Origin of the sequence: Aestuariibaculum sp. YM273 (assembly GCF_030908365.1) — a bacterium.
GTDB lineage: Bacteria > Bacteroidota > Bacteroidia > Flavobacteriales > Flavobacteriaceae > Aestuariibaculum > Aestuariibaculum marinum.
Genome location: NZ_CP133090.1, coordinates 1,685,343 through 1,735,000, shown reverse-complemented (window position 1 = coordinate 1,735,000; position 49,658 = coordinate 1,685,343). Strand labels below are relative to the sequence as shown.

General features: G+C 36.1%; 39 protein-coding genes and 1 rRNA gene (2 of these 40 cut by a window edge). 4 read left to right on the top strand and 36 right to left on the bottom strand.

The genetic code is table 11. The features are described 5' to 3' along the window. Nucleotides 1–1,040: ribosomal RNA gene (locus tag RBH94_RS07425) — 16S ribosomal RNA — on the bottom strand; it reaches 478 nt to the left of the window's first position. Between the two features lie 972 nt (nt 1,041–2,012). On the opposite strand from RBH94_RS07425, the gene RBH94_RS07420 reads away from it, so the two are divergent. Then, entirely contained in the window at nt 2,013–2,843 is an 831-nt protein-coding gene (locus tag RBH94_RS07420) for a mechanosensitive ion channel family protein (RefSeq protein ID WP_307883039.1), read from the top strand. On the opposite strand, the gene tsaB is transcribed toward RBH94_RS07420, so the two are convergent. The 14 genes from tsaB to cyoE all read right to left on the bottom strand — a co-directional run bounded on the left by tsaB (nt 2,840) and on the right by cyoE (nt 14,554). Then, entirely contained in the window at nt 2,840–3,517 is a 678-nt protein-coding gene (gene tsaB, locus RBH94_RS07415; protein ID WP_307883038.1) for a tRNA (adenosine(37)-N6)-threonylcarbamoyltransferase complex dimerization subunit type 1 TsaB, read from the bottom strand. The two genes, RBH94_RS07420 and tsaB, sit on opposite strands and share 4 nt — an antisense overlap. A gap of 2 nt (nt 3,518–3,519) precedes the next feature. Continuing rightward, entirely contained in the window at nt 3,520–4,848 is a 1,329-nt protein-coding gene (locus tag RBH94_RS07410) for a TolC family protein (protein WP_307883037.1), read from the bottom strand. Between the two features lie 14 nt (nt 4,849–4,862). Next, entirely contained in the window at nt 4,863–5,990 is a 1,128-nt protein-coding gene (locus RBH94_RS07405) for an efflux RND transporter periplasmic adaptor subunit (RefSeq protein ID WP_307883036.1), read from the bottom strand. Between the two features lie 16 nt (nt 5,991–6,006). After that, the gene (locus RBH94_RS07400) at nt 6,007–7,251 is read right to left on the bottom strand and encodes an ABC transporter permease (RefSeq protein WP_307883035.1); all 1,245 of its coding nucleotides are present in this window, start codon (nt 7,249–7,251) and stop codon (nt 6,007–6,009) included. 1 nt (nt 7,252) lies between these two features. Beyond that, on the bottom strand, nt 7,253–8,482 hold the full coding sequence (locus RBH94_RS07395; RefSeq protein ID WP_307883034.1) for an ABC transporter permease: 1,230 nt from the start codon (nt 8,480–8,482) through the stop codon (nt 7,253–7,255). Next, nucleotides 8,475–9,176, bottom strand: a complete 702-nt coding sequence (locus RBH94_RS07390) for an ABC transporter ATP-binding protein (RefSeq protein ID WP_307883033.1) — start codon at nt 9,174–9,176, stop codon at nt 8,475–8,477. Before RBH94_RS07390 ends, RBH94_RS07395 begins: the two co-directional genes overlap by 8 nt. A 90-nt stretch (nt 9,177–9,266) precedes the next feature. Next, nucleotides 9,267–9,497, bottom strand: a complete 231-nt coding sequence (locus RBH94_RS07385; protein WP_307883032.1) for a hypothetical protein — start codon at nt 9,495–9,497, stop codon at nt 9,267–9,269. After that, nucleotides 9,490–10,023 carry a DUF420 domain-containing protein gene (locus RBH94_RS07380; protein WP_307883031.1) on the bottom strand — a complete coding sequence of 178 codons (534 nt, stop codon included), beginning with the start codon at nt 10,021–10,023 and terminating at the stop codon, nt 9,490–9,492. Before RBH94_RS07380 ends, RBH94_RS07385 begins: the two co-directional genes overlap by 8 nt. Next, nucleotides 10,016–10,759, bottom strand: coding sequence for an SCO family protein (locus tag RBH94_RS07375; RefSeq protein WP_307883030.1), 744 nt, complete (start codon nt 10,757–10,759; stop codon nt 10,016–10,018). The genes RBH94_RS07380 and RBH94_RS07375 overlap by 8 nt, the downstream gene beginning before the upstream one ends. Then, nucleotides 10,746–11,468: a hypothetical protein gene (locus tag RBH94_RS07370; RefSeq protein ID WP_307883029.1), complete on the bottom strand. Its 723-nt coding sequence runs from the start codon at nt 11,466–11,468 to the stop codon at nt 10,746–10,748. Before RBH94_RS07370 ends, RBH94_RS07375 begins: the two co-directional genes overlap by 14 nt. A gap of 88 nt (nt 11,469–11,556) precedes the next feature. Next, nucleotides 11,557–11,937, bottom strand: coding sequence for a cytochrome C oxidase subunit IV family protein (locus RBH94_RS07365; RefSeq protein ID WP_188224136.1), 381 nt, complete (start codon nt 11,935–11,937; stop codon nt 11,557–11,559). 19 nt (nt 11,938–11,956) lie between these two features. Continuing rightward, entirely contained in the window at nt 11,957–12,937 is a 981-nt protein-coding gene (locus tag RBH94_RS07360; protein ID WP_307883028.1) for a cytochrome c oxidase subunit 3, read from the bottom strand. A 138-nt stretch (nt 12,938–13,075) separates the two neighbouring features. Further along, nucleotides 13,076–13,657, bottom strand: a complete 582-nt coding sequence (locus tag RBH94_RS07355; protein ID WP_307883027.1) for a cytochrome c oxidase subunit 3 — start codon at nt 13,655–13,657, stop codon at nt 13,076–13,078. A 3-nt stretch (nt 13,658–13,660) separates the two neighbouring features. Next, nucleotides 13,661–14,554, bottom strand: a complete 894-nt coding sequence (cyoE, locus tag RBH94_RS07350; protein WP_307883026.1) for a heme o synthase — start codon at nt 14,552–14,554, stop codon at nt 13,661–13,663. A gap of 284 nt (nt 14,555–14,838) precedes the next feature. On the opposite strand from cyoE, the gene RBH94_RS07345 reads away from it, so the two are divergent. Further along, complete coding sequence (locus tag RBH94_RS07345; protein ID WP_307883025.1) at nt 14,839–15,345, top strand: hypothetical protein; 507 nt, start codon at nt 14,839–14,841, stop codon at nt 15,343–15,345. Nucleotides 15,346–15,380: 35 nt separating this feature from the next. Here RBH94_RS07345 and RBH94_RS07340 read toward each other — a convergent pair whose 3' ends face one another. From RBH94_RS07340 to RBH94_RS07255, 18 genes are all read right to left on the bottom strand, one after another. After that, nucleotides 15,381–17,480, bottom strand: a complete 2,100-nt coding sequence (locus RBH94_RS07340; protein WP_307883024.1) for a gliding motility protein RemB — start codon at nt 17,478–17,480, stop codon at nt 15,381–15,383. A gap of 118 nt (nt 17,481–17,598) precedes the next feature. Further along, nucleotides 17,599–18,399, bottom strand: coding sequence for an energy transducer TonB (locus tag RBH94_RS07335; RefSeq protein WP_307883023.1), 801 nt, complete (start codon nt 18,397–18,399; stop codon nt 17,599–17,601). Nucleotides 18,400–18,523: 124 nt separating this feature from the next. After that, the gene (locus tag RBH94_RS07330) at nt 18,524–19,249 is read right to left on the bottom strand and encodes an energy transducer TonB (protein ID WP_188224129.1); all 726 of its coding nucleotides are present in this window, start codon (nt 19,247–19,249) and stop codon (nt 18,524–18,526) included. 62 nt (nt 19,250–19,311) lie between these two features. Further along, nucleotides 19,312–19,710: a VanZ family protein gene (locus RBH94_RS07325; protein WP_307883022.1), complete on the bottom strand. Its 399-nt coding sequence runs from the start codon at nt 19,708–19,710 to the stop codon at nt 19,312–19,314. Further along, nucleotides 19,682–20,062, bottom strand: a complete 381-nt coding sequence (gcvH, locus tag RBH94_RS07320) for a glycine cleavage system protein GcvH (RefSeq protein WP_188224127.1) — start codon at nt 20,060–20,062, stop codon at nt 19,682–19,684. Before gcvH ends, RBH94_RS07325 begins: the two co-directional genes overlap by 29 nt. A 69-nt stretch (nt 20,063–20,131) precedes the next feature. Continuing rightward, on the bottom strand, nt 20,132–27,397 hold the full coding sequence (sprA, locus tag RBH94_RS07315; protein WP_374047729.1) for a cell surface protein SprA: 7,266 nt from the start codon (nt 27,395–27,397) through the stop codon (nt 20,132–20,134). 7 nt (nt 27,398–27,404) lie between these two features. Further along, the gene (gene ruvA, locus RBH94_RS07310; RefSeq protein ID WP_307883021.1) at nt 27,405–27,986 is read right to left on the bottom strand and encodes a Holliday junction branch migration protein RuvA; all 582 of its coding nucleotides are present in this window, start codon (nt 27,984–27,986) and stop codon (nt 27,405–27,407) included. A 53-nt stretch (nt 27,987–28,039) separates the two neighbouring features. Continuing rightward, nucleotides 28,040–30,337: an NADP-dependent malic enzyme gene (locus tag RBH94_RS07305; RefSeq protein ID WP_307883020.1), complete on the bottom strand. Its 2,298-nt coding sequence runs from the start codon at nt 30,335–30,337 to the stop codon at nt 28,040–28,042. A 120-nt stretch (nt 30,338–30,457) separates the two neighbouring features. Next, on the bottom strand, nt 30,458–31,381 hold the full coding sequence (queG, locus tag RBH94_RS07300) for a tRNA epoxyqueuosine(34) reductase QueG (RefSeq protein ID WP_307883019.1): 924 nt from the start codon (nt 31,379–31,381) through the stop codon (nt 30,458–30,460). Between the two features lie 38 nt (nt 31,382–31,419). Further along, nucleotides 31,420–32,445: a Holliday junction branch migration DNA helicase RuvB gene (gene ruvB / locus RBH94_RS07295; protein WP_307883018.1), complete on the bottom strand. Its 1,026-nt coding sequence runs from the start codon at nt 32,443–32,445 to the stop codon at nt 31,420–31,422. A 111-nt stretch (nt 32,446–32,556) separates the two neighbouring features. Further along, nucleotides 32,557–34,347, bottom strand: a complete 1,791-nt coding sequence (locus RBH94_RS07290; RefSeq protein WP_188224122.1) for a cbb3-type cytochrome c oxidase subunit I — start codon at nt 34,345–34,347, stop codon at nt 32,557–32,559. A gap of 34 nt (nt 34,348–34,381) precedes the next feature. Next, nucleotides 34,382–35,446: a cytochrome c oxidase subunit II gene (locus tag RBH94_RS07285; RefSeq protein ID WP_307883017.1), complete on the bottom strand. Its 1,065-nt coding sequence runs from the start codon at nt 35,444–35,446 to the stop codon at nt 34,382–34,384. Between the two features lie 30 nt (nt 35,447–35,476). Further along, nucleotides 35,477–36,838 (bottom strand): quinol:cytochrome C oxidoreductase, encoded by a 1,362-nt coding sequence (locus RBH94_RS07280; RefSeq protein ID WP_307883016.1) that lies wholly within the window; start codon nt 36,836–36,838, stop codon nt 35,477–35,479. Nucleotides 36,839–36,858: 20 nt separating this feature from the next. Then, entirely contained in the window at nt 36,859–37,407 is a 549-nt protein-coding gene (locus RBH94_RS07275) for a cytochrome c (RefSeq protein WP_188224119.1), read from the bottom strand. 7 nt (nt 37,408–37,414) lie between these two features. Further along, nucleotides 37,415–37,945, bottom strand: coding sequence for a DUF3341 domain-containing protein (locus RBH94_RS07270; RefSeq protein WP_188224118.1), 531 nt, complete (start codon nt 37,943–37,945; stop codon nt 37,415–37,417). A gap of 9 nt (nt 37,946–37,954) precedes the next feature. Then, a complete protein-coding gene (gene nrfD, locus RBH94_RS07265; protein WP_188224117.1) occupies nt 37,955–39,403 on the bottom strand; it encodes an NrfD/PsrC family molybdoenzyme membrane anchor subunit in 1,449 nt (482 codons plus the stop codon). Between the two features lie 28 nt (nt 39,404–39,431). Continuing rightward, a complete protein-coding gene (locus RBH94_RS07260; protein ID WP_307883015.1) occupies nt 39,432–42,539 on the bottom strand; it encodes a TAT-variant-translocated molybdopterin oxidoreductase in 3,108 nt (1,035 codons plus the stop codon). 34 nt (nt 42,540–42,573) lie between these two features. Further along, entirely contained in the window at nt 42,574–43,869 is a 1,296-nt protein-coding gene (locus RBH94_RS07255; RefSeq protein ID WP_307883148.1) for a c-type cytochrome, read from the bottom strand. 215 nt (nt 43,870–44,084) lie between these two features. Between RBH94_RS07255 and RBH94_RS07250 the strand changes: the two genes are divergently transcribed. Further along, the gene (locus RBH94_RS07250; protein WP_307883014.1) at nt 44,085–44,480 is read left to right on the top strand and encodes an SPOR domain-containing protein; all 396 of its coding nucleotides are present in this window, start codon (nt 44,085–44,087) and stop codon (nt 44,478–44,480) included. 132 nt (nt 44,481–44,612) lie between these two features. Here the strand turns inward: RBH94_RS07250 and infB are convergent, their stop codons facing one another. The 3 genes from infB to rimP are packed head-to-tail and all read right to left on the bottom strand — an operon-like array spanning nt 44,613 to nt 49,177. Next, nucleotides 44,613–47,438 (bottom strand): translation initiation factor IF-2, encoded by a 2,826-nt coding sequence (gene infB / locus RBH94_RS07245; RefSeq protein WP_307883013.1) that lies wholly within the window; start codon nt 47,436–47,438, stop codon nt 44,613–44,615. Between the two features lie 31 nt (nt 47,439–47,469). Then, nucleotides 47,470–48,702: a transcription termination factor NusA gene (gene nusA / locus RBH94_RS07240; RefSeq protein ID WP_188224113.1), complete on the bottom strand. Its 1,233-nt coding sequence runs from the start codon at nt 48,700–48,702 to the stop codon at nt 47,470–47,472. Between the two features lie 13 nt (nt 48,703–48,715). Next, a complete protein-coding gene (gene rimP, locus RBH94_RS07235; protein WP_188224112.1) occupies nt 48,716–49,177 on the bottom strand; it encodes a ribosome assembly cofactor RimP in 462 nt (153 codons plus the stop codon). A gap of 219 nt (nt 49,178–49,396) precedes the next feature. Here rimP and RBH94_RS07230 point away from each other — a divergent pair, with 219 nt between their 5' ends. Next, on the top strand, nt 49,397–49,658 hold the 5' portion of the coding sequence (locus RBH94_RS07230) for a universal stress protein (RefSeq protein WP_307883012.1). 569 nt of this gene lie beyond the right edge of the window; the window shows 262 of its 831 coding nt (coding positions 1–262); the start codon lies at nt 49,397–49,399; the stop codon falls past the right edge of the window.

The following is a 49,658-nucleotide window of genomic DNA, read 5'->3' as shown; positions in this document are numbered from 1 at the left end:
ATGCAGCACCTTGTAAGTAGTCCGAAGAAAGATCTATCTCTAAATCATGCAACTTACATTTAAGCCCTGGTAAGGTTCCTCGCGTATCATCGAATTAAACCACATGCTCCACCGCTTGTGCGGGCCCCCGTCAATTCCTTTGAGTTTCATTCTTGCGAACGTACTCCCCAGGTGGGATACTTATCACTTTCGCTTAGCCACTCAGCCCGAAAGCCGAACAGCTAGTATCCATCGTTTACGGCGTGGACTACCAGGGTATCTAATCCTGTTCGCTCCCCACGCTTTCGTCCATCAGTGTCAATACATTATTAGTGATCTGCCTTCGCAATTGGTATTCTATGTAATATCTATGCATTTCACCGCTACACTACATATTCTAACCACTTCATAATGATTCAAGAAAACCAGTATCAAAGGCAATTCTACAGTTGAGCTGCAGGATTTCACCTCTGACTTAATCTTCCACCTACGGACCCTTTAAACCCAATGATTCCGGATAACGCTTGGATCCTCCGTATTACCGCGGCTGCTGGCACGGAGTTAGCCGATCCTTATTCTTACGGTACCGTCAAGACTCTACACGTAGAGTGGTTTCTTCCCGTATAAAAGCAGTTTACAACCCATAGGGCAGTCTTCCTGCACGCGGCATGGCTGGATCAGGCTTGCGCCCATTGTCCAATATTCCTCACTGCTGCCTCCCGTAGGAGTCTGGTCCGTGTCTCAGTACCAGTGTGGGGGATAACCCTCTCAGGCCCCCTACCTATCGTCGCCATGGGGTGCCGTTACCACTCCATCTAGCTAATAGGACGCATACTCATCTTGTACCGTAACCTTTAATGTTTAAGTCATGCAACTAGAACATACTATGAGGTATTAATCCAAATTTCTCTGGGCTATCCCTCAGTACAAGGCAGATTGTATACGCGTTACGCACCCGTGCGCCGGTCGTCAGCGGTGCAAGCACCCTGTTACCCCTCGACTTGCATGTGTTAGGCCTGCCGCTAGCGTTCATCCTGAGCCAGGATCAAACTCTTCATCGTTAAATTTTAAATATTTTAACAACTAATTAGAATCTCTAGTACTCAAAATGGTTTATTCTCTTAGTCAATAATAACCGTTTCCAATTATTATTTTACGCTGTCAATTCAATATGTTTATGAACTTATTTCTCTTTGTTCCTTAACTCGTTTCCTCGTTAAGCGGGTGCAAATATAAAACCCTTTTTTTAACCTCACAATAGTTTTGATACTTTTTTTGAGAAAAATTTTAAAGCTCTTAAACTCCGCTTTTCTCAACCATACCAACACATCTTATAAGAACTTCGCTACTCATAACGCTCGCTATTTTTGCGGCTGCAAACATACAACCTTTTTTAATTCTACAAACTGTATTTTGATATTTTTTTGAAGTTTTTTTATTTGGTTTGAAAACCAACTATTTAAACCTCGTATCACCACCTTTTTTATGAACTTACCCTAGCAGCTTCGCCGCTAACGGGCTGCAAATATACCACCCTTTTTCTCTACCAAACAAACTTTTTTAAACCTTTTTTTGAATCTTTTTTACCCCAAGCTTATTCTCAATGAGTTAACACTGATTTAAATTACAATCAAGCTTAAACATTCTTTATAGTATATAAATAAATAGATATAATAATGTCTCTACTATACACTATATAAAGTTGATTTCTGCGTTAGGGATAGGAATGACATCCTTTTTATGCTTGCATCCTACTTCTTTATCATATATATGTATAATAAATACCACTTATTACTCTATTACATATAGTAGCATAAAAAGATATAATGGATAGCCCGACCCGAAGTATTGCGAAGGAGAACGCCCAAAACATTCTATATAGATGTGACCCGAACATAATTTAAAGGTCTTATGCAGCGTAAACACACTTAACTAATTATGACTTTTGTAGGATTTAACTATTTTTTTACCGGTTTTTCGGGGTAAAGTCTAGATTAGTTAATATTTTTGAATGAAATTTAAACAAACACATTATGAATTTAGCAGAAATTGATTTTGAAAGTTTTGACTCATCGAAGTTAATGGACTTTATTACAGAATACGGGCTGAAAGTGATCGGAGCGATTCTAATCTGGATTATTGGATCGTGGATTATTAAAAACATCTTGAAGGCATCTCGAAAAATTATGTCGAAAAGTAATTATGAGGAAAGTCTGCAAAGATTTTTATTAAACCTTTTTAGCTGGGGCTTAAAAATCCTTTTAATTATTACCCTTTTAGGAACCCTTGGTGTTCCAACCACTTCTTTTGCTGCCATTATTGCCGCCGCTGGTTTAGCTGTGGGTATGGCTTTACAAGGATCGTTAGGTAATTTTGCCGGAGGGGTTTTAATTATGATTTTTAAACCTTTTAAAATTGGTGATTTAATTGAGGCTCAAGGTGAGATAGGTGTTGTAAAACACATCGAAATTTTCACTACAAAATTAACAGGACTTTCAAACAAAGAAATTATTATTCCGAATGGTGCCTTATCAAACGGAAACATTATTAATTACACTACTGAAGGCACACGTCGTGTTGACTTAGTTATTGGTGTCAGTTATGACTCAGACATTAAACAAACCAAAGAGGTTTTAATGAATGTGTTAACATCACACCCAAAAGTAATTGATACTCCTGCTCCAACTGTTAATGTTTTAGAATTGGCTGATAGCTCTGTAAACTTTGCTGTAAGGCCATGGTGTAACTCTGAAGATTACTGGACCGTTTACTTTGAATGTATGGAAAACATTAAATTAGCTCTTGATGCTGCTGGTATTGAAATTCCTTACCCACATCAAGTAGAAATACACAAAAATGCTTAAGACTTCGGTTTTGGTTTTGTAACCACAAAGTCTTTTAAATAATAAGGCTCAAAATAAGCGACATCTTCGGTGTCGCTTTTTTTGTACTTAGCATCACTTATTGCTCCCATTTCATTTGCCGACGGTAACTTTTCATCAATAAAAACAGCATTAGGATGCTGAATTAAGGTCTTGGTCTTTTCCACACCGTTACCTATAAAGTATACTTTACCCTGATTTAAATATTCCGCGAACGCGTTTTCATCTAAAATTTGGGCTTCAGTTGCTCTTACCTCAGCATAATTAAAATCATAAATTGCCGAATACACTTCCATACGTCTGGCGTCTAGCATCGACACAATAACGCCATCGGTAATTTTTACCTGGCGAGCCAAAGCCTGTAATGTTGGCACAGAGACTAAAGGTTTATCTAAAGCAAAACATAAGCCTTTTGCTGCCGACACCCCAATACGTAAACCAGTATAAGACCCCGGACCTTTACTTATAGCAATAGCATCTAAATCTTTAGCATCAACATTAGCTTCCTTTAAAACTGAATCGATAAATACATGTAAACTTTCGGCATGTGAATAGTTTTTGCTGTTATCTTCTTTTAAAAAGATTGTCTCTCCATCTCTCGATAAAGCTACAGAACAGTTTGTTGTAGCCGTTTCTATGTTAAGTATTAATGCCAATTTTAATTTGTTATTGTTTTTCCCATGTAAAAGTCTAAAACTTTTGTCTTAAAAACAAAATCATACTTCGCATTTATTAATAAATTCTGTGCATTTAAGTATCTTATTCTGGTTTGCTCTAAATCGAAAGCCGTCATATTCCCAAATTTGTAACGTTCTTCGGCATTTTCGAAGGCCAGTTTTTGAGATTCGATAGATTTTTTTGCCGATTCGTAAGCTTTCAATGCTGCTTGAGCATCGGTAAATGCTCTTTGAATATTACCTTCTAAATCTAATTTAGCCTGCTGTAAATCTAATTTAGAGTTTAATTCCTGAATTTGTGATTTAGCTACTGCCGTTTTATTTTGAAACTGTGAAAAAATAGGAATACTTACTCCTAATCTAAACGAATGTGATTTTTGATTATTAAGCTGATTAAAAAATGAGTCTTCATTTTCGGTTAAATTGGAATAAAAAACATTAGACCCAAAACCATAACCAAAACTTACACTTGGCCAATACCCTGCTTTATTAATTTCGGTACCCAGCTCGGCTACTTCTATATTTTTTTCTGCCAGTTTAATTTCATTTCTATTACCATAAGCATATTCTAAAATAGAATCGACATCGTTGTAAAACAAAGCTAAATAAGATGAATCAATATTTATTATTTCAACTTGAAATCCTTTATATGGAATTTGAAGCAATTGCGACAATGTTAGCAAGGACAAATTATAATTGTTTTCGGCAGTTGTTAAACTCTGCTCATCTGAAGCCAAAGTAGCTTCGGCATCAAAAATATTGGCTCTGGGCTGAACACCCGCATCTACAAAACTTTTAACCTGCTCTAATTGGCTTTTAGAAAATTCAATTTGCGTCTTTGCAATCTCTAAATTTTCCTTATTAAATAACACATTTAAATAAGCATTAGCTACATTTAGCGAAATATCATCTTTTAATTGCTGCAATTGCAATTCACTCGCCTCTTGCGACAGTAACGACTGTTTATAAATATTTGTATTGCGAAAACCGTTAAATATATTTTGCGAAACCTGTATTCCAACATTAGTTTGGTGAGATGTACGATTAACAAACTGCCCTTGAAATAATTCTTGATTACCAAAACCCATAGACTGGCTAGTACTTGCTCCTAAAGAAGGTAACAAATTACCTTTTGCAGCTATTACATTTTGTTCGCTTGTTAAAATAGAATTATTAGACTTTTGTACACTAATATTATTCTCTAAAGCATAATCTATACACTCCTGTAAGCTCCATGTTTTTTGTTGCGCAAAAGCAGACGCCACTCCAAAAAGCAGTGTTAAAATTATATAGTTCTTTAATTTAAACATAATCAATTTATCTTTTAGTGTCTAGGACCTCTGCCTTCTTCCTTTTCATCTTCCGAAGCCTTGTTCCAGACTTTAACTTTATCTCCTTCTTTTAAACCTTCTGTAATTTCAACATTAATACCATCTGAAATTCCTAACTCCACATCTACGTTTTTGTATTTACCTTCTTCTTCTAATATTTCAACAAAAGGTTTTTCGGTTATTCGGTTATACTGAAGTAATGCTTCTCGGATTGCAAATACACTATCTTTACTTTCAATGTCTATTTCTGCATTGGCACTATATCCGGCTCTTACATTTATACCTTCATCGATTGTTACGTTAGCTTTAATGGTAAATTGAACAGCACCATTCTCTTCAATCCCTTTAGGTGCTATGAAAATTAATGTTGCAGGAAAATCCTTATCTTTTATAGCTCCTAACACTACCTTTATTTCCTTACCTTCTGAAATTTTACCAACTTCAGCCTCATCAACCTTACCTTCAAATATCATTTGGCTCATGTCGGCAACTGTTGCAATGGTTGTTCCATCATTGAAGTTATTACTTTCAATCACCTGATCTCCTTCACGCACCGGAATCTCTAAAATAGTCCCTGATATTTGCGCAATAATATTGGTATTGGCCGATGCTCCTCCCGAAATAGACCCTCTTTTTATTATTTGATAATTATTTTGTGCCTGTCGTAACGTTTCCTTTGCCTGATTAAACGACAACTCACTATTTTCAAAATCCTGCTGAGCAATCACACCTTTTTCAAAAAGCGATTTATTTCTGTTATATAAGGTTTCTGCATTGTTAAAAGCCAATTGTGCTGTTTTTATCTGACTGTTGGCACTTACCAAACTTTGCTCGTTAGGTACTACCCGAATTTTAGCGATTAAATCTCCTTTTTCTACCTTATCACCTTCCTCCACCAGAATTTCATCGATAATTCCTGAAATTTGTGGCTTCAATTCAATTTCTTCTTCCGGATTTAATTTTCCTGTGGCCACGGCCTGCGTATTAATAGATGTGTAAAAAGGTTCCTCTACCTTAAAATCTTCAATAGCTTTGGAGTTGGCATCTTTAAAATATTTTAAAACCACCAATAGTAAAATTAAACCAACAATTCCAATTATAATTTTTACTGTTTTACTCATGTTCTTTTTTTGATTGTTACTCTTCTCTTAATGCTTCTATGGGTTTTATACTGGTAGCTTTAAAGGCAGGAATAAGCCCTATTAAAGTTCCCAGAATAACTAATATGACTAATGCTATAAACACAACAGCGATAGATACAGAGGCATTTACCAATGCTGCATCCTCTCCTTGTCCGAACAAATGGTCTAATAAAATTAAAATCCATCCTCCGGAAATAATTCCTAAAATTCCTGCGATTAAGGTTATAAAAACTGCTTCAACAACAATTTGCCTCTTAATTTCAAAAGGTGTCGCCCCCAAAGCTCTTCTAACCCCAATCTCTTTGGTACGCTCTCTAACGGTAATTAATAAAATATTTCCGATAGCGAAAACTCCCGCGATAAGTGTTGCTATACCAACAAACCATGTTAAAAATTGCATTCCGGTTAAAAACCCGGTAAACTTGGCAAATTCTTTACCTAGATTAAAACTTCCGAAAGCTCGATTATCATCGGGGTGAATGCTATTTAAATTTTTCAGTAAGAGTTTTGTATCAAGCTCTATTTGCTTGATATTGAATCCTGACTTACCAGTAATCATTAACCAGCCAATGCGGTCGCCTTGATTGTATATTTGTTGATAGGTAGTAAAAGGAATATGCATATCCTGAGTAGGACCCATTCTAATATCTCCAACATCGAAAACACCAATAACTTTAAAATTGATACCGTTCAATTCAACATATTCACCTATAGCATTTTCATCCTTTTCAAAAAGTTGTTTATAAACATCATCTGAAATTGCTACTACTTTTTTATTATCCTTAATATCATTTTCGTTAATAAAACGCCCATTAAGCAAATCTTTCTTTTGAAGCTTATCTAATAACGGATAATCACCCGCCATACTAAAACTACCTGTTTGAAAATTTCGAGTTGCCGATACCTGTTGTTGATTACGAGGCAAAACAAATTCAATACCATCTATGTTCTCCTCTATTTTTTTTGCGTCAGTTAAAGACAATTGCACACTCTTACCTTCTTGAAACCCCTTAAATGGTTTACTTGTTTTTTGTCCCCAGATAAAAACACTATTAGTTGCAAAATCCCCAAATAATCGATTAAAAGAATTTTCCAAACCTCTAGCCGAGCCTAACAAGCCAATAAGTAACAATATACCCCACCAAACACCAACCATAGTCAATACAGAGCGAAGTTTATTTTTATTTAAACTATCTAAAACTTCTTGCCAAGTATCTCTGTCGAATAAAAATCTAAACATATTAATCGTTTCTTAAAGCTACAATTGGTTTTATTTGAGATGCTTTTTTTGCTGGGACATACCCAGCAATACCACCGGCAATAATTAAGGTAATTGTTGCACCAAACACTAAGCTATTGCTAACACCTGGATCTTTTATAAAGTAAGCCTCTAAACTAGGGCCTGCCAATTCTAATACACCAATACCTACCAATAATCCTACATAGCCAGCAATAGCGGTAATTAAAATAGATTCTATTAAAATTATAGAAACTATAGATCGAGGTGAAGCACCTAATGCTTTACGAATTCCAATTTCCTTAGTACGTTCCTTAACTATAAAAATCATAATATTACTAATCCCCACTACACCTGCGACCAATGTACCAAAACCAATAACCAAAATAATTACCGTTAAACTAAAGGTCATCATATCTACTCTTTTAGAGCTTTCGGCAAGATTAAAAATTCGGATGGCTCGTTGATCTGAAGTAGCTACTGAAAACCGCTTTTTTAATTCCCGTGTTAAATCGTTTCCGAAAGCCAAGGCCTGGTCATAATTTAATTCGGGATTATAAGACAAATTTATCTGGTCGATATAGTCATTATTACCATAGACTTGTTGTGCTGTAGAAATAGGCATATAAATTAATCGCTCTTCATTATCTCCTCCATCATCGGTAAAAACCCCCACCACTTTATAAGGAATACCACTTAAATTAATGTATTTTCCCATAGCCGTGGTTTTAGAAAACAAATCTTCTTCAACCAAACGACCTATTATTACCACTTTTGTAAGATTGTTTAAATCGTTTTGATTAATATATCTTCCTTCTCTAATTTTAGTTTTTTCCAAAAACTGATGGTCTGGGTGAACAGCCCTAACACTATAACTATTTTTCTCACTTCTATAGGATGCATTTACATTTCGATATATACGACCAGTAATGAATTCAACTTTTTCACCAAATTCGTCCTTAATAAAATCGAAATCTTCGTTTTTGAATTGAATTTTTCTTCCAGCTTGAAGTCCCTTATTTGCCTGAGTTGTCGTACCTGAATTGATAAAAATTACATTTGTAGCATCATCACCAAAAGCTTCTTTAAATGTGTTTTTTAAACCATTGGCAATACCAAAAAGAATGGCAAATAGTAAAATAGCAAATGCGACAGTAAACCCAGAAAGTAGACTTCGGGTTCTGTTTTTATTTATACTTTGAAATATTTCTCTCCAAAGATCTAAATCAAACATACTGCTCGGCTCTTACTTGATCGACTTTAGTATCTTCCATAATGACGCCATCTCTTAAACGAATAATACGCTTACACATATTGGCGATATCTTCTTCATGGGTTACCATTAAAATAGTTTTTCCTTCATCATTTAACTGCTGAATGAATGCCATAATTTCGTGAGATGTTTTGGTATCGAGCGCTCCCGTTGGCTCATCGGCCAGTAATAATTTAGGATTTGCAGCTAATGCACGGGCAATCGCCACACGTTGTTTTTGCCCTCCGGAAAGTTCCTTGGGTAAATGATGAGACCATTCGGCTAATCCAACCTTTCCCAAATGAAACAAGGCCAGCTCTAAACGTTCCTTTCTTTTCATCCCTTGGTAGTATAGAGGTAGTGCTACATTTTCAAGGGCCGTTTTATAATTAATGAGATTGAAGGATTGAAAAATGAAGCCTAGAAATTTATTTCGGTAAACAGCTGCCTTCTTTTCGGTAAGATCTTTAATGGTTAAACCATCCAGAATATAATCACCAGAATCTGCTTCATCAAGCATTCCAATAATATTTAACAAGGTAGACTTACCTGAACCTGAAGACCCCATTATAGCCACCATTTCGCCTTCTTCAACCGATAAATCGATACCTTTTAATACGTGTAAACTGGAGTCACCTATAGGATAGGATTTGTGCAATTCATGAATTTGTAACATATACTAAGAAAGTTTGATTACTTAGGGTCGTTTGGAAGTTAGACTCACTAAGCAAGAATATGTTACAAAATAGTTTAAAAAATTTAGACTTTATTTTTTTGAGGTGTTAAATTTCTTATAAATAAGATAGCCGATACCTCCCACTAATATGTAAGGCAGGGCCATTAAATATACAATCCCATCATTTATTCCCTGCGCCGCAGATTGCCCTTCTTCACTTTCTAAAACGGCACGACACATAGCACACTGCGCATTGGTTTCTAAAAAAGAAACTAATGTAAAAACACTGAATATAATTTTATATTTTACTGAATTATGCATAATATGGAGAAATCATAATGTAAACTACAACACCGGTAATAGCTACGTACAACCATAAAGGAAATGTAATTTTTGCTATTTTCTTATGCTTTTCAATATTATTGGTAATCCCTCGTACGTAAGTAATAAGCACAAACGGTATTACTATAATGGACATTAAAATATGCGTTATTAAAACAAAATAATACATATACTTTAATACGCCTTCTCCTCCAAATTTGGTAGAATCGCTCGTCATATGATAAGCCACATACATCACTAAGAATAGTAAGGATAAAATAATAGCAAACTTCATTAGTTGTTCATGCAATTTAATTTTTCCATTTTGCACTGCTATAAAAGCTAATACCAAAACCAAGGCCGTAATCGCATTAATCGTTGCATAAATTGGAGGTAAAAATACGGGAAGCGTAGCATCGATTTTAACACCAAATAAAACAGCAACCACTACCGGGATAACCACCGATAAAACAACAATTAACTTATTATACTTTTTATCGTCTATAATTTGTTCTGAATTATTCATCAAGTAATTTTTTAATATCTTCTTTTAATGCCGTGATTTCCTGAGGTGCCCCATCTTCATCTAATTGCTCTTCTTCTGAAGCTATTCCTCTGTAATATATAATTGGATTTCCGTAATCGTCTTTTCTAGATCTTATAAATCCGTTTTTATCAATTAATGCAAAGTTACCAGAATGTTCGAAACCACCAGCTGCATTTTCATCTTCGGCTGAATATAAATTAAACCCTTCATTAGACAATTTATAAATCGCATCGCGATCACCAGTCATTAAATGCCAGTGAGGGTTTGTAACACCATACTGAGTTGCATACTCCTTTAACACTTCTACCGTATCATAAGCAGGGTTTATAGTGAATGATGCTACTCCAAAGTTTTCAAAATCTTTAAATGTATTTTGAATTTGAACCAGATTTTTACTCATTCTTGGACAAATGGTTGGACACGTTGTAAAAAAGAATTCTACCACGTACACCTTACCTACGTAATCTTCATTGGTTACAGTTTTTCCATTTTGGTCGGTAAATGAAAATACCGGTACTTTTTTAGGCACACCATCAACTTCAATAAAAGCTAAATCGGATGTATGGTCTCTATTTTCATTTGCAAAATCGCTTCTACTTTCATCACGAACCACGTCGTTATTTTGAATGCGATCTATAATCTTTGGTATAAATAAAATACCAAACAACAGAATGATAAATCCAATACCTATGTATGAATAATTATTCTTCTTCATAACTGTTTTTTAAATCGTTCTCTCTTCGGCTTGACGAATCGAATTCGCCTTTACGCTTCTGTCTGTACTCGGTAAACAAGATACGCAAATCGTCGCTCATCTTATTTTTAATTTCAGCAACTTCAATCGTGTTGTATGCATACAAACCATAAACCGGATTATTCTTTTCTTTCTCACGGTCTTCTCTATCGTCGAATCGCCCTCGTTGGTATAAGTCTTTATCGATGATAAAAATTTTATTGGTTTCTAATCTCGCCCCTAAAGCTTCTTCACTTTTTAAACTTGCATACACTTTTTCAATTTGTTCAGGTGTACCATAAACAAAATGCCAGAATTTTAAGTCTTCATAAGTAAAGACTTCTTCCTTTAATTTTTCAACAGATTGTTCTGTTCCGTTAGGTACAACCAACACAATTTGAAACTTTTTAAAGCCTTTAAATTTATCGTAAACCAACTCCTTTAAATTTGAAGCTTCAACCGCATTATCCATTGGATTGATTCCTAAAAACCCTAAAACTGTAATGTGGTCTTTTAAAAGAATATCGCCATCTTCTTCGGATGTAAATCCATCGATATCTATTACCGATGTATTCACAATATCCAGCGGCGTGTAGTTATGTGTTGCCGGATATAAAAACAATAGAAAGGTTACAGGCAGAAAGAATAAAACTGCTAAAACGACGTATCTACTTATTTTCTTGTAATTCATTAAATACCTGTTGTGTATTGCGGTGCAAAAATAAAAAAAGGCGGTTTAATAACCGCCTTTATATTTCTATTTAACTAAATTATAATAGTTAAAAATCTGATTTTATATATCCTTTATCGTAAACGTTAAATACATATCCACCTTCTTGTAATAAGATGAAGGTTAAATAAAGAATTAAGAAAATGGTTGTCCAAACAACAGCGCGTCTTAATCCTTTGGTTTCATCACGCATGTGCATGAAGTCCCATGTAATATAATATGCTTTTACGATGGTTAAAATGATGAATATCCAGTTAAGTAATTTCATACCTAACACCTTTGCCATTAAAGCTTCTGGCTTGTAAATACCTAAAATAACTTCAATTGCAGTAACAATAGATAAGAAAATTAAAACACCCCAAATTTTTTGAGTATTGGATTTAAACTTTACTAATCCTCTAAATATTTCTAATTTATGATCTTGTGCCATTTTAATGCTATTTTTAATATTAAACTAGGTAGAAGAATGTAAATACAAATACCCAAACTAAATCGACAAAGTGCCAATATAATCCAACTTTCTCAACCATCTCGTAACTCTTACGTTTTTCGTAAGTCCCCAAAACAACATTAAAGAAAATAATGATGTTAAGAACAACTCCAGAGAACACGTGGAATCCGTGGAAACCGGTTATAAAGAAGAAGAAATCTGCGAACAATGGCGAACCGTATTCATTGTGCTGTAAGTTAGCACCTTCTACCACTAATTTTCCGTTAGTTTTTAATTGGTTTAAAGACTCAGCTCTTGATAAAACCGTTTTCTGACCATCTTCAGTTAGTTCCTGAGTTCTAATTAAAAGGTTATCGTTAGCCTCGAAGCTGTGAATAACGTCTTCTACAGTATAGCTTGGTAAACTACCTTCACCTACGAACCATAATCCGTTTTTACGTTCTTGCTGAACACGATCGTGCTCACCTGCAACTACAAAATCTTTTAATGCCACACGGTGACCTTCAGCATCTACAAATTGTAAAATGTTACCACCTTTAGTTTCTACTGCTCCAAAATCTCCTTTAATGAATGTCGCCCACTCCCATGCTTGAGAACCTACGAAGATTAAACCACCTATAATGGTTAAGAACATATATAAAGTAACTTTCGCTTTATTTAAGTGATGTCCTGCATCTACAGCTAAAACCATAGTTACAGACGACATGATAAGCACAAAAGTCATAAATGCCACATAAATCATTGGCAACTCTTGCCCGTGTAAAAACGGCACGTGAGTAAATACTTCGTCGGCTATTGGCCACGCATCAATAAATTTAAATCTTGAAAACCCATAGGCCGCTAAAAAACCTGAAAATGTTAAGGCATCAGAAACGATGAAAAACCACATCATCATCTTACCGTAACTTGCCTTAAGTGGCTCATTACCACCACCCCAAGTTTTACCTTCTGTCTCAGTAGTTACAACTGTAGTACTCATATATGTTGGTTATTATTTTAAAATTTGGACAAAAATAAGTATTTTATTCATGTAATAAAACATCAAACTTAATTTTTAAGTGCTTAAATGCCGATGTTTACCGATGTTTACAACGATTTTATAAAAAAGTGAATTATTTTATCTTACGAAATATAAAAAGAGAAATAGATATACCCACAGTATATCAACAAAATGCCAAAATGTTGCAGCAAGCTCAAAGCCAAGCATATTGCTAGATGAATACTTCTGTTTAAAATGATTATAAATTACCACCAATAAACAAATTAACCCAGCCACAACGTGCAATATGTGCATTACCGCAATAACATAAACGTAAGACATGGTTACATTACTGGTTGGCCCTGTAAAGTTATACCCTAATTCTATGATTTGCTGAAAACCTGCAAACTGGTTGTAAATAAAAACCACACCTAACACTAACGTTACCACTAACCAAAGCATGGTACCAGTCCTGTTATCCTTTTTTAAAGCTTGCTTTGCCAAAAAGAAAGAAACACTACTGGCAACAATTACAACGGTACTTATTATAAAAGCATTTGGTAATTGAAAGTCTTTTAACCAATCTGGTCGTGAACTACTCACAATAAAAGCACTCGTCCAGCCTGCAAACGACATCACTAAGGAAATGATACCAAACCACAGCATCATTTTTTTAGCTCTTCCTGTTTTTTCTTCTCTTGTACCCTGTGTTAAATCCATGGTCTATCTAATAAATTTATCAATTACGTATACAATTTGTATTAGCGATATATACGATACGCTAACCAGCATCAATTGTCTGGCTGCCTTTTCAGTCATTATTTTGAATAATCGGAAGGCATAATACAACATCCATACCCCTAATAAGAATACAATTACAGCCGATACAATACTCAACTCTAATTTTCCGGTAAAACCAAATACTGGAATAATAGACACTAAAATAGTCCAGATGGTATACATTATAATTTGTACCGCAGTACCTTTATCCTGCTTTCCTGTTGGTAGCATAAAAAAGCCTCCTTTTTTATAATCCTCATATAAAAACCAGCCTATGGCCCAAAAATGCGGGAATTGCCAGAAAAACTGAAGCGCAAATAAGGTTCCCGGTTCAATACCAAAATCGTCTGTCGCTGCCACCCATCCTAACATAAATGGAATCGCCCCTGGAATCGCTCCAACAAATACTGCTAATGGGGTTTTAGTTTTTAACGGTGTATATACACAAGTGTATAGAAAAATAGATATCGCCCCAAACATGGCTGTTTGCTTGTTTATAGCATACAGAATAATGATACCTAATAACGTAAATACACAGGCAATAATAAATGCAGTTGTTACAGACATACGCCCTGAAGGAATCGGTCTGTTTTTGGTTCGATTCATTAAAGCATCTAAATCTTTCTCTATAATCTGATTAAAGGCATTCGATGCTCCCACCATAAAATACCCACCTAAAGCCAGTAGGATAAGTGTTTTATAATTTACCGTATCAACCCCTAATAAATACCCGGCAAGTGATGAAAACACCACGCTTAATGCTAAGCGCATTTTCGTGATTTCTTTAAAATCTGAAATAACCGAAGGGGCTGTTAATGAAGTTTTTGAGTTACTCAATGTTCTTTTTACTCGATAATCGAGATTTTAATACTCCGAAGTTTAGCTCGAAATTAAACCATTCTCTCTTAAGCTTTATAAGCACTCTTTTATGAGTTTCACTTACACGCTTTTCTTTTGCGAGTGCAAAGATACTTTTTAATACCAATTTGACCAATGCTTTTTACAGGTATTTAAAAAAGTTGGTTGAGCATGAATAAGTTGAAGCAAAATCACATCGAATTAAATTGTACGTAATTTAACGCAACCTTCTATCAAACTTTGCATCTATAAAATAAAACCTTATGAAAAAATATATTTATTTACTCTTCATACTTACAAATTGTTTTCTTTCTTGTAATAATGATGACGATGAAAATGATTGTCATCCTGAAACAATTCTTTCTAATTGGAATACTCAAAAAGAAATAATAATTGAGTTTGACACTGAATTTAACAGAAACAACTACAGTATAGTTGATGGAAATAAATTATTATTTGAATATAATCATATCGGAGCCCAATGTGACCATATAATTGACGATGAGTGGCAAGAGAAATTAGTTTTTCAAATTGAAAATACCAGTGAGGCTTTTGAATATACAGATAATGATCTTCTTTTAACAAACTGTTATTATCAACAGCTCGGAGCATGGGTTAATCATAATCAATATCAAGTAAAAAACGGAACAATTAAAGGTGAAAAACTATCGGAAACTGAATGGAAAATAATTGTAAATATTGAAACCACACCTTTATTTGAAAACGAACAGTCAAAAGAAATTCAATTTACTCAAATATTCATCCAATAAAACCACTTAAACCTTTATAGTCAAAAGGTTAAATTTTAAAAATCGAAATACCAATTGAATAAATCAGTTCGAATACCAAAGTTAATCCAAACGGTATTCGATTTAAACGTTGATGCTGTTTCCGCTTCCGGGTTAAAATCTCTGAAAGTTACATCTGCAAAAATTTTCAAGTTCGATGCCGGATTAATTAAATAGCCTGCCTGAAGGTTTCCGTTAAACACTTTGGTTTTATTTCCTTGCCCCACTTCAACACCCTTATCAAAAGGCCTGTCATCATAATCACGGTACACATCACCTCCATAACTGTAATTATCGGTTCCATCGTTAAAATCTAAACCGCGTGTACCTAAAATCAACTTTGCATTTGCAAACCATCGATTATAATGATAACGACCAATTAAAATAAACTCACTAAAATTAGCACCCCACAGATGCGCCATAGATTGATTATTATGCCCATAGTTGGTAGCGATTGTATTGTGCGAATATGTATACGGACGAATACGATTGTATTCTGCTTGAAGCATTAAGTTTTCAACTTTAAAGGCATTGAAATATTTTATTCCTAATTGATAACCATATTTATTTGTCCAACTTCTTTCACCAGCTTTTACATCACTAAGTTTAAATTCATCTAACACAAACTGACTATAAACGTTAATATTATCGTTCACTTTATATTTTCCAGAGGCGCCCAAAATAGCATTTCCAGCGTCTTGCCCAGTTTCAAACTCTATAGCTCTGTAAAAAATAATGGGGTTTAAATAATTAATATCAAACCCACGACTATTAGCATCGGTCCACATTACCGATTCGAAGAACCCTAAATTTAATCGTTTTGATACATTCCAGCTTAGATAATGATTAGCCATATACTTTGTTAAAAAAGCACCATCTTCAGTCACTTCAGGGCGCACATCGCGTAACCACATCCAGGTATTCGTGTACTTTATTTTCCAGAATTGGGTGTTTAATTTTAAAAATGGGTGCGGACTTGCCACATCGCTCAATAGTAAAGAGCGATATCCGTCACCAATAAAATTCTTACCATGCCCAAACTGAATATTTAAGAAATCGACCGGGGCATAAGACAAGTAAGCTTCGGCTACCGGATAATCATACGAATCTGTTTTAAAACGTTTCGCAATACCCCGTCCAGGAATAATGGCCGGATCTGGTCCAAAAGCTTTTAAACTCTCAGCATACTGGTTAAAGTACTGTGCAAATCGCCCTTGACTTTCATAAACGGTTGTAAAAAAGTTAAACTTCTTACCTAAACCACCTTGTACGCGTAACCCTCGGGTATTATTATAGGTTGAACTAAAATCGGCATCCGTATCTTTACCGACTTCTAAATCTAAAATCGGATCGATAGTAAACCAATAATCTTTTCCTTGTAACTGCACCAAATGTTCGTTCCATAATTTTCTACCAAACCAGGTTTCTCTATTCTGCTGAAGTTTTTTTGTTTCTGCTTTAAAATCGTAATACTTGGCTACATCTTTATACACAAAAGGTTTAGATGCAGTATGACTATTCGTTCCAACTACATTAATCTGTCTATCGAATTTCGCATAATCGGCATGTGTAAACGGAATATTTAACTGACTGGAATAGGCCTTATTTTCAAACGCAACCAAATTCGCATTAACACTATCAAACTCCGTCTTAGCTTGTTCCTCTAAGTTTATAATTTTGTTTGTTTTAGCTCTCTGACTTTGAAGTTCGGCCTGATCAATTAAAGGAATCTTCACCTTTATTGAATATTGTTTAAACGTTTTTCTGCCATTATAAGTTGCAGGTAGTACTTTCGGAAATTGAGAAAACACACGTTTGGTTTCCGTTTTTAGCTCCTCGTACATCGCATCTACATAAATAACCTTAAAAGCGCCAAGGGTATCCACTTCAAATAACACCACTATATCTCCTTTATATTCATCATCTGTAACTTTTTGAGGCACCCGAAAGGTGTTATAAATATGATTATAAACATTAGCATCAAAACATTTTTGCAATTCACTAACCGCAACAGAATCACAACTTGAAAACACGGGCGGTTTTTCGTAATACAATTCATTTTGGGCATACACACTATATTGAAGACATACAAAAAGTAGGATAATGAATTGCTTCATGAAAACCAATTTAAAGTTGAATTTGGCAGAAAGATACTATATTTTTAACAATGCATTCACTAAAAAAAGCCGATATCATTGGAAGATACCGGCTTTTATTTTTTCTAACTAAATAAACTTAATCCTGAACTTGAAAAACGATAGGCAAATTATAAATGACATTTACACTCTTGTCACGTTGCTTACCAGGTTCCATTTGCGGAATAAACTCTATAACACGTTCCGCTTCTTTTTCTAGTTCCGGGTGGGGTGCTCGTATTTGTAAATCATTTAATTGACCTGTTCTATCAATAGTAAATCTGGTAAAAATAACCTGCCGACCAGATAATCCTAAATCGCCACCCAAGCCTGTATTAAACTTTTTTTGAACAAGTTTTTTGATTTTATCGGACATACATTTTTTTCTACCTTCATTATCCTTTTCCTTTTCACATCCCGGATAAATAGGCACTTGTTCTACTCTTATAAAATCTACGGGTGCATTATCTACCGGAGCCTCTACTACATCAATATCTCCTATTGCTAAATCTTCGTTTGGTGTTGTATTCTGTTCAGCAGTAACAATCTCTTTAGGTTCCTCAAAAATGATATCGTTATCTACAACGTTAGGTTCTTCATAAAGGACTACTTTTTCCTGATTTTTCTGAACAGGCTCCGTAATGTTCTCCTCAAGAACTTTAATATTTTCGATTGCGATTTCTTCATTAATTTCTATGGCTGGAATATCACCATAATCCTTTGGAAGCTCGGATTCAAACTTCATTTCTAAAAGTCCGTAAGCCGATAGCAGACAAACTATTAATCCAATTTGAAAATAGAGGGTTGTGTTTTTTTGTACATTAGCCTCATGCTTTTGTGATTTTTTCACGATTTGCTCATTTTGCCGAATGAGATCGTGAGTGTTTTTTGAATTACTCATAATTATTAAAAGTTAAATGTTAATATTATGATAAAGTCACAATAAGCATACCAAAAAAGAAAACCCGTTACAAAATTGTAACGGGTTTTTAATATTATAAACGTTTGTTATTAAACGTGGTACCTTAGTCTTGTACTTGAAAAACGATTGGTAAAGAATATGGTACTGTTACCGCTTTTCCACGTTGCTTACCTGGTTCCATTTTAGGAAGCTTTCCGATTACACGAGTAGCTTCTTTTTCTAAACCTGGGTGTGGTGCTCTGGCACGAATACCTGTTACGTTACCTGTTTTATCAATTTTAAAGATAACGTTGATACGCTGTCTTCCTGATAAACCTAAATCACTTGCTAAATCAGTGTTAAAGTTTCTACCAACAAATTGTGTAATCTTTTTAGACATACATTCTTTCTTGGCTTGATTTGTTTTTTCCTTTTCACAACCTGGGAATACTGGTACGTTTTCAATTACTGCAAAAGGAACCTCAATATCCTCTTCTACAGCATCTGCAACTTCTACCTCAGCAACTTCTACGATTTCAGTTTCTTGAGTCACCTCTGTAGATTCGATAACAGTCTCTTCTACTTCAACCTCATCCTCTACCACTTCAATCACTTCTGGTGCTGCTGGTGGTGGTGGCGGTGGTGGTGGCGTAGCTAACTGATTAGTAAGAGGAATTTCTTCTTCTATCTCTTGTTCCATCGCTACCATACCGATTTCAATCTCTTTGTCGTCGTAAGTCTTATAGTTAATAGCAAGATTTGTTAAGAATAACAATAATGCTAAACCAATTGCAAAGTAAAGTGAACTGTTACGTCCAACATTAGCTTTAGGATTCTTTTTAGGTTCCATAATTTAAATTCGTTTTTTCAGGATTGCTAAAATAACCATTTATTTGTCAAAAAAGCAAGTCTTTATAATTTTTTAATCTGTGTTCTGTTGTATACCAACGCTACTAATACAGCTAACAGAACCCCTGTCGAGTTTGCAATAACATCCTCTAAATCAGGTTTTCGTGTCACTGTTACCATCCCTTGTAATACCTCAATAATTATACCAAAAATTGTGGAAAATAAAGCGGAATAAATTAAAGCTTTAACATTTGGTATCTTAAACTTAACTATAAAGCTGCCATACCATAACAAAGCTAAAATGAGATAAGTTATACTATGAAATACCTTATCTGCGTTAGAAATTCCAACATCAGGAAGTTCTTTAAGCTTCATTAAACACACAAACGTTAAGGTTAATGTGTAAAGAACACTTATTAAAAACAGCTGTTTCTTAAGCACCAATAAGGGCTTTATAATCATCTGCAGACATTAAACCTTCAGCTTGAGAAAGATCTGAACATTTTACTTTTATCATCCAACCTTCACCGTAAGGGTCACTGTTTACAGTTTCTGGAGCATCTTCTAAACCTTCATTAAACTCAATAATTTCACCAGATAATGGTAAAAATAAATCCGATACTGTTTTAACTGCTTCTACAGTTCCAAAAATTTCTTCAGCTTCTAAAGTTTCATCAACAGTTTCAACCTCAACATAAACAATATCACCTAACTCGCTTTGTGCGAAATCTGTAATACCAATTGTTGCTACATCACCGTCTATACTTACCCACTCGTGGTCTTTAGTATATTTTAATTCTGCTGGAATATTCATTTTATTATTTATAAGTTTTAGTTTCGGCAAATGTATTTATTCAAAATCTAAATTCAAACACTTATTGTGTTAATTCCCAAAATTATATCGAAGGGTTATACCCGATCGAATGGTTGTTTGTGGGAATGCGGTACTAATGGCATAATCGGAGAACGCATAATCGAAATAGAATATACCTGTTAGGTTTTTACTAAAGGCATAATCGGCCGAATATTTAAGTCCCCAAATGGTTTGACCAGAAGTGACCTGATTGTTCTCTAAATCGAGATATCTAATAATGGTTTTATTATCTCTTACCGAAATATCAGCTTTCATATTCAGGTCGCTTATTATACGCTTACTCGGCCCAGCCAAATTTGAATTTATTCTTAAATCTTTAATTCGATATCCCAATCCAATTACATATTCTTTACCCTGTACTTCGGTCATTAGGTTATTATCGAAACTTAAGGATAGTAATCTGTCGCGTTTAATTTCTGCTAAGATTTTAATAGAATTTTTCATTTCAAAATCAATACGCACCAACGGACTGAACATCTCGGTTAAGTTGATGTTACTATATAATCTTTCATTCTTATAATTTCCTGATTGATTTTTAACATCTGTTGGCTGATTATCGTAGGCAACAGTGAAATCAGGTTGTACATAATCTAAATTACTTTGAAACTGATTGATAGTATACGTAGATCGATATCCATGGGTTAAAGAGAAACGTTTAAAATTCTTTTTAAACCAGGCAAACTTCATAAATCCAGTATACTTTAAATCCCAGTTTGGAATCGGCACATCTCTAAATGCACTTGTTTTTACTTTACTCGCATCTTGCCCGGAATATGCTGCTAAGAATGCCGGCAATAATACGGACTGACTGTTTTTACCAAAACCTTTAGGGAACCCATCATCATCTACATCGGTAATATCAACACCTTTTTCCTGAGCCAAGCGTCTGGCAATAGTTAAACGGTTTGCTCTAAAATCGTTGAACGCCGCACTAGAATTTTCATCGCTAGAGCTGAATGCGGTTTTAATTAGCACGGTAGAGATATTAAAATTCCCGAAATTGTTAGGTGTTAACGACTCGTACTCGTATTCACCTCCTATATTATTTACGCGATAGTTTTCTGTATAATTATCATAATAAGCACGATTACCTACCAAGTCAATTTTTAAATCTCTAAACGGTTCTAAACTGGCAGAAATATCCAATTGCTTTGTATTCGTTGTTGAATACTGCTGATTGAATTCCGGGAAAACGGTTAACCATCCTTTTCTGGCTGCCATGTATCTTACATCGCTTTGGCTACCAAAAGTAAATCCTACGGTTGGCTTTAAGGTTCCAATAAAACCAGGGGTTTGTAAATATCCCGGTAAGAAGGTACCGTTATTTTCAGAATAATTTATTTGAACACGTTTTACACTGGTTAACACATCGATACCTGCATTTAAGAATTTTGTTCCAGCCTGACTCTTTTTCTTTGGTTGATTTTCCTGTGTTCCTGGCAGGTTATTTCTATTAGCATTAGATGTTCCTGTACGTGCAATTGGTTTTTTAACCAACCCGATCTCTCTATACAGCCTGTTCAAGTCGAAACTTGAATTAATATTATGCGTATTTGCATTTTGTACCGTATTACCTAAATCGTAAGTCACACCATCAACTTCAAGCTCGCCATATAAGTCAGATCCCTTTTGCCACTGGAAGTTTGCGTTATACTGGTACGATGCACTAATAAAACTTAACACTGGGATTTTATTAATAGGAATCTCATAAGTTACGCCAAGGTTTTGCATTTGACGGTTTGGATCTCCAAAATCAAAGAACCCGTCCCAAACATCTAAACTTGGGTCCTGTAACTGTTCGCCTGCAATGGTATTGGTAAAATAATTACGAACAATATTGTTATTCGCTGCCGTGAAATTAAAACTTAAGGCATCGGTTAAATTGTAGTTAATGGTATACTGAAAATCGAACATGTAGTTTCTTCTAAACAGTTCTTCTACGCCAATATTTCCAGCACCTAATTCAACCTCTCTATATTTCTGACGATTAAATTGCCTGTTAATATCTGTGTTTACAGTAAAACTTGATGGTAATAAATTAAGATTGAAGTCTTTTAATAATTTCCAGTATCTGCCCGTAAATAAGGAATCATTGTTTTTGAAAGGTTCTATGCGGAAGGGCTCAAAATTATAAGCATAATTCGCCCCAGCACGTATGGTTTTATTTACCGAATTTTCAATTTCAAAATCTCGATGTTCTACTTTATTATACGAATAGTTTAAGGTCAAGTTCTCTACATCGTAAAAATGCGGCTTCTCTTCTTCATTGGTTTTAATCTTACGAACACCAATAAAGTTGATACTCTGACGTTTGGTGTAATCTTCAGATTGTTCTTTAATTCGGTCTCGATCTGCATCTGTCTCTGCCGCATCCAACCTGGAATCTAAAGTTAAATCTTCGTAATACTGATCGTATTTAGGCGTGATTAACTCTTCACTTTGTGCATAGTTAAACGGCACCTGAACACCCCATTTTTTAGGTAACAACTGCCCAACGTTAATATTCGTAACCACATCGTACTGTTTAACATCTTCCAGACTACGCTGACTTGGTCCTTGCTCAATTCCTCCGAAACCAGATGTACTTTGTCTACCTGTTGCACTGATATTCATAAAATCGGCCAGATTGGTATCCATGCTAACAACAGCTGCCCATCCACCTTCGTTATCCATATCAGATAAACGCAACTCATTAAACCAAACTTCGGCACACACATCATTACTGCTTGTGGCATTTTTAACCCCAACCATAAGTGTTCTAATATCTCCGAAATTCGGATTTCCTTTAATACCCACACGGTGCTGTCCGGCAACATAACCTGAATACGGATCGGTTACTGCACTAATTTCTCCGTTAATCACATCGTAAAAAGCAGGATCTTCATTACTTAAAGTCATATCGGCGATTCCCTGCGCCTTTATTCTTCCTAATACTTCAATAGGTAAATTAATTTCATTGGCTTCAGGCCACAATCCTTCTCTAGTTGATGATGTAGATACCTGTAATGGAATTTCAATTTGATAGAAATTCTCAGTTAAGTCATTCCCCATCCTAATGAAACCTACAATATCGTTATCGGATAAATTTCCAATACCATCTTCACCATCCTCGGCATGTATAAACATTCTTAACTGTTTAAACTGACGCATGTCGATACTTATATTCTTGTAAACTGCCTTTGAATCTTCAGCTTCCAGATTACAAACTTTAACCACTAACGATTGCTCATTTTGATTAACAACTGTATTGTTATTAAACAACTGTTCAGGTTCAATTCCAGGAGGACGCTGGTAACTTCCTTCATTTTCAATTGTTCCAATAACACCTACAGAAAAATCGGTTTGAGCATCTTCTGGTGTTGGATCATTTTTATCTAAAGCCTGAGTATAACGACGCCATTCACTACGTACTAATTCTAATGAACCAAAACGGAATACTGTTGGCTGTACGAAGTCTTTTAAATACACACGGGTGAAACGAATAGAACGGAAATCGGTAATACCCCCATAACGTTTGTATTCTGAAACATTGGTATCATCAAACTTTTCTAATGGCACGTTAATAGGTATTCTAAATTGATACCATCTCACATTTCTACTATCGCCATTTGGTAGTGACCTTGGACGTTCTTTAAAATCTCTTAAAAACTCCTTAAGCGGGTTGGAACTCGGAAGGTTATCAAAATCTGCTTTCGATTCTGGTAAATTCTGTCTGGTAATTTCAAGTGCATACTCGAAATAACTATCAATGGTATTCATGGTGTTATCACGATTCACATCCTCTACATCAGGTTGTGTATTAGCACCACGGTCTGTATTAGTAAAAGTATCAGGCGTATTCCCCTCAACACCATTGTATTTTTTATAACGTTCAAAAATGTCTCCATCGGCATTTAAGAAATACGTGTAATTATCATTTGATGGGTCGTCACCAAAGTTAGATCCAAAAATGGCCAACTCTTCTGCATCATCATAACCATCGTAACCTACATCTTGATTATCGCGTTCCTGACCAGTGGTATCGAACGTGTAAATTAAAGATTGATTTAATGGGGCTACTGTTCCCCATTCGGTGGGATTCAATAAACTCACATCACCATCTTTTGGCAAACCGTTTTCATATAACTTTTTACCATCCTTAATAATATCTTCTGAAATATTACCCAGGTTAAACACTAAAGTTCCTCCCGGATTCGCTGTATTCTCCTGAAACGGATCCTGTAACCAAAACTCTATGTACTCTACATTTTGTTGCTCAAAATCGGTTGATGTTAACTGACGTGTAATTCCTGCCCAAGAATCCTGCGGATTATTAATCACATTATTAGTCGTGGTTGGATCGAAATTATAAGGTCCACGTTCGGTTGGATAGTACGCCAAATCTAAAGTGTTTAATACCGAATTTTGTCCTTGTACCAAATCTCTTTCCGGATACAATTCATTAATAAACACACGACTTGTGTATAAACTTGATAAATCGTTATCTGAAATACCATCTGGTCGCTGTGCACTATAGAAAATAGGGTCTATATTATACCAGTTAAGCATGGCTCTTTGATATCCATTCTGAATGCCATTTTCATCCTCATTAGGATTTGTAGCCACATTTAACTCTAAAGGTCTACTTGATAAAAACCACGATTGCTGAGATTTTAAGTCGATAGAGTTTTGAGTTCCTTCAAAGTCATCAATATACGATGTCGCTTCACCATTTAAGTTGGTTCCTTTTGGAGCTCCTGGTGCCAGATAAGCAAACTCGCCTCGTAATGACAAATTAGACTCTACATCGGTATCAATATTTGGTAACTTATTTACCATTCGGGTGAAGAATGGTACTTTAGTTGCATAATTTCCGTTGAAACCAAAAATAGTATTATTAATGGGTTCTGAACCGTAATTTGCTTTTTGGGTAATTGGGCGTTCATTTAAATTTAATAAAGTTCCACCCAAGACAAAATTCTCATTGAATTTGTGCTCAACATTAATACCCGTGAAACGTTTGGTTTGTTGCCCAAACACGGCGTTATTTTCAGTTGAAACTTCGATAGGCGTATTTGAAGCTTTTAAGGCTTCATCTAAAATTTGAACACGACCTAACTGATAGTTTACTGTATAATCAATACCTTCAACTAGCACGCGTCCGCCGGCGGTAACTTTTACAGAACCACGAGGCACATTAAACGAACCTATAGGGATGCCGTCACTACCACTGGACTTATAACGTCCTTTTAGTTTGAATTTATTCTTCTCAACCTCTTCTAAAGCTGCTGTCTTGGTGCTATTATAAAGTACGTCATAAACATATTTATTCTGGTCGTCGTTATAAGTAGCTTCATTAGTATAATCACCATCCCCTAACACGTTGAATAAATATTCTCCAAACGGCTCTGCACTGGTAAATATAATTTTACCATTTTGTGGAATGACAGTTATACCAGGAACAAAGTCGAAGAACCCATCACCATTGGTTTGAGGATCGTTATTATAATTCAACTTATCTAAATTAAACACGCGCAAAAGCGGAATGTTTTGAAGCTGCGCTTCTTCCGGCGTATTGCCCGTTACAGGGTTTCCGTAGATATCTTTAGCAAAACTTCCTCCTACTGGTTTAATATAATTTAAAGGCGATGCCTCATTGTAGAAAATATTTAATTTGAAATCTTCCTGACTCAAATTATAGGCCCCGGTATCGTAGATGTTTTTCATCATTAAATCCCAGATTGGCTGCGTTACATTGGTAATACTACTCTTCAATAATTTTAATACTAAATTTGTATTTACCACATTGGTAACCTGTCCTGAACTGTTGGTGGTTACATCTGTAGCATCGACTCCGTCGTTGGCAAATTCACCAACCTGATACACTTGACCACCGACTGTATACTGAAAAGCAACCGCTAAAACTTCGTCGTTATTTAAACGCTGATTTAAGGAAATATATCCCAACTGACTATTGTAAGTATACTCCTGACCGTTAATTAACTTTCTGGCATTTTCTAATTTCGCATAATCAAAACCTTCATTTACTCCAGAAATATTAAACCCAGACTGTACCGATGACACATCTCGAATACCTGAATTTAATTGTGAGTTAGCGCCTCCAATATTAGTAGGATCGAAAGCATTATTCTCATTATCAGGAAAAGCACCCGGTGTAGCAAATACATTAACCGTAGATGCTACTTTATCGGTTTCTCCTAAATCCTGAAGCGCAACAATGTTTCTAACATTATCGGTTTTATTACTTCGGTTGGTTATCCAAACCTCTAGCCTTGTTATCTGTAAACCTTTATTATTGATAAAGGGATAGTTCTCTAAAGCTCTATCATAGTTTTCCCTAAAGTATTGGGCTAAGAAGAAGTGCCTGTTCTCGTCGTAGTCGCGAATAAACAACTCGAATTCCTCTAAAGTTCCGCCCCCTTGAGCCACCACTCTGTTGGCTTCAGATTTTTGTTCAGAAAACACCGCTGTAACCGTTGTTCTTCCAAATTGTAATTGTGTTTTAACACCAAATAAACTTTGAGCTCCGGTAATTAATGAGCTATTTAATGGCATATTAACGTTACCAACTTCTATTTTCTGAATAATATCGTCTTCGGTAGGTGTGTATTCTAATTTGATTAAATTCTGAAAATCGAACGTCGATTGTGTATCGTAATTTGCATTAACTTGTAAACGCGTTCCCACTTTACCTAATAAACTTAAACTGATACGCTGATCGAAATCGAAGGTGAAATTGCTTCGGTTTCTTGGTGAAAATGTTGGGTTGTCTTGTTTTGAAAACAACACCCCTAAATCCATTTCTACGGATCCCTGTGGTACCACTTCAATGGTATTACTTCCAAAAATCGTTTCAAAAAAACCTGATTTCACATAAAACTCAGGTAATAAGTTTTTCTGAGCTTCTTCAGCGCCTTCCTTTTTACCATCGAAAGCGTCAATCTTTTGTTTGTAATATTCCTTTAAACTTTCTTTAGCCACCAAATCGTAATATTCCTTTGGTGTTAAAATTACTGGATATTTAATATTATAATCACCTATTTTTTCGGTGTAGATATACCGATTGGTAACAGGATCATAAGTGTATTTAGACTCTATACTTTCCGGGTCGGCCGTTTTAATGGTTCCTAAATTAAAACCAGTCTTTAAAGAGTCTGGCTCTTGTGCCCAAAGTGCTACTGTAAATAATAATGTAAAGGCTAAGAAAAAGCCTTTAAAGCGTTTTTTGGTACGCTTGTAGTTTGATTTTTTAGAAATAAGGTTAGTTATGTTCAAAATCTAATTATAAATTTTTTAGAGCCTGCTTGATTATACTTTCAACGGTTGCTTCTGGTTCTGCTTTTAAAATCTTGTCTACAACACGCTCTGCCTGCTTTCTTAGATAACCAAGAACCTCTAAAGCAGATAACGCTTCATCTTTGTTGGTATTGTCTTTAGAGACAGAAACTTCATCAATATCATAAATTTTCAGAACTTTATCTTTCAAATCTATTATAACCCGTTGTGCTGTTTTAGCTCCAATACCTTTTATGGACTGAATTAAAGCGACATCTTCGCCAGCGACACCCTCAATAACCTGTTTAGGCGTGAGAGAAGACAACATGGTACGTGCTGTACTTGCCCCAATACCACTTACAGAAAGCAGCAACCTGAACACTTCTCGCTCTATCAAAGAAGAAAACCCATACAAGGTATGGGCGTCTTCTTTAATTTGTAAATGTGTATATAATTTTAGAAACTCTTTATCTGGAATTTCAGAATATGTATGCAGAGAAATGTTTAATAAATAGCCTACGCCGTTACAATCAATAACAACATCGGTTAAGTTTTTCTCTACAAGTTTTCCTTGAATATGTGTAATCATTTATAGCAATAGGTTTCATCCCAAATGTAGTAAAATTATTTAGAATGGAATCACTATAAATTTTCCTTTTCCTTCTCGAATTTTTCCTTTTGTTGCGCATCAACAACCGCTATTGCCGTCATGTTTACAATTTCGTCTACGCTTGCTCCAAATTGAAGAATGTGAACCGGTTTACGCATACCCATCATAATTGGTCCGATAGAATCTGCTTCGTTTAACTCCTTTAACAATTTGTAAGTAATATTTGCAGAGTCTAAGGTTGGAAATATTAAGGTATTCACCTTTCTGTCAACCAATTTAGAGAATGGGAATTTATCTTTAAGCATCTCACCATTTAAAGCAAAATCGGTTTGCAATTCTCCATCTACAATCATATCTGGATAATAACGATGCAAATACGCTACAGCATCACGAACTTTTGAAGCTCTTAAATCTGATGAAGACCCAAAGTTAGAATATGAAGTCATCGCCATTACAGGTGTTAACCCAAACATTTTAACCACTTGCGAGGTCATTTGTGCAATTTTAGTTAACGTTTTAGTATCCGGATCGATATTTATAGACGTATCACTTAAAAATAATGGTCCGCGTTTGGTCATCATCATATTGGTCGTAGCTACACGCTTTACGCCATCGGCCATACCAATTAATTCTAACATTGGTTTTACTACTGAAGGATAACTTCTAGAATATCCAGTTATTAAAGCATCGGCATCTCCTTCGTTCACCATCATGGCTGCAAAATAATTACGCTCACGCATTAAACGTTGAGCAGAGTAGTAAGTTACACCGCGACGCTTACGTTGTTCCCAATATACTTTAGCGTACCTATTTTTTCTGTCGTTTTCTTCTTCAGTTTTAGGGTCGATGATTAAAATATCTTTAGCATCAAATTCAATATCTGCCATTAACTCTTCAATCGCTTCCTTTCTTCCCAATAAAATTGGAATTGCAATACCTTCTTCATAAACAATTTGAGCCGCCTTTAATACTGGCAACTGATCTGCTTCAGCAAATACCACTCGCTTCGGATCCAGTTTCGCTCTGTTTAATAATAAACGAACCATTTTGTTATCAGACCCCAAACGCTCACGTAACTTATCTTGGTAAGCCTCCCAATCTGTGATTGGTTCTTTAGCCACTCCACTTTCCATAGCTGCTTTAGCTACTGCTGGTGGCACTTCAGCTATTAAACGTGGATCGAAAGGTTTCGGAATAATATAATCCTTTCCGAAAGCCAATCTCGTTTCTCCATAGGCTATATTTACCTGTTCTGGCACTGGTTCTTTAGCCAAACGCGCTAGAGCTTCAACAGCAGCCATCTTCATTGCTTCGTTAATCTTTGTTGCACGGACATCTAACGCTCCTCTGAAGATAAATGGGAAACCTAGTACATTATTTACCTGATTAGGATGGTCACTACGTCCAGTAGCCATAATCACATCCTTACGCGTTTTTATTGCTAAGTCGTATTTAATCTCAGGATCAGGATTTGCCATAGCAAACACGATAGGATCATTTGACATAGACAATAACATGTCTGGAGATAGTACATTTGCCATCGACAATCCGATAAATACATCTGAATCTACCATGGCTTCTTCAAGGGTATCTATTTTTCTGTGAGTAGCAAATTCTGCTTTTTCAGAAGATAGGTTTTCTCTATCGTCACGGATAACACCTTTACTATCTATCATGACCATATTTTCACGTTTTGCACCAAACGCTTGGTACAAACGAGAACATGAAATCGCTGCCGCACCGGCACCACTGATTACGATTTTTACATCTTCAATATTTTTCTCTATTAATTCTAAAGCATTGATTAACGCAGCCGCTGAAATTATAGCGGTACCATGCTGATCGTCGTGCATAACCGGAATATCAAGCTCTTCTTTTAAGCGACGTTCAATTTCGAAAGCACCCGGAGCTTTAATATCTTCAAGGTTGATACCTCCAAAGGTAGGCGCTATATTTTTTACCGTTTCAATAAACTCATCGACATTTTCAGTATCTACCTCAATATCGAATACATCAATGTCTGCAAATATTTTAAATAATAAGCCCTTACCTTCCATTACCGGTTTAGACGCTTCAGGACCAATATTACCAAGTCCTAAAACAGCTGTACCGTTGGAAATTACCGCTACTAAATTTCCTTTAGCGGTATATTTATAAGCATTATTTTTATCTTTTTCAATCTCTAAACATGGTTCTGCAACCCCTGGAGAATATGCCAACGATAAATCTCTTTGTGTCGCATATTTTTTGGTTGGAACTACTTTTATTTTTCCTGGCGTAGGCTTTGCATGATATATAAGAGCCTCTCTACGTTTACTTTCTTCGCTCATAAATTAATAAGTTATGTACTAAGCAAAGATAGTAATACTAAGTTAGCTAAGCTCTTAATCTATTAAGTTTTTAATAGTACTTTTTTAGCTAAAAAACATAATATATTAACTCCCTCAGTCTTACTTTAAAAAGTCTATATTTCTTTTTAAACCTGAAAACTTAGTTCGCTTTACGGCAGATTTTTTGAAGATTTTACTAAATACATCCTGAGTTATTTCTTCCCAGTCTTTTTTACTCATGGATAATAATTCGGGATGCGGATTGAATAATGGCTCGCTATGAGGTTTTGAAAATCGGTTCCAGGGACATACATCCTGGCAGACATCACAACCAAACATCCAGTTATCAAATTGCCCGTTAAATTCGGTTGGTATATTATCTTTTAATTCGATAGTAAAATAGGAAATACATTTACTGCCATCAACAACATAAGGCTCTGTTATGGCTTGAGTAGGACATGCATCTATACATTTTGTACAGGTGCCACAGTGATCGGTTGTTGGGAGATCATATTCTAATTCTAAATCGACAATTAGTTCAGCTATAAAATAAAATGAACCGACTTGCTGAGTTAGTAAATTACTGTTTTTGCCAATCCAACCCAATCCACTTTTGGCAGCCCAGGCTTTGTCTAATACAGGAGCGGAGTCTACAAAAGCACGACCTTGAACTTCTCCTATTTCTTCTTGTATAAAATTAAGAAGGTCTTTCAACTTATCTTTAATTACAAAGTGATAATCGGTGCCGTAAGCATACTTACTAATCTTTGGTGCATTAGCATCCTCCTGAGTCTTTTCTGGATAATAATTAAGTAATAAGGAAATCACACTTTTAGAACCTTCAACCAATTTCGTTGGATCTAAACGTTTATCGAAATGATTTTCCATGTAATGCATTTCACCATTCATATTCCCATTTAACCAACGTTCTAAACGCGGTGCTTCAGCTTCAAGAAAACCAGCTTGGCTAATTCCACAAGATAAAAAACCGAGGCGTTTGGCTTCGGTTTTTATCAATTGTGTATGTTTTGTTTTTATGTTCATTTGTATAGAGATCCTGAAACGAGTTCAGGATAACATTACTATTCGAATAAACCACCTTGTACCGACCCACGAACGCGGCCTAAATGCTTATAGGCTGCTTCAGTAACTTCACGACCTCGAGGTGTACGCATAATAAACCCTTGTTGAATTAAAAAGGGCTCATAAACTTCTTCAATGGTTTCCGCACTTTCACTCACCGCCGTTGCTAAAGTTGTAATTCCAACAGGACCACCTTTAAACTTATCGATAATGGTGGTTAGGATTTTATTATCCATTTCATCTAAACCATGGGCATCTACGTTTAGCGCCTGCAAAGCAAACTTAGCTATTTTGATATCGATACGACCATTACCTTTTATCTGAGCAAAATCTCTAACACGACGCAATAAAGCATTCGCGATACGCGGCGTTCCGCGGCTACGACCAGCAATTTCTATTGCTGCTTCCATAGTAATCGGCACATTTAGAATAGAAGCACTACGTTCTATTATAGTGGATAATAATTCGGTATTATAATATTGCAATCGACTTTGAATACCAAAACGTGCCCGCATTGGAGACGTTAACAACCCTGAACGTGTAGTCGCCCCTACTAAAGTGAATGGATTTAAATTAATTTGAACCGTACGGGCATTAGGCCCTGATTCAATCATAATATCAATTTTGTAGTCTTCCATAGCGGAGTATAAATACTCCTCAACTATAGGACTCAAACGATGAATTTCATCAATAAATAACACATCTCGTTCATCAAGATTGGTTAACAATCCGGCAAGATCGCCAGGTTTATCCAATACAGGTCCTGAGGTCACTTTAATTCCCACATTAAGCTCATTCGCCAATATATGAGCCAAAGTCGTTTTACCTAAACCCGGAGGCCCGTGAAATAACGTATGATCTAAGGCTTCACTACGCATATTAGCCGCCTGAACAAAAATTTGAAGGTTCTCCAAAACCTGATCCTGACCTGTAAAGTCGCCAAAACTTAGCGGTCTTAACTTTTTTTCAACATCAAGTTCTTCAGGAGAAAAGTGTTCGTTTGTAGGATCTAAATTTTCGTTCATAGTCATCTATCTGAAATGCAAAGATACCGAAAGCACTTCGGCATAAGCAAATATAAAGAAAAAGCCTTTCTAAAATTAGAAAGGCCTTTTTGTATTTAAATATTGTTTGTCTTAGTGTTGAAGTTCTTCTTCACCTTCCTTTAAAGGCACGTTTTGCGGAACGAAATCAACATCGTGACCTGGTTTACTGTAATCGTAAGCCCAACGGTATACGTGAGGAATCTCACCTGGCCAGTTTCCGTGGATATGTTCTACTGGAGTTGTCCACTCTAAGGTAGTCGATTTCCAAGGGTTTTGAGTTGCTTTCTTTCCGTAGAAAATACTAATAAAGAAGTTGTATAAGTAAATGATTTGAACCACACCACCAACTAAAGCGAATACAGTGATAATCACGTTTACGTCTGCTAAATCATCGAATAATGGGAAGTTACTGTTTGTGTAGTAACGACGTGGTAAACCAGCCATTCCGATGAAGTGCATTGGGAAGAATACACCATAAGCACATACTGCAGTAATCCAGAAGTGAATGTATCCTAAGTTCTTGTTTAACATACGTCCGAACATTTTAGGGTACCAGTGGTAAATACCAGCAAACATACCGTAAAGTGCAGAGATACCCATTACTAAGTGGAAGTGAGCCACAACGAAATATGTATCATGAACGTTAATATCTAATGCAGAATCTCCTAAAATAATCCCTGTTAAACCTCCGGTGATAAACGTAGATACGAAACCGATAGAGAATAACATAGCTGGGTTCATTTGTAAGTTACCTTTCCAGATGGTAGTAATCCAGTTAAAGGCTTTTACTGCTGATGGAATTGCAATTAATAAAGTTGTGAATGTAAACACAGACCCTAAGAATGGATTCATACCTGATACGAACATATGGTGACCCCATACAATCGTAGATAAGAATGCAATTGCTAATATAGAAGCAATCATCGCACGGTAACCAAAAATTGGTTTACGTGAGTTAGAAGCCATAATCTCTGACACAAGACCCATCGCAGGTAAAATAACGATATATACCTCAGGGTGACCTAAGAACCAGAATAAGTGTTCGAATAATACCGGTGAACCACCGTGGTAGTGTAATACTTCACCTTGAATAAATATATCTGATAAGAAGAAGGATGTACCAAAACTTCTATCCATGATTAATAATAATGCTGCAGATAATAATACCGGGAATGATACGATACCAATTACAGCGGTGATGAAGAAAGCCCAGATAGTTAATGGCAATCTTGTCATGGTCATACCTTTAGTACGTAAGTTAAGTACAGTTACCACATAGTTTAATGATCCTAATAAAGAAGAAGCAATAAAGATAGCCATGGCTACTAACCATAAAGTCATACCCATACCTGAACCTCCTTGTGCCATTGGTAAAGCACTTAATGGAGGATAGATTGTCCAACCTGCAGCAGCTGGTCCAGCTTCAACAAATAAAGAAATTACCATGATGATACTAGATAAAAAGAATAACCAGTAAGACACCATGTTTAAAAATCCTGATGCCATATCGCGAGCACCAATTTGTAACGGAATTAATAAGTTACTGAATGTACCACTTAATCCTGCTGTTAATACAAAGAATACCATGATGGTACCGTGAATAGTAACTAATGCTAAATATATATCGGCATCCATTACACCTTCAGGAGCCCATTTTCCTAATAAAGCTTCAAACAATACGTTTGGCTCCTCAGGCCATGCAATCTGCATACGGAACATCATAGACATTAAAATCCCAATAACTCCCATGATGGTACCAGTAATAAGGTACTGCTTAGCAATCATCTTATGGTCCATGCTAAAGATGTACTTCGTCATGAAGGTCTCTTTATGATGATGTCCGTGGTCGTCGTGAGCGTGAGTATCTGCGTGTGCTGACATAATCTTATATCGTATTTATCTTTTTATTAATTGATTAGTTAAGAGAGTTTTTAAATTCCTTTTGCTCTTTAATCCAAGCATCAAACTCTTCTTGAGTTTCTACAACAATTTTCATTTGCATATTGTAGTGAGATTTACCACAAATTTTGTTACAGATCAACAAGTAATCAAATTCGTAGCGATCTAAAGCATCCTCTCCTTTAGCAACTAATGCTTCACTTTTTTCTACTCTGATTCTGTTGATGTTTGCAACTTTTTCAACCATATCAGGGTTTTGTCTCATTTCCTCGCTTGTTACCGTTGGTGTAAACCCAAACTGAGTAATCATACCAGGAACACAGTTCATTTGCGCTCTAAAGTGTGGCATGTAAGCCGAGTGCAATACGTCTTGAGAACGCATTTTAAATAATACCGGCTTTCCAACCGGTAAGTGTAATTCTTTTACAATGATATCGTCTTGCGCGTTAGGATCAGCTTCATCTATACCTAAAACGTTAGCTCTATCAATATCAATTAAACGCACGTTAGATTTACCTAAAGTATTATCCTGACCAGCGTAACGTGCTGTCCAATTAAACTGCTGTGCATATAATTCAACCACCATAGGATCGTCACTTTCGTCAACTCCCATGATATTTACCCAAGTATTCAATCCGTAGATAATTAAACCTGCTAATACAATTACAGGAATGATTGTCCAAATAGCCTCTAACTTATTGTTATCAGCAAAGAATAACGCTTTTTTACCTTTTTCACCTTTGTATTTAAATGCGAAATAGTGTAATAAGAATTGTGTTACTGTTTGAACAAAAAAGATGATAACTAATGAAATGGCCATTAAGTTATCGATTGTTGGACCATGTGCAGAAGCAGAGTTAGATAGTAAAGGTAAATCACCCCACTTAACTATACTTACAATGGTAATGATATAAATGAAGGCTAAGAAGCCCATCATTAGATATGCATTTATCTTGTTGTCTTTATCGGTGGCTACCTGGTCGCAATCCGCTTTAGCTTGTGCTAAATCGAAAATCTTTACCATTTGCCAGATGGCAACTAGAATAAATACTAAAACTATAATTGTTAATAAAGCAGTCATTGTTATCGTTCGTCTTTATTTATATCTTAATTAATAATGGAAATCTTCGCTTTCTTTGATTAAAGGATATCCTTTTGCTAATAATGGTGCTTTTGTTAAAGCTGTGAATACAACAAATATGAATAAACCTCCGAATAATAATATTGAACCGATTTCAGGGATTCCAATAAACCATCTGTCTCCAACGGTAGCAGGCATAATCATATTGAAAATATCAATATAATGACCAAATAAAATTACAATACCAGTCATTACAACAAACCAAGGCACGCGTTTAAAGTCAGCATTCATCAGTAATAATACTGGGAAGATGAAGTTAAGTGCTACCATACCAAAGAATGGTAATTTGTAATCGTTAATACGAGAAATAAAGTATGTTACCTCTTCTGGAATGTTAGAGTACCAAATAAGCATGAATTGTGAGAACCATAAGTATGTCCAGAAAATACTAATAGCGAACATAAACTTAGCCACATCATGTAAGTGGTTTTCATTTACAAATTCTAAATATCCTCTAGATTTTAAGTAGATGCTCATTAAAGCGATAACAGTAATACCACTTACAAACATACTAGCAAATACATACCATCCGAATAATGTTGAGAACCAGTGAGGATCTACACTCATTACCCAATCCCAAGACATCATAGATTCTGAATAGATAAAGAATACTAAGAATGCCGCAGCGATACGGAATGATTTCTTAAAGTTCGTGTTATATTTTGCGTTGTCTTGAGCGATTGAGAATTTACGAGCAAAGTGACGGTATAACGCCCATCCTGCGATAAATACTAAACCTCTAACAGCAAACATTGGTAAGTTTAACCAACCAGATTTTCCTTGAATTAACTCATCGTGAGCCACTACTTCAGGATCCATCCAGATGAAAATATTATAGTGACCTATAGTTCCAGATGCAATAGCGATTGCTAATACAATTAAAGCTCCAGGTAATACGTAAGCTGTAATCGCTTCCATAACTCTGAATAATACTGGAGACCATCCAGCCTGAGATGCAATTTGAATCGCGTAGAATGCTAAAACACCAAGACCAATCATCATAAAGAAGAATGCTCCAACATATAAAGCTGACCAAGGGCGGTTAGCCATTTGATGTTGAACGTGCTCTGCATGAGCATCACCGTGGTGTGCATCTTCAGCATGAGCTTCTTCTCCGTGAGCCGCTTCACCATGCGTATCATGTGCATCAGCTACAACATGAGTAGCTTCCTCGCCATGACCACCACCGTGGTGTGAAGCCTCTTCAGCAAGCATCGTTTTTACTTCGTCTAAAGATTTATGAGATGTCATAAAACCATATCCAACACCTAACAATCCTAAAACCATTAGAATGATAGAAAATGTCTTTAATTTATTTGAAAATGTGTACATATCTATATAATCTTATCTTCTTACTTTACTAAATCAGCTCTTAATTTTAACACGTATGAAACTACTTGCCAACGCTCTTCTTCATTAATCTGATTCGCGTAAGAACCCATAGCATTTTTACCGTAATAAATCGTGTGGTAAATACTTCCTTCTGTAATCTCTCTGTCAGCGTAGTTTGGTATACCTAATATTTTTTCACGTTTTACCAACTTACCTTGACCATCACCTTTGTTACCGTGGCAAATTCCACAATAAATATCGTAAAGCACTTTTCCTCTTTCTAAATCTACTTGAGTAGAATCTAACGGATTTGTTAACGTCGCTTTAGCTAATTCGTAACCTTCTGTAGAATTCTCAATATCGAAAGGAATAAACCCTCTCGCCACTGTACCTTCTACTGGTAATTGTGCTTCTACTCCACTCTTAAATGCAGCCGATTCACTATATGTTTCATACCCTACAGATTCGTACATGTTTGGCATGAACTGATAGTTTGGTGCCGTATCTTTTTTACATGATACCGCTACTAAAACAACTGCTATTGCTAATATTTTAATTAAGCCTTTCATCTTTATTTTAATGCGCTTTATCAATTAGATTAATTTCTACTGCCCCAGTTTCGCTTAGTAAACTTTGTAATGCTTCTTCATTACCGTTAACAGAGATTTCCATTAAGAAATGATCGTCTGTTGTTCTTGGATCTGGATTTTCAGCCTCTTTAAATGGCCACATTCTACTACGTAAGTAAAACGTAATTACCATTAAGTGGGCTGAGAAAAATACCGTAAGCTCGAACATAATTGGTACAAAAGCAGGCATGTTTTCTAAATAACTAAAACTTGGTTTACCACCAATGTTTTGTGGCCAGTCTTCAATCATGATAAAATTCATCATTACTGTTGCCACTGTTAAACCTACTAGTCCGTATAAAAATGCTGCGATAGCGATACGTGTAGGTGCTAATCCCATTGCTTTATCTAGCCCGTGAACTGGAAACGGGGTATATACTTCATCGATGTGATATTTTGCTGCCTTAACCTTTTTTACAGCCGACATTAAAATATCGTCATCATTATAAATAGCGTGAATTACTTTAGATGCTTCCATTGTTTACGCTTAGTTTTTAGTGTTGTTAACGTTTCCAGAAGTTCTTTCATCTGCTCCTGTTCCTACTAAACTTTCTCCTGCCTCTCTGATTTTCTTATAACGCTCACCAGAAGACTTAAGAATCGTCTTAACCTCTGCCTGTGCAATTACCGGGAATGTTCTTGAGTATAATAAAAATAATACGAAGAAGAATCCTATAGTTCCAACAAAGATTCCAATATCAACAAACGTTGGTGAGAACATTGTCCAAGACGATGGTAAGTAATCACGGTGTAACGATGTTACGATAATTACGAAACGCTCGAACCACATTCCTATGTTTACCACAATTGAGATAAAGAATGAGAACATGATACTTGTTCTTAGTTTCTTGAACCACATGAACTGCGGAGAGAATACGTTACAAGTCATCATCGCCCAGTATGCCCACCAGTAAGGTCCTGTTGCCCTGTTTAAGAAAGCATATTGCTCATACTCAACTCCAGAATACCAAGCAATAAATAACTCAGTAATATATGCCACACCAACAATAGAACCAGTAATCATGATTACGATGTTCATTAATTCGATGTGTTGCACTGTAATATAATCTTCAAGGTTACATACTTTACGCATTACAATAAGTAATGTATTTACCATGGCGAATCCTGAGAATACCGCTCCAGCAACGAAGTATGGAGGGAAAATAGTGGTGTGCCATCCTGGTATTACCGACGTAGCGAAGTCAAACGATACAATAGTATGTACAGAAAGTACTAATGGTGTTGCTAAACCTGCCAACACTAAAGATACTTCTTCAAAACGTTGCCAGTCTTTTGCACGACCTGTCCAACCGAAACTCAATAATGAGTAAATTTTCTTTTGGAATGGCTTAATAGCTCTATCTCTTAACATGGCGAAATCTGGTAATAAACCTGTCCACCAGAATACCAATGATACAGATAAATACGTAGAGATCGCGAATACGTCCCATAATAATGGCGAGTTAAAGTTAACCCATAAAGAACCAAACTGATTCGGAATTGGTAATACCCAGTACCCTAACCATGGACGACCCATGTGAATAATTGGGAATAAACCAGCCTGAACTACCGAGAAGATAGTCATTGCTTCTGCAGAACGGTTAATTGCCATTCTCCATTTTTGACGGAATAATAAAAGTACTGCAGAGATAAGTGTTCCTGCGTGACCAATACCAACCCACCAAACGAAGTTAGTAATATCCCAGGCCCAACCTACGGTTTTATTTAAACCCCAAGTTCCAATACCTGTCGATACGGTATAAATGATACATCCAAGTCCCCAAAGAAACGCTGCCAGTGAAATACCAAAAACTATCCACCATTGTTTATTTGCTTTTCCTTCTACAGGTTTTGCCACATCCACAGTAACGTCGTGGTATGATTTTTCTCCTGTAACTAAGGGTCTTCTAATAGGTGCTTCGTAATGAGACGCCATAATTATATAATTGATTCTTTAATTAGATTTATGCTTCAGTTGTATTTCTCACTTTAGTTTGATACATCACGTTCGGTTTTGTACCTACGTGCTCAAGTAAGTGATACATACGGTTATCTTCCTTAAGTTTCGCAACTTCACTTTCCTTATCGTTGATATCTCCAAAAGTCATTGCTCCACTAGAACAAGCTGCAGAACATGCTGTTTGGAATTCACCGTCTTTAATGATACGTCCGTCACGTTTTGCGTCAAGAACTGTTTTTTGTGTCATTTGAATACACATCGAACATTTCTCCATTACACCACGAGAACGAACTACAACATCTGGATTTAATACCATACGTCCTAAATCATCATTCATATGATAATCGAACTCATCGTTACCATTGTATAAGAACCAGTTGAAACGACGTACTTTATAAGGACAGTTGTTAGCACAGTATCTAGTACCTACACAACGGTTGTACGCCATGTGGTTTTGACCTTGACGACCATGTGATGTTGCTGCCACAGGACATACAGTTTCACAAGGTGCGTGGTTACAGTGCTGACACATTACTGGTTGGAAGGCAACTTGTGGATTAGCCGAAGCGTTTTCCATTTCACCGAACTCACTTAATGAGCTTCCTAAACCAGAGATGTTATCTTTCTTCTCATCATCACCTGCGAATGACTCTTCAGATGAATAATATCTATCAATACGTAACCAGTGCATATCACGGCTACGACGTACTTCTGTTTTACCTACTACAGGCACATTGTTTTCTGCGTGACAAGCAATAACACAAGCCCCACATCCTGTACATGCATTTAAGTCGATTGATAAGTTGAAGTGGTGACCGATAGAACGATCAAATTCATCCCATAAATCAACATCTGGTGACGTTACCGGAGTTTCCTCGTGATTTAATGACACCTGAGGAATAGCATTCCAGTATTTCTTATCTTTTGTATTGAATACTTCTAAAGTAGTTTCCTTTACAATATCACCACGTCCCATTAGGGTGTTGTGTAACTGTACACAAGCGAATTCATGCTCTCCTTCGGCAGCTTCAACCGTTACATCCTGTACGGTATTGAAGTTATGATATAATGCATAAGCATTAACTCCGGTTTGCATTTCTTCTTTGATTCCTTTTGTTTTACCATAACCAAATGCTAAACCAACAGAACCTTTAGCCTGACCTGGCTGAATTAACACAGGAACAACTAATGATGTACCGTTAACTGTAACTTTTGCATAACTACCGTTTAATGCACCGTTAGCAACGTTTTTGTTCATTAATCCTAAGGCATCAGCATCTGCTTTAGATACTGTTAAGTAGTTATCCCAAGAGGTTCTTGTAATTGGATCTGGAAACTCTTGTAACCAAGGGTTATTGGCTTGCTGTCCGTCTCCCATACCTGTTTTGGTATATAGCGACAACTGTAAACCTGAACCTTTTGCAGAAGTGGCTAAAGCACTAGCTGCAGCATTAGATGGTTTCTCAACTTCATTGTTCTCGGTTAAACCTTCTAAAGCGTCAATATTATCGATTTCATTAACCGACTCAGATACAAACTGTCCATCGTGCAACGCTTGGTTAAATGATGCACCGTTTAAAATATCAGTAGTCCAGATTTCTTTAATGTAATCGTTGTAAGCAACACTATTAGCTGTCCAGATTAATAAGGCTTCCTGAAATTGTCTTGTATCGAATAACGGACGAATTGTTGGCTGCATTAATGCATAGTGTCCATTTTTAATTTCAACATCTCCCCAAGACTCTAAATAGTGAGGAGTAGCTGCGATGTACTGAGATTCTGAAGCTGTTTCATCTTCTTTCATTGAGAAAGCAATAGATAATTCAGTTTTCTTTAATCCTTCAGCAAAATCCGCAGCATTTGGTAATGTATACACTGGGTTAACACCAGCCATAATTATTGCAGCAACCTTACCAGCTTTCATTTCAGCCACTAAGTTAGCTACATCTTTAGCATTACCTTGTCTTGTTTTAATAGCAGCTTTAGCATCAAATGCCTTACTTGCTAAATATTCGTTTATTTCTAGAACAACGGTTTGTGCATTTACATCTTGAATACCTGTAACAACAACCCCGTTAGACCCGGCTTTCTTTAATTGTGCAGCTGCTTTTTGAACAGCTTCATCTATGTGTGCTGGTAACTCACCTGAAACGGCACCACCAACCACATAACTATATAATTTAGCTAAAGCTACTTTTTGCTGACTTGGTGTTAAAGGCACACGTTTATCAGCATTAGCACCTGTTAGCGACATGTTAGATTCAAACTGAATGTGACGCGACATTTTACCGTGGTTAGGCACTTTATTCTTGGCATAGCCAGAATCAAAACCACCACCTTGCCAGTCACCTAAGAAATCAGCTCCAACAGATACAATAGTCATCGCTTTAGAGAAGTCGTAGTTAGCTAAAGCACGCTTGCCATATTTAGCCTGGAAAGCATCTAAAGCAGCTGATTCTGAAACAGCATCATATACCACGTGCTGAACATTCCCGTACTCTTCTTTAAAGTCTGCGATTAAGTTACGTGTAGAAGGACTCGCAAAAGTTTGTGTTAATACAACAATCTTCTTGTTAGCCGCTTTTAACTCATTTAATTTTTTAGTCGTATCAGCATCGAAATCACCCCAAGTGATGGCTTCACCATCTTTTTTAGGACCTTGTACTCTTAAACTATCATACAATCCTAAAACCGAAGCATTAACTCTGGCATTAGCGCTACCATTAGTAGCAGCCAAAGTATTATTTTCAATCTTAATTGGACGACCTTCACGTGTTTTCACTAAAACACTAGCAAAATCGAAACCATCTGCGATAGTAGTCGCATAGTAGTTAGCCACACCAGGAATAATTTCTTCTGGTTGCACTACATAAGGAATCGACTTAACTACAGGACCCTCACACGCAGCTAATGATGCCGCAGCTGTACTGAATCCTACATATTTTAAGAAATCGCGACGCGTTGTAGAACTAGACTCTAATGCATTTTTATCACCTAAAAATTCATCTGTAGGAATCTCTTCTACAAACTCGTTTTGTTTTAGCGTCTCAACAATAGAGCTATTCTCGTTTAGCTCTTCAACACTTTTCCAGTATTTCTTGTTTGATGACATATTATATAATTGAATTACTTCTTATTAAATTTTATTAATAGTGGCATTTTCCACATTCTAAACCACCCATTTGCGCAGCTGTAAGCTTATCTACACCATACTTCTTAGATAATTCAGCGTGAATTTTCTCGTAGTAAGCGTTATCCTCTACCTTTACATTTGTAGTTCTGTGACATTCGATACACCACCCCATAGTTAATGGCGCATGTTGATACATTACTTCCATTTCCTCTACAGGACCGTGACATGTTTGACATTCAACACCAGCCACAGAAACGTGCTGAGAGTGATTGAAATAAACGAAGTCTGGTAAGTTGTGAATACGAACCCATTTTACCGGATGTGAATCACCTGTGTACTTTTGGTTTGCATCATCCCATCCTGCTGCTGCATACAATTTCTTGATTTGATCATCATAGAACTCTTTTGTATACTCCGCACTTGTTTCACCGTTATACTCATAAATAGATTTATGACAGTTCATACAAACATTTACAGATGGAATACCTGATGTTTTACTTACACGAGCTGAAGAGTGACAGTATTTACAATCGATACCGTTGTCACCAGCATGAATTTTATGTGAGAAATGAATTGGTTGTACTGGTTGATACCCTTGATCAACTCCAACCTGCATTAAATACCCATAGATAAAGTAAGCCCCAGCAAGCAATAAAAAGATTGCAGAAACCAACATTAAAAATTGATTTTTAACAAATGCTTTCCATAACGGCATTCTTTTAGTTTCCTCAGGCAATTCTACACCTTGAGCTTCAGCAAAACGACGAAGCGTTTTGTTCACTAAAAATAAACCGATGGCCAGTAACATAAATAGAACAGCAAGCGCCCCTAACACTAACTCGTTAGACACACCTCCAGTTGCAGCTCCAGTTTGAGCTCCAGTTGCAGCTGTTGCAGCCGCGGCAGGTGCTTCTTTTTTAACCTCTGCTGTATACGCTAAGATATCGTCAATATCTTTTTCTGACAACTGAGGAAAAGCAGTCATTGCTGCGCCACCATACTCATTGTATACTTTGTTTCCATAAGCATCCCCAGACTTGATAACACCAGCACTATTATGAACCCAATCATAAATCCATGCTCTATCCAATCCTTGCTCATCAGCTAGACGCGCCTCAACATTTCGAAGCGCTGGACCTGTCATTTTTTTATCTAACTGGTGACAAGCAGCACAATTCGCGTTAAATAATGATTTTCCTTTTGCTGGATCTCCTTCCTGAGCAGAAAGGGATGCGGTAAAGACTAATAAAATAATTAAACCTAAACCAAGTATGTTCTTGCTTAATTTACGGTGAATCACCTTTTTCATATTGTTGGTTATATTAACTTCTAAACTTTGGTATGGTTTTTTCATACAATAATTTAAAAAAAACGCAGTTATAAAATCTCTCGCAAAAGTAACATTTAAACTCGTATATAGAAATGTTAGACAAACGTTAATAGCTAATTTAGAGGGATTCTAAATAATAAAAATAGCCTCGAAATTACTTTATTACGTATACATTTGCATAAACCCAATACAAAATGAAACCTTTGAAATTAAAAATCAAGCTCTTAAGAACTTTTGTCATTGTTATTGTAACTAATTTTTGTTATGCACAAGAAGGTAAGGTTACTATAAATCAGGATAGAAACATTCCTACTTTATTGAAGTTAAAAAAAGAAATGAACAGTAGTGAAAACGATTCTGAAAGATATAGAATACAAATTTATTCGGGTAACAGAGCCAAAGCAGAATCGACACAAGAGGAATTCACCGACCTTTTCCCAGACTGGCGTGCAACCCTTCAATATGAAACCCCTAATTTTAAAATTTGGGCGGGTAATTTCAGAACACGTTTAGAAGCCGATAGAGCATTAAAAAAAATAAAAACTGAATTCCCGACAGCATTTATTTTCAAGCCTAAAAAGTCAAGTTAATTCTATGTATAAAACACACAAAAAGCGACCTTAACCGGTCGCTTTTTTTATGCTTTTAAACAAGCAAATAGTGTATTTTTTCAAACAAAAAAGGCGCTTGTATCACAAGCGCCTTTTTTTATTATCAAGCTATTATTTAAGCTTTTTCTTAACTTCAACTTCGTGGAAAGCTTCAATGATATCTCCTTCTTTAATATCATTGTAATTCTTAATTTGCATACCACAATCGTAACCTTTAGTTACTTCCTTAACATCATCTTTGAAACGTTTAAGAGATGCTAATTCACCAGTAAAGACTACCACACCATCTCTAATAATACGAACACCTGAACTTCTTAAAATCTTACCATTCGTTACCATACATCCGGCTATGCTACCAATTTTAGATACTTTAAAGATTTCTCTAATCTCTGCTGTACCAGTAACCTCTTCTTTAAACTCTGGAGACAACATACCTTCCATCGCATCTTTAAGGTCATTAATAGCATCATAAATAATCGAGTATGTTCTAATATCGATTTCTTCTCTATCAGCTGTTGCACGGGCATTACCGACAGGTCGCACATTAAATCCGATAATAATCGCATCAGAAGCCGAAGCTAATAACACATCACTTTCGGTAATAGCACCAACACCTTTATGTAGGATGTTAACCTGAATTTCTTCAGTTGATAATTTCTGGAACGAATCGGTAAGTGCTTCAACAGAACCATCCACATCACCTTTAAGGATGATGTTTAATTCTTTAAAGTCACCTAATGCGATACGACGTCCAATCTCATCAAGAGTAATATGACGTTGTGTACGTACAGATTGCTCACGTTGTAATTGCGAACGTTTTGCTGCAATTTGTTTTGCTTCACGCTCATCTTCGAATACGTTGAATTTATCACCTGCCTGTGGCGCACCATCTAAACCAAGAATCGATACCGGAGTAGACGGACCAGCCTCAACTACATCATTACCACGCTCATCGTGCATAGCTTTTACTTTACCACTATTCTTACCAGCTAAAACGTAATCTCCCACTCTAAGAGTACCTCCGGTAACTAATACCGTTGCTACATAACCTCTACCTTTATCAAGGAAAGCCTCAACCACTGTACCAACAGCTGGCTTCGCAGGGTTTGCTTTAAGCTCTAATAATTCAGCTTCAAGTAATACTTTTTCTAATAATTCCTTAACACCTGTTCCCATTTTTGCAGAGATATCGTGGGATTGAATTTTACCACCCCAATCTTCTACTAAAAGGTTCATATTTGCTAATCCTTCTTTAATCTTATCAGGATTTGCTGTCGGCTTATCTATTTTATTAATTGCGAATACAATTGGAACACCAGCTGCTTGCGCATGCGAAATCGCCTCTTTCGTTTGTGGCATGATATCATCATCAGCCGCAGCAACAATAATGGCAATATCAGTTACCTGAGCACCACGCGCACGCATCGCCGTAAAGGCCTCGTGACCTGGTGTATCAAGGAATGCTATTTTTTGTCCGTTCTCTAATTCAACCCCATAAGCTCCGATGTGCTGTGTAATACCTCCAGATTCCCCTGCGATTACGTTTTCCTTACGGATGTAATCTAAAAGCGATGTCTTACCGTGGTCTACGTGACCCATTACGGTAACAATCGGTGCTCTTGGTTTTAAATCTTCTTCTTTATCTTCAACAACTTCAATTGATTCTTCAATATCTGCTGTTACAAATTCTACCTTATAGCCAAACTCTTCAGCAACAATGGCCAATGTTTCAGCATCTAAACGCTGATTCATGGTTACCATCATACCAAGCGACATACATGCTGAGATAATAGAAGTTACCGGGACGTCCATCATAGTTGCTACCTCATTTGCGGTAACAAACTCGGTTACTTTAAGAATCTTGCTATCTGCAGCTTCTTGCTGTAACTCCTTTTGAGTTTGATCTCTGTGCTGATCTCTCTTATCTCTACGGTATTTCGCTCCTTTACCTTTAGAAGATTTACCTTGAAGTTTTTCAAGTGTTTCACGCACTTGTTTTTTCACATCTTCCTCACTAGGATCTTCCTTAATAATAGGGCGTCTTCCTTTGTTTCCTCCTTTGTTAAAACGGTCGTTCGATCTGTTAGAGTTTCCTCTGTTATCTCCACCTTGACCACCTTGGTTAGGTCCGCCGGATTTACTTATACGTCGACGTTTTTTCTTATTAGAAGCATCACCACCCTGCTTATTATCACCTTTCTTATCGTCCTTCTTCTTCTTAGGCTTATTAAATTGAGATAAATCAATTTTGTCTCCTGCAATTTTAGGACCTGTAAGCTTTTGGTACTGTGTTTTTACTTTCTCTTCAGAAACAACTTCACCATTCTCGTTGGTTACAAGTTTTTTCTCAACTTCAGGACCTTTATGTTCTTTAGGCTTCTTCGCTGCAGCAAGCTTAGAAGATTCAACCTTAGGTTTCTCTTCTTGTTTTGGTGCTTGCTTAGGAGCTTCTGCTTTAACTTCTGGTTGTTCCACCTCTTTAGGCGCTTCAGGTTTTGCAGGTTCTTCTTTAGGGGCCTCAACTTTAGGTTCTTCCTGTTTTGGTGGTTCTGGTGTTTCAGCCTGAGGAGTTTCAGCAGGTTTTTTCGAATCTAAATCGATTTTACCTACTTGCTTAGGACCAGAAAGTATTTTAGTGGCTTTTACAATTTCTTCCTTTCTAGCTGCCTCTTTTTGTTTTTCTTCAAGTTCACGCTCACGTTGCTCTCGCAGCTCCTCTTTTTCTTTCTGCTTAGCTTCACTAACCTCTTTAGACGCAACTTTTTTGTTTGCATCTACTTGAAACTCACTAGAAAGCACATTATACACTTCCTCGGAAATCTTCGTGGTTGGTCGCTTCTCTATTTCGATACCTTTAGAATCTAAAAATTCTACGGCACGATCTAAAGAAATATTCAGCTCGCGTAATACTTTATTTAATCTAATTGTTTCAGCCATAAATTGCCTTTAAAATACTCAAATATATATGTTATTCTTCGAATTCTTCTCTTAAAATTCTAATAACTTCTTTAATTGTTTCTTCTTCTAAATCGGTACGTTTTACTAAATCCTTAATATCCTCTTCTAAAATACTCTTTGCAGTATCTAATCCAACTCTACTAAACTCTTCAATAATCCACCCTTCTATTTCATCTGAGAACTCTGTTAATTCAACATCTTCCTCAGCACCTTCTCTAAATACATCGATATCATACCCTGTTAACTGACCTGCTAAACGGATGTTATGACCACCTCTACCAATCGCTTTACTTACCTCTTCTGGCTTTAAGATGACCTCTGCACGTTTGTTTTCTTCATCTATTTTGATTGAAGTTACTCTTGCAGGACTTAATGCTCTGGTAATGTATAATTGTAAGTTATTAGTATAGTTAATAACGTCGATGTTTTCGTTTCCTAACTCACGAACAATCCCGTGAATTCTTGATCCTTTCATACCCACACAAGCTCCAACAGGATCGATTCTATCATCGTAAGAATCTACAGCTACTTTCGCCTTTTCACCTGGTATTCTTACAACGTTTTTAATCGTAATTAAACCATCGAATACCTCTGGAATTTCTTGTTCGAACAATTTCTCTAAGAATGAAGGTGATGTTCTTGACATGATAATGGTTGGTTTTGCCCCTTTAAGCTCAACACTGTCAATTACCCCTCTAACATTATCTCCTTTTCTAAAGAAATCTGAAGGAATTTGTTTGTCTTTTGGTAAAACAATTTCGTTTCCTTCATCATCTAACAAAATTACTGCTCTGTGACGAATATGGTGCACTTCGGCAGTATATATTTCTCCTACTAAGTCTTTAAATTGCTTAAATACTATAGTATTGTCGTGTTCGTGAATTTTTGAGATTAAATTTTGGCGCAATGCTAAAATAGCACGTCTTCCTAAATCTATAAGCTTTACTTCCTCTGATACGTCTTCACCTACCTCGAAATCTGGTTCAATTTTACGAGCTTCAGTTAATGAAATCTCCTGATTTGGATCCTCTACTTCACCATCAGCTACCACAACTCTGTTTCTCCAGATCTCTAAATCTCCTTTGTCAGGGTTTACAATAATATCGAAATTATCATCATCACCATATTTCTTCTTTAAGGCACTTCTAAACACTTCCTCTAAAATCGCCATTAACGTAACACGGTCAATTAGCTTATCGTCTTTGAATTCTGAAAAAGATTCAATTAACGCGATATTCTCCATAACTCTTATTGAATTAAAATTTAATCATAACTTTTGCTTCTACAATTTCCTCGTAAGCGATAGTCGCTTGTTTTGTTACAGTTACTTTACCTTTACCAATTGGTTTAGGTTCCCTAACTTTCCATTCTAATGTTATATCTGCGTCGGTAGCTTGAGTAAGTGTGCCTTCAATTTTTTCTGAAGCTGTTCTTACTTTCAGGTCTCTATTCAGATTCTTTTTATACTGTCTTACATTTACTAATGGCGACGCCGCACCTGCCGACATAACCTCAAGAGAAAAATCGTGTTCTTCTCTATCGATATTATGCTCGATAGCACGACTTACAAACATACAGTCTTCAACCAGCACACCATTATCGCCGTCGATAATAATTTTAATATGATTATCGCCACCAATAGTGAACTCGATTAAAAACAAGTCTGTACGTTCTTGCAACGCAGCATCAAGTAAATCTTTTACGGTCTCTTTAAACATTTTTTATTATAAAAAGAGGGGACTCTATGTCCCCTCGTTCTTAATTTCGCCTTTCAACGGTGCAAATATATAACATTTTATTGATTTTTAAAGGAATATTTCATAAATTTAGATATATGAGACAAGAGCACGAAGTAAATTAAATTCACTAAATTCATATCATAATTTTTAAGAATTACGCAATCCTAACAAACATTAAACTCAAAATAAAACACAGCAATGAAAAGAATTCTTGTCCCCACCGATTTTTCTACCGAATCTGAAAATGCACTTAAGGTTGCAGCCCAGCTGGCGAAAAAACATAAGTGCGAATTACACCTGCTACACATTCTAGAAATACCCTTACATCAGGTAGACCCTATTAGCGGTTTTAGTGAATTACCTGAAGCTATATTTTTCATGAAACTGGCTCACAAACAATTCTCCGAGCTAAGAGAAAAAGGCTACTTAAAGGATATCAAAATTCAGGAACACGTGGAGT

Bases quoted from the DNA above. Each gene is read 5' to 3' on its own strand.
- RBH94_RS07420 (WP_307883039.1), top strand. From the start codon at position 2,013: ATGAATTTAGCAGAAATTGATTTTGAAAGTTTTGACTCATCGAAGTTA.
- RBH94_RS07410 (WP_307883037.1), bottom strand. From the start codon at position 4,848: ATGTTTAAATTAAAGAACTATATAATTTTAACACTGCTTTTTGGAGTG.
- RBH94_RS07405 (WP_307883036.1), bottom strand. From the start codon at position 5,990: ATGAGTAAAACAGTAAAAATTATAATTGGAATTGTTGGTTTAATTTTA.
- RBH94_RS07400 (WP_307883035.1), bottom strand. From the start codon at position 7,251: ATGTTTAGATTTTTATTCGACAGAGATACTTGGCAAGAAGTTTTAGAT.
- RBH94_RS07395 (WP_307883034.1), bottom strand. From the start codon at position 8,482: ATGTTTGATTTAGATCTTTGGAGAGAAATATTTCAAAGTATAAATAAA.
- RBH94_RS07390 (WP_307883033.1), bottom strand. From the start codon at position 9,176: ATGTTACAAATTCATGAATTGCACAAATCCTATCCTATAGGTGACTCC.
- RBH94_RS07385 (WP_307883032.1), bottom strand. From the start codon at position 9,497: ATGCATAATTCAGTAAAATATAAAATTATATTCAGTGTTTTTACATTA.
- RBH94_RS07380 (WP_307883031.1), bottom strand. From the start codon at position 10,023: ATGAATAATTCAGAACAAATTATAGACGATAAAAAGTATAATAAGTTA.
- RBH94_RS07375 (WP_307883030.1), bottom strand. From the start codon at position 10,759: ATGAAGAAGAATAATTATTCATACATAGGTATTGGATTTATCATTCTG.
- RBH94_RS07370 (WP_307883029.1), bottom strand. From the start codon at position 11,468: ATGAATTACAAGAAAATAAGTAGATACGTCGTTTTAGCAGTTTTATTC.
- RBH94_RS07365 (WP_188224136.1), bottom strand. From the start codon at position 11,937: ATGGCACAAGATCATAAATTAGAAATATTTAGAGGATTAGTAAAGTTT.
- RBH94_RS07360 (WP_307883028.1), bottom strand. From the start codon at position 12,937: ATGAGTACTACAGTTGTAACTACTGAGACAGAAGGTAAAACTTGGGGT.
- RBH94_RS07355 (WP_307883027.1), bottom strand. From the start codon at position 13,657: ATGGATTTAACACAGGGTACAAGAGAAGAAAAAACAGGAAGAGCTAAA.
- RBH94_RS07345 (WP_307883025.1), top strand. From the start codon at position 14,839: ATGAAAAAATATATTTATTTACTCTTCATACTTACAAATTGTTTTCTT.
- RBH94_RS07340 (WP_307883024.1), bottom strand. From the start codon at position 17,480: ATGAAGCAATTCATTATCCTACTTTTTGTATGTCTTCAATATAGTGTG.
- RBH94_RS07335 (WP_307883023.1), bottom strand. From the start codon at position 18,399: ATGAGTAATTCAAAAAACACTCACGATCTCATTCGGCAAAATGAGCAA.
- RBH94_RS07330 (WP_188224129.1), bottom strand. From the start codon at position 19,249: ATGGAACCTAAAAAGAATCCTAAAGCTAATGTTGGACGTAACAGTTCA.
- RBH94_RS07325 (WP_307883022.1), bottom strand. From the start codon at position 19,710: ATGATTATAAAGCCCTTATTGGTGCTTAAGAAACAGCTGTTTTTAATA.
- gcvH (WP_188224127.1), bottom strand. From the start codon at position 20,062: ATGAATATTCCAGCAGAATTAAAATATACTAAAGACCACGAGTGGGTA.
- ruvA (WP_307883021.1), bottom strand. From the start codon at position 27,986: ATGATTACACATATTCAAGGAAAACTTGTAGAGAAAAACTTAACCGAT.
- RBH94_RS07305 (WP_307883020.1), bottom strand. From the start codon at position 30,337: ATGAGCGAAGAAAGTAAACGTAGAGAGGCTCTTATATATCATGCAAAG.
- queG (WP_307883019.1), bottom strand. From the start codon at position 31,381: ATGAACATAAAAACAAAACATACACAATTGATAAAAACCGAAGCCAAA.
- ruvB (WP_307883018.1), bottom strand. From the start codon at position 32,445: ATGAACGAAAATTTAGATCCTACAAACGAACACTTTTCTCCTGAAGAA.
- RBH94_RS07290 (WP_188224122.1), bottom strand. From the start codon at position 34,347: ATGTCAGCACACGCAGATACTCACGCTCACGACGACCACGGACATCAT.
- RBH94_RS07285 (WP_307883017.1), bottom strand. From the start codon at position 35,446: ATGACTGCTTTATTAACAATTATAGTTTTAGTATTTATTCTAGTTGCC.
- RBH94_RS07280 (WP_307883016.1), bottom strand. From the start codon at position 36,838: ATGTACACATTTTCAAATAAATTAAAGACATTTTCTATCATTCTAATG.
- RBH94_RS07275 (WP_188224119.1), bottom strand. From the start codon at position 37,407: ATGAAAGGCTTAATTAAAATATTAGCAATAGCAGTTGTTTTAGTAGCG.
- RBH94_RS07270 (WP_188224118.1), bottom strand. From the start codon at position 37,945: ATGGAAGCATCTAAAGTAATTCACGCTATTTATAATGATGACGATATT.
- nrfD (WP_188224117.1), bottom strand. From the start codon at position 39,403: ATGGCGTCTCATTACGAAGCACCTATTAGAAGACCCTTAGTTACAGGA.
- RBH94_RS07260 (WP_307883015.1), bottom strand. From the start codon at position 42,539: ATGTCATCAAACAAGAAATACTGGAAAAGTGTTGAAGAGCTAAACGAG.
- RBH94_RS07255 (WP_307883148.1), bottom strand. From the start codon at position 43,869: ATGAAAAAGGTGATTCACCGTAAATTAAGCAAGAACATACTTGGTTTA.
- RBH94_RS07250 (WP_307883014.1), top strand. From the start codon at position 44,085: ATGAAACCTTTGAAATTAAAAATCAAGCTCTTAAGAACTTTTGTCATT.
- infB (WP_307883013.1), bottom strand. From the start codon at position 47,438: ATGGCTGAAACAATTAGATTAAATAAAGTATTACGCGAGCTGAATATT.
- nusA (WP_188224113.1), bottom strand. From the start codon at position 48,702: ATGGAGAATATCGCGTTAATTGAATCTTTTTCAGAATTCAAAGACGAT.
- rimP (WP_188224112.1), bottom strand. From the start codon at position 49,177: ATGTTTAAAGAGACCGTAAAAGATTTACTTGATGCTGCGTTGCAAGAA.